45 protein-coding genes and 3 pseudogenes are annotated in these 53,454 nt (G+C 66.0%); 27 read left to right on the top strand and 21 right to left on the bottom strand.

Features of this window, described 5'->3' with window-relative positions:
- Together F6X39_RS31200 and F6X39_RS31195 are read left to right on the top strand one after the other, a co-directional pair.
- Positions 1-281, top strand: a pseudogene (locus F6X39_RS31200) (threonine ammonia-lyase, biosynthetic); the annotation flags it as partial.
- Positions 282-518: 237 nt separating this feature from the next.
- Complete coding sequence (locus F6X39_RS31195; protein WP_187619439.1) at positions 519-1,709, top strand: 4-hydroxybenzoate 3-monooxygenase; 1,191 nt, start codon at positions 519-521, stop codon at positions 1,707-1,709.
- Between the two features lie 35 nt (positions 1,710-1,744).
- Here F6X39_RS31195 and F6X39_RS31190 read toward each other — a convergent pair whose 3' ends face one another.
- Positions 1,745-2,635 carry a helix-turn-helix domain-containing protein gene (locus F6X39_RS31190; RefSeq protein WP_187619438.1) on the bottom strand — a complete coding sequence of 297 codons (891 nt, stop codon included), beginning with the start codon at positions 2,633-2,635 and terminating at the stop codon, positions 1,745-1,747.
- A 179-nt stretch (positions 2,636-2,814) separates the two neighbouring features.
- Here F6X39_RS31190 and F6X39_RS31185 point away from each other — a divergent pair, with 179 nt between their 5' ends.
- From F6X39_RS31185 to F6X39_RS31170, 4 genes are all read left to right on the top strand, one after another.
- Positions 2,815-3,696 (top strand): SDR family NAD(P)-dependent oxidoreductase, encoded by an 882-nt coding sequence (locus F6X39_RS31185; protein WP_187619437.1) that lies wholly within the window; start codon positions 2,815-2,817, stop codon positions 3,694-3,696.
- A gap of 10 nt (positions 3,697-3,706) precedes the next feature.
- Positions 3,707-5,494: an FAD-dependent oxidoreductase gene (locus F6X39_RS31180; protein WP_187619436.1), complete on the top strand. Its 1,788-nt coding sequence runs from the start codon at positions 3,707-3,709 to the stop codon at positions 5,492-5,494.
- Positions 5,491-5,829, top strand: coding sequence for an NIPSNAP family protein (locus F6X39_RS31175; RefSeq protein ID WP_018417780.1), 339 nt, complete (start codon positions 5,491-5,493; stop codon positions 5,827-5,829). The genes F6X39_RS31180 and F6X39_RS31175 overlap by 4 nt, the downstream gene beginning before the upstream one ends.
- Positions 5,830-6,000: 171 nt before the next feature.
- A complete protein-coding gene (locus F6X39_RS31170; protein ID WP_187619435.1) occupies positions 6,001-7,383 on the top strand; it encodes an MFS transporter in 1,383 nt (460 codons plus the stop codon).
- 46 nt (positions 7,384-7,429) lie between these two features.
- Here the strand turns inward: F6X39_RS31170 and F6X39_RS31165 are convergent, their stop codons facing one another.
- From F6X39_RS31165 to kduI, 5 genes are all read right to left on the bottom strand, one after another.
- Positions 7,430-7,678 carry a hypothetical protein gene (locus tag F6X39_RS31165; RefSeq protein ID WP_187619434.1) on the bottom strand — a complete coding sequence of 83 codons (249 nt, stop codon included), beginning with the start codon at positions 7,676-7,678 and terminating at the stop codon, positions 7,430-7,432.
- A 75-nt stretch (positions 7,679-7,753) separates the two neighbouring features.
- Complete coding sequence (locus F6X39_RS31160; protein ID WP_187619433.1) at positions 7,754-8,134, bottom strand: hypothetical protein; 381 nt, start codon at positions 8,132-8,134, stop codon at positions 7,754-7,756.
- Positions 8,135-8,827: 693 nt separating this feature from the next.
- Positions 8,828-9,766 carry a DNA-binding transcriptional regulator KdgR gene (gene kdgR, locus F6X39_RS31155; protein WP_187619432.1) on the bottom strand — a complete coding sequence of 313 codons (939 nt, stop codon included), beginning with the start codon at positions 9,764-9,766 and terminating at the stop codon, positions 8,828-8,830.
- 99 nt (positions 9,767-9,865) lie between these two features.
- Positions 9,866-10,636, bottom strand: a complete 771-nt coding sequence (gene kduD / locus F6X39_RS31150) for a 2-dehydro-3-deoxy-D-gluconate 5-dehydrogenase KduD (protein ID WP_187619431.1) — start codon at positions 10,634-10,636, stop codon at positions 9,866-9,868.
- Positions 10,637-10,642: 6 nt separating this feature from the next.
- Positions 10,643-11,479 carry a 5-dehydro-4-deoxy-D-glucuronate isomerase gene (gene kduI / locus F6X39_RS31145; protein WP_187619430.1) on the bottom strand — a complete coding sequence of 279 codons (837 nt, stop codon included), beginning with the start codon at positions 11,477-11,479 and terminating at the stop codon, positions 10,643-10,645.
- Between the two features lie 292 nt (positions 11,480-11,771).
- Between kduI and kdgT the strand changes: the two genes are divergently transcribed.
- Entirely contained in the window at positions 11,772-12,794 is a 1,023-nt protein-coding gene (gene kdgT, locus F6X39_RS31140) for a 2-keto-3-deoxygluconate transporter (protein WP_187619429.1), read from the top strand.
- Positions 12,795-12,825: 31 nt separating this feature from the next.
- On the opposite strand, the gene F6X39_RS31135 is transcribed toward kdgT, so the two are convergent.
- Positions 12,826-13,446: a GNAT family N-acetyltransferase gene (locus tag F6X39_RS31135; RefSeq protein ID WP_187619428.1), complete on the bottom strand. Its 621-nt coding sequence runs from the start codon at positions 13,444-13,446 to the stop codon at positions 12,826-12,828.
- Positions 13,447-13,590: 144 nt separating this feature from the next.
- Entirely contained in the window at positions 13,591-15,036 is a 1,446-nt protein-coding gene (locus F6X39_RS31130; RefSeq protein WP_187612760.1) for an NAD-dependent succinate-semialdehyde dehydrogenase, read from the bottom strand.
- A gap of 293 nt (positions 15,037-15,329) precedes the next feature.
- Here F6X39_RS31130 and F6X39_RS31125 point away from each other — a divergent pair, with 293 nt between their 5' ends.
- The 5 genes from F6X39_RS31125 to F6X39_RS31105 all read left to right on the top strand — a co-directional run bounded on the left by F6X39_RS31125 (position 15,330) and on the right by F6X39_RS31105 (position 20,158).
- On the top strand, positions 15,330-15,533 hold the full coding sequence (locus F6X39_RS31125) for a cold-shock protein (RefSeq protein WP_007181784.1): 204 nt from the start codon (positions 15,330-15,332) through the stop codon (positions 15,531-15,533).
- A 36-nt stretch (positions 15,534-15,569) separates the two neighbouring features.
- Positions 15,570-15,980, top strand: a complete 411-nt coding sequence (locus F6X39_RS31120; protein WP_187619426.1) for a hypothetical protein — start codon at positions 15,570-15,572, stop codon at positions 15,978-15,980.
- Positions 15,981-16,372: 392 nt separating this feature from the next.
- Positions 16,373-17,794, top strand: coding sequence for a hopanoid biosynthesis associated radical SAM protein HpnJ (gene hpnJ, locus F6X39_RS31115; RefSeq protein WP_184043334.1), 1,422 nt, complete (start codon positions 16,373-16,375; stop codon positions 17,792-17,794).
- Positions 17,791-18,951 (top strand): bacteriohopanetetrol glucosamine biosynthesis glycosyltransferase HpnI, encoded by a 1,161-nt coding sequence (hpnI, locus tag F6X39_RS31110; protein WP_184065896.1) that lies wholly within the window; start codon positions 17,791-17,793, stop codon positions 18,949-18,951. The genes hpnJ and hpnI (F6X39_RS31110) overlap by 4 nt, the downstream gene beginning before the upstream one ends.
- 145 nt (positions 18,952-19,096) lie before the next feature.
- A complete protein-coding gene (locus F6X39_RS31105) occupies positions 19,097-20,158 on the top strand; it encodes a lysylphosphatidylglycerol synthase domain-containing protein (protein WP_187619425.1) in 1,062 nt (353 codons plus the stop codon).
- Positions 20,159-20,173: 15 nt separating this feature from the next.
- On the opposite strand, the gene F6X39_RS31100 is transcribed toward F6X39_RS31105, so the two are convergent.
- Positions 20,174-21,577 (bottom strand): ATP-binding protein, encoded by a 1,404-nt coding sequence (locus F6X39_RS31100; RefSeq protein WP_187619423.1) that lies wholly within the window; start codon positions 21,575-21,577, stop codon positions 20,174-20,176.
- Complete coding sequence (locus F6X39_RS31095) at positions 21,574-22,233, bottom strand: response regulator (protein WP_090805227.1); 660 nt, start codon at positions 22,231-22,233, stop codon at positions 21,574-21,576. Before F6X39_RS31095 ends, F6X39_RS31100 begins: the two co-directional genes overlap by 4 nt.
- A gap of 383 nt (positions 22,234-22,616) precedes the next feature.
- Here F6X39_RS31095 and F6X39_RS31090 point away from each other — a divergent pair, with 383 nt between their 5' ends.
- Genes F6X39_RS31090 through hpnK form a run of 3 tightly spaced genes read left to right on the top strand, consistent with a single transcriptional unit; the run spans position 22,617 to position 25,082 of the window.
- The gene (locus tag F6X39_RS31090; RefSeq protein WP_184043340.1) at positions 22,617-22,967 is read left to right on the top strand and encodes a hypothetical protein; all 351 of its coding nucleotides are present in this window, start codon (positions 22,617-22,619) and stop codon (positions 22,965-22,967) included.
- Between the two features lie 19 nt (positions 22,968-22,986).
- On the top strand, positions 22,987-24,252 hold the full coding sequence (hpnI, locus tag F6X39_RS31085; RefSeq protein ID WP_187619421.1) for a bacteriohopanetetrol glucosamine biosynthesis glycosyltransferase HpnI: 1,266 nt from the start codon (positions 22,987-22,989) through the stop codon (positions 24,250-24,252).
- Entirely contained in the window at positions 24,252-25,082 is an 831-nt protein-coding gene (gene hpnK, locus F6X39_RS31080; protein ID WP_187619419.1) for a hopanoid biosynthesis-associated protein HpnK, read from the top strand. The genes hpnI (F6X39_RS31085) and hpnK overlap by 1 nt, the downstream gene beginning before the upstream one ends.
- 38 nt (positions 25,083-25,120) lie before the next feature.
- On the opposite strand, the gene F6X39_RS31075 is transcribed toward hpnK, so the two are convergent.
- From F6X39_RS31075 to F6X39_RS31065, 3 genes are read right to left on the bottom strand one after another with little or no spacing between them, the layout of a single operon-like run.
- A complete protein-coding gene (locus F6X39_RS31075; RefSeq protein WP_187619417.1) occupies positions 25,121-28,180 on the bottom strand; it encodes an efflux RND transporter permease subunit in 3,060 nt (1,019 codons plus the stop codon).
- Entirely contained in the window at positions 28,177-29,301 is a 1,125-nt protein-coding gene (locus tag F6X39_RS31070) for an efflux RND transporter periplasmic adaptor subunit (RefSeq protein ID WP_187619416.1), read from the bottom strand. The genes F6X39_RS31075 and F6X39_RS31070 overlap by 4 nt, the downstream gene beginning before the upstream one ends.
- Positions 29,291-30,703, bottom strand: coding sequence for a TolC family protein (locus F6X39_RS31065; protein WP_187619415.1), 1,413 nt, complete (start codon positions 30,701-30,703; stop codon positions 29,291-29,293). The genes F6X39_RS31070 and F6X39_RS31065 overlap by 11 nt, the downstream gene beginning before the upstream one ends.
- A gap of 221 nt (positions 30,704-30,924) precedes the next feature.
- On the opposite strand from F6X39_RS31065, the gene F6X39_RS31060 reads away from it, so the two are divergent.
- From F6X39_RS31060 to F6X39_RS31050, 3 genes are all read left to right on the top strand, one after another.
- Complete coding sequence (locus tag F6X39_RS31060) at positions 30,925-31,587, top strand: response regulator (RefSeq protein ID WP_018417800.1); 663 nt, start codon at positions 30,925-30,927, stop codon at positions 31,585-31,587.
- Positions 31,584-32,948, top strand: a complete 1,365-nt coding sequence (locus F6X39_RS31055) for an ATP-binding protein (RefSeq protein WP_187619413.1) — start codon at positions 31,584-31,586, stop codon at positions 32,946-32,948. Before F6X39_RS31060 ends, F6X39_RS31055 begins: the two co-directional genes overlap by 4 nt.
- A gap of 90 nt (positions 32,949-33,038) precedes the next feature.
- Positions 33,039-33,941, top strand: a complete 903-nt coding sequence (locus F6X39_RS31050) for a ProQ/FinO family protein (RefSeq protein WP_187619411.1) — start codon at positions 33,039-33,041, stop codon at positions 33,939-33,941.
- 27 nt (positions 33,942-33,968) lie between these two features.
- Here the strand turns inward: F6X39_RS31050 and F6X39_RS31045 are convergent, their stop codons facing one another.
- On the bottom strand, positions 33,969-35,318 hold the full coding sequence (locus F6X39_RS31045; RefSeq protein ID WP_187619410.1) for a TAXI family TRAP transporter solute-binding subunit: 1,350 nt from the start codon (positions 35,316-35,318) through the stop codon (positions 33,969-33,971).
- Between the two features lie 123 nt (positions 35,319-35,441).
- Complete coding sequence (locus F6X39_RS31040; RefSeq protein ID WP_090805807.1) at positions 35,442-36,329, bottom strand: LysR family transcriptional regulator; 888 nt, start codon at positions 36,327-36,329, stop codon at positions 35,442-35,444.
- Between the two features lie 196 nt (positions 36,330-36,525).
- Between F6X39_RS31040 and F6X39_RS31035 the strand changes: the two genes are divergently transcribed.
- A complete protein-coding gene (locus tag F6X39_RS31035; protein ID WP_187619409.1) occupies positions 36,526-36,900 on the top strand; it encodes a hypothetical protein in 375 nt (124 codons plus the stop codon).
- A gap of 369 nt (positions 36,901-37,269) precedes the next feature.
- Positions 37,270-38,016: a glucose 1-dehydrogenase gene (locus F6X39_RS31030; RefSeq protein ID WP_187619408.1), complete on the top strand. Its 747-nt coding sequence runs from the start codon at positions 37,270-37,272 to the stop codon at positions 38,014-38,016.
- A 115-nt stretch (positions 38,017-38,131) separates the two neighbouring features.
- Here F6X39_RS31030 and F6X39_RS31025 read toward each other — a convergent pair whose 3' ends face one another.
- Entirely contained in the window at positions 38,132-39,031 is a 900-nt protein-coding gene (locus F6X39_RS31025; protein WP_187619407.1) for a LysR substrate-binding domain-containing protein, read from the bottom strand.
- 118 nt (positions 39,032-39,149) lie between these two features.
- Here F6X39_RS31025 and F6X39_RS31020 point away from each other — a divergent pair, with 118 nt between their 5' ends.
- On the top strand, positions 39,150-40,400 hold the full coding sequence (locus F6X39_RS31020; protein ID WP_222945369.1) for a 2-aminoethylphosphonate--pyruvate transaminase: 1,251 nt from the start codon (positions 39,150-39,152) through the stop codon (positions 40,398-40,400).
- A gap of 62 nt (positions 40,401-40,462) precedes the next feature.
- Positions 40,463-41,266 (top strand): phosphonoacetaldehyde hydrolase, encoded by an 804-nt coding sequence (gene phnX / locus F6X39_RS31015; RefSeq protein ID WP_187619406.1) that lies wholly within the window; start codon positions 40,463-40,465, stop codon positions 41,264-41,266.
- A 4-nt stretch (positions 41,267-41,270) separates the two neighbouring features.
- On the opposite strand, the gene F6X39_RS31010 is transcribed toward phnX, so the two are convergent.
- Together F6X39_RS31010 and F6X39_RS31005 are read right to left on the bottom strand one after the other, a co-directional pair.
- Complete coding sequence (locus F6X39_RS31010) at positions 41,271-42,200, bottom strand: LysR family transcriptional regulator (protein ID WP_187619405.1); 930 nt, start codon at positions 42,198-42,200, stop codon at positions 41,271-41,273.
- A gap of 44 nt (positions 42,201-42,244) precedes the next feature.
- Positions 42,245-42,508 (bottom strand): annotated as a pseudogene (locus tag F6X39_RS31005) (cytosine deaminase); the annotation flags it as partial.
- Positions 42,509-42,809: 301 nt separating this feature from the next.
- On the opposite strand from F6X39_RS31005, the gene argG reads away from it, so the two are divergent.
- From argG to F6X39_RS30980, 5 genes and pseudogenes are all read left to right on the top strand, one after another.
- Positions 42,810-44,144: an argininosuccinate synthase gene (gene argG, locus F6X39_RS31000; RefSeq protein WP_187619403.1), complete on the top strand. Its 1,335-nt coding sequence runs from the start codon at positions 42,810-42,812 to the stop codon at positions 44,142-44,144.
- Positions 44,145-44,323: 179 nt separating this feature from the next.
- Complete coding sequence (locus F6X39_RS30995) at positions 44,324-45,355, top strand: diguanylate cyclase (protein WP_316251742.1); 1,032 nt, start codon at positions 44,324-44,326, stop codon at positions 45,353-45,355.
- 157 nt (positions 45,356-45,512) lie between these two features.
- Entirely contained in the window at positions 45,513-47,048 is a 1,536-nt protein-coding gene (locus F6X39_RS30990; protein WP_187619402.1) for a transglycosylase SLT domain-containing protein, read from the top strand.
- Positions 47,049-47,166: 118 nt separating this feature from the next.
- Positions 47,167-47,685, top strand: coding sequence for a RidA family protein (locus F6X39_RS30985; protein WP_187619401.1), 519 nt, complete (start codon positions 47,167-47,169; stop codon positions 47,683-47,685).
- A 38-nt stretch (positions 47,686-47,723) separates the two neighbouring features.
- Positions 47,724-48,170: pseudogene (locus F6X39_RS30980) on the top strand (3-hydroxybutyrate oligomer hydrolase family protein); the annotation flags it as partial.
- Between the two features lie 109 nt (positions 48,171-48,279).
- On the opposite strand, the gene F6X39_RS30975 reads toward F6X39_RS30980, so the two are convergent.
- The 3 genes from F6X39_RS30975 to F6X39_RS30965 form a co-directional block, all read right to left on the bottom strand.
- Positions 48,280-51,147, bottom strand: coding sequence for an Hsp70 family protein (locus F6X39_RS30975; RefSeq protein WP_222945368.1), 2,868 nt, complete (start codon positions 51,145-51,147; stop codon positions 48,280-48,282).
- Between the two features lie 5 nt (positions 51,148-51,152).
- Positions 51,153-53,000, bottom strand: a complete 1,848-nt coding sequence (locus tag F6X39_RS30970) for an Hsp70 family protein (RefSeq protein WP_187619397.1) — start codon at positions 52,998-53,000, stop codon at positions 51,153-51,155.
- A partial coding sequence (locus tag F6X39_RS30965) for a DUF2760 domain-containing protein (protein ID WP_187619396.1) occupies positions 52,997-53,454 on the bottom strand: 458 nt, incomplete at its 5' end. The genes F6X39_RS30970 and F6X39_RS30965, both read right to left, overlap by 4 nt.

The following is a 53,454-nucleotide window of genomic DNA, read 5'->3' as shown; positions in this document are numbered from 1 at the left end:
CGCCGCTCGCGCGCGACGAACGACTGTTTCGCTTCGAGTTTCCGGAACGTCCGGGCGCGCTGATGAAATTCCTGTCGTCGATGGCGCCGAACTGGAACATCAGCCTGTTCCACTACCGCAACCAGGGCGCGGATTACAGCTCGATTCTGGTCGGCATTCAGGTGCCCGGGAGCGACCACGCGGCGTTCGAGCGCTTCATCGAAACGCTCGGCTATCCGTGCTGGGAAGAGACGAAAAATCCCGTCTACCGACTATTTCTTGGCGAGTTGACGCTCGTTTAGCGGATCGGGGTTTACCTGAGGGCACGCCATGCCGCAGCACGAGCCGCGGGTCGTCCAAATCGTCGGAAAACCCCACCAGTCTTGCGTTTGCGGCCGAAACAGCCGCGCGACGCTGGCTCCCGCCTTACACCTTCTATCGCGCAGCGCGATACGGCCTATCCGCTATATCGCATTGCGGGATAGGCGTCGCGATCGTCACACTGAGCGCAAATTTCATCACCGCATTCAGGAGACTACATGCGCACCCAAGTCGGCATCATCGGTGCAGGGCCCGCTGGCCTGCTTCTTTCCCATCTGCTTCATTTGCGCGGTATCGACTCGGTCGTGCTCGAAACGCGCACGCGCGATCAGATCGAATCGACGATTCGCGCCGGCGTCCTCGAGCAGGGCACGATGGACCTGCTGACGCAAACCGGTCTCGGCGAACGCATGAAAGCCGAAGGTGCGCTGCATCACGGTTTCGAACTCGCGTTCGAAGGCAAGCGTCGCCGCATCGATCTGACCGGCCTCACCGGTCATGCGATCACGGTTTATGCCCAGCACGAAGTAATCAAGGATCTAGTCGCGGCGCGCGCCGCCGCGGGCGCCGAACTGCGTTTCGGCGTATCGGAGACGTCGGTGCACGGCATCGCTACCGATAAGCCGTCGATCCGCTATCGCCACGAAGGCGCGGAGCACGAACTGCAATGCGACTTCGTGATCGGCTGCGACGGCTCGCAAGGCGTGTCGCGCCAGGCGATCCCGCAGACGCTGCGCAAGGATTTCGAGCGCGTCTATCCGTTTGGCTGGTTCGGCATTTTGTGCGAAGGCCCGCCGTCGTCGGACGAGCTGATCTATGCGCGCCACGAGCGCGGCTTCGCGTTGATCAGCACGCGCTCGCCGAACGTGCAGCGCATGTATTTCCAGTGCGATCCGAAGGACTCAGTCGACAACTGGTCTGACGATCGCATCTGGGCCGAGCTGCATGCGCGCGCCGATTCGGACGAAGGCCACAAGATCATCGACGGCAAGATCTTTCAGAAGAACATCGTCGGCATGCGCAGCTTCGTGTCGACGACGATGCAATACGGGCGCCTCTTCCTCGCTGGCGACGCCGCGCATATCGTGCCGCCGACTGGCGCGAAGGGCATGAACCTCGCGGTCGCCGACGTGAACGTGCTCAGCAAGGCGCTCGACGCGTTCTACAAGGAAAACCGCGCCGATCTGCTCGACCGTTACAGCGAAACCGCGCTCAAACGCATCTGGCGCGCCGAGCACTTCTCGTACTGGATGACCAGCATGCTGCATCGTATCGAAGGCGCTTCGGCGTTCGAGCAGCAACTGCAGGTCGCCGAGCTCGAGTACGTGACGACGTCGCGCACGGCCGCGACAGTCCTGGCGGAGAACTACGTCGGCGTCGCCGGCGCGCAGATGCAGGCGCAGCTGTAAGCGCTACTGCAAGCACCGCGCGATCATCGGGATCGCTAATTGATCGACAGATCCCGATGCGCGGCCGCCTGAAACTCCTTGGGCGTGACGCCGGTCTGCTTGCGGAAATAGCGGCTGAAATAGGCCGCATCTTCGAAACCGAGCGCATGCGCGATCTGTTTGATGCTCGAACCCGAGTAGACCAGATCGCGCTGCGCCTCGCGTATCAACTGATCGTTGACGAGCGACAGCGGCGAATGGCCAAGCTCCTCACGACAGATGCGCGCCAGTTGCGCCGCGGTCACCCCCAATTTTTCCGCATAAAAATCGATTGGCAGATGCTCGCGCACATGCGTGGCGATCAGTTCGCGTAGCCGTTTGATCTGCGCGGCGCGCCGGTCATTGACGCTCGCGCCCGCGCTCGAGGCGGCATCGGTCAGCCGGGCGACCTGCACAAAAAGTGCAATCATCAGCGACATGCCCGCGGCGATATGGCCGCGCGCGCTGCCGCGAAATTCCTGCTCCAGCAAACCGAACAAGGGCATCAACGTGCGCTCGCCGACCGCGGGCCGCACGGGAATCAGCGCGGGCCGTTGCAGCACCGGCACGAGGCCCGGCGACACCGCTTTCGAAATCGACTCCAGCGCGCGCTGCGCGGCGGTAATCACGAGCCCGTCGATCTCCGGCGAAAACACGAAACCGTGCACCGTTTGCGCTGGAATCAGGATCAGGCATGGCGCGTCGATCGTGAGCTTTTCGCTTTCGATCAGCACGTGGCCCGAACCGCTGCGGATATAGAGAATCTGCAGCAATGCATCGTGCCGGTGCGCGGCGATATGCCAGTCGTTCGGACGACTGCGCTCGACGATCCATTCGAAATTGAACGCGTCGTACCACGGCGGCCGCGCGGACTCTCCGTACAGATCGTAGTTAGGGATATTCCTCATGCGGTTTTGTCTCCAATGTTCGAATTGTCCTGCGATGCGCAGCCTTTGTCCAATTTCGTCCGGAACCGCGTGGCTATACTTTTTTCCATCGAAGACGCGGTCGAATGACGCAGTTTGGTGAAGCCGGCCAACCTAAGCTCGCCGCGATCGTGAACATGGAGATCGGGAGGACTAAGCAAATGAATCAACGGAAAGATCGGCGCGACACGCCCGTCAACGCGGGACACTGGCTCGGGCTCGAAGGCAGCGTCTGCGTCGTGAGCGGCGCGGCGGGCGGCATCGGCAGCGCGATTGCTCAGGTGTTGGGCGACGCTGGCGCACGCGTGGCGCTGCTCGATCGCGATGAGCAGAAGTGCCGTAACGTCGCGCAAGCGCTGAACGCGAGCGGTGTCGAAGCGCTGGCGCTCGCCTGCGATATCGGCGACATCGATAGCGTGCGCGGCGCGGTGTCGGAGCTCGAAGCGCGCCTCGGCGTCGCCGATGTGCTCGTGAACAACGCGGGCCTGTTGCGGCCGGGGGGCATCGAAGAGATTGGACTCGATGCATGGAATGCGATGCTGCGCGTGAATCTGACCGGCTACATGCTGTGCTCGCAGCAATTCGGTCAACGCATGCTGAAGCGCGGCGCTGGCGCAATCGTGCATGTCGCGTCGGTGGCCGCGCATCATCCGCAGACCTATAGCGGCGCTTACAGCGCGGGCAAGGCCGGTGTCACGATGCTGTCGAAGCAGATCGCGGCGGAGTGGGGACCACGTGGTATTCGCAGCAATACCGTGTGTCCGGGCATGATCCGCACGCCGCTGTCGGCGGCGTTCTACGAGCACGGCGATATCGAACGCCGGCGCAGCGCGATGACGGCGAGCCGCCGGATCGGCGAGCCGAACGATATCGCCGATGTCGTCGCGTTTCTCGCGAGCGAACGCGCGGCCTATGTGAACGGCGCCGAAGTCGTCGTCGATGGCGGCTTCGAAAGCATGCTGATGGACCTCGTGCCGCGTCCCGGCTTCGAAGCCAACCAGGCCGCGCAAGCCACCCAGGCCGACCGCCAGGTCCGCGGGTAAGGAGACCATCATGACCAACGCAACACGCGGCGCGACACTCACGTGCGACGTGCTCGTCATCGGTTCGGGTGCGGGAGGGCTGTCGACCGCGATCACCGCGCGCAAACACGGTCTCGATGTCGTCGTGATCGAGAAGGAGCCGTTCTTCGGCGGCACGACCGCGTTTTCAGGCGGTGTGCTGTGGATTCCGGGCAACCGTCATGCAAGGAGCAACGGCGTCAGCGATACGCGCGAAGCGGCGCTGACCTATATGCGCAGCGAAACCGGCGCGTGCTTCGATGCCGCCGCCGTCGACGCGTTTCTCGACACGGGCTCTGAGATGCTCGACTTCTTCGAGCGCGAAACCACCGTCAAATTCGTGCCGACGCAGTATCCCGACTATCACCCGAACGTGGGCGGCGGTGTCGACATTGGCCGCTCGGTCGTCGCCGCGCCGTTCGATGCGCGCGCGCTGGGCCAGGACATCTCGCGATTGCGCCCACCGCTGAAGACGATCACGTTCATCGGCATGATGTTCAACTCGTCGAACGCGGACCTGAAGCACTTCTTCAATGCGACGCGTTCGCTCACCTCCGCGCTGTATGTCGCGAAGCGCCTCGCGAGCCATTTGAAGGATCTTGCGCTGTACCGGCGCGGCGTGCAGATCACGAGCGGTAACGCGCTCGCCGCGCGGCTCGCGAAGTCCGCGCTCGATCTCGGTATTCCGATCCATACGAACACGGCCGCTCGCGAGCTGACCGTGGAGAACGGCGGCGTGACCGGTGCGCTCGTCGCCGGACCGCAAGGCGAGATGCGCATCGTCGCGCGACGCGGCGTCGTGCTCGCGTGCGGCGGCTTCTCGCATGACGTCGCGCGGATCGCCCGCGCGTATCCGCATCTGCGGCGCGGCGGCGAACACCTGTCGCCGGTCCCGCGCGGCAATACGGGCGACGGCATCGGCATGGCCGAACGTCTCGGTGCGCGGGTGGCGATCCGTTTTCCGCAGCCCGCCGCATGGATGCCGGTGTCGCGCGTGCCGATGAGCGACGGCAGCGTCGGCGTGTTTCCGCATCTGGTGGATCGCTACAAGCCTGGCGTGATCGGCGTGACGCGCGCGGGCAAGCGCTTCACCAACGAAGCGAATTCGTATCACGACGTGGGTGCCGCGATGATCGAGGCCTGCGCGAACGAACGCGAAACCGCGATGTGGCTGATCTGCGATCACGCGACGATCCGCAAATACGGGCTCGGTTATGCAAAGCCGGCGCCCGTGCCGCTCGGCCCGCTGCTGCGCAACGGCTATCTGAGCAAGGGCCGCACGCTCGCGGAACTCGCGCGCAACGCGGGTCTCGACGGCACGGCGCTCGAGGCGACCGTGAAGCGCTACAACGCCGACGCGGTGCGCGGCGAGGATCGCGAATTCGGCCGCGGCACGACCTCGTTCAATCGCTATCTCGGGGACCCGGAGCACCAGCCGAACCCGTGCGTCGCGCCGATCGGCGACGGTCCGTACTACGCGCTGAAGGTCGTGATGGGCGATCTCGGCACCTTCGACGGCATCTCGACGAACGTCACCGGCGAAGTGCTCGACGTGAAAGGCGCACCGATCGCCGGCCTGTACGCGGTCGGCAACGATCGCGCGAGCGTGATGGGCGGCAACTATCCGGGCGCGGGTATCACGCTCGGGCCGATCATGACGTTCGGCTATATCACTGGCCGTCATCTCGCGGGCGCGAGTGTGACAAGCGCAAACAGCGCAAAGAGCGCAAGCAACGCGGAACCCCGCGCAGCCGAAACCGTATTGAGGACCGGCACATGAGCCAGGGCAAACCTTTCGTCGATCATCGCATCTACACGATCCGTCCGCGCGGCATGGCGGAGTTCATCGACGTTTTCGACCGGCTCGCGATGCCGATTCAGCTCAAGTATCTGGGCGCGCCAGTCGGCTTTTACATGAGCGATATCGGCGCGCTGAACCAGGTCGTGCATCTGTGGGGCTACGAGAGCATCGGCGACTACGATCAGCGCCGCACCGCGCGCGATGCCGATCCGGAGTGGCCCGCGTATCTGCAGGCGTCCGCGCATCTGATCGTCGCGCAGGAGAGCCGCATCATCAGGCGAGTCGACTTCAGGACGCTGACGATGCTGCGCTAGCCGCCCGTTCGAGGAGGAGACAGGCATGAACGAACGGACAGCGCGACGCTCGCAAGCACGGTCGCGACCACCGTCGCGGCGGCCGCGTGTTGAACAGCAATTCGAACAATAAGAAAACACCTCTTCATCTCAAGGAGACATCGCAATGAACCAGCTGAAAGGAGCACGCACATGAGCCGCTCCGAACGCAGTGTAGACGTGCAGGCCTTTATCGACGGACAGCGCTTCTCGCCGTTTCAATGGACGATTCTGGTGCTGTGCTTTCTGGTCGTCGCCGCCGACGGTTTCGACACCGCCGCGGTCGGCTTCATCGCGCCGTCGCTCGTGCAGCAGTGGGGCATCGCGCGCAGCGCGCTCGGCCCGGTGATGAGCGCGGCGCTGGTGGGACTCGGCATCGGCGCGCTGGCGGCCGGCCCCTGCGCGGACCGCATCGGACGCAAGACGGTGCTAGTGCTGTCGGTGTTCTTCTTCGGGCTGTGGAGTCTCGCTGCGGCCCGCGCGAGCTCGATCGAATCGCTGACCTTGCTGCGCTTTTTCACCGGCCTCGGTCTCGGCGCGGCGATGCCCAACGCGGTCACGCTGATGGCCGAGTACGCACCCGCGCGGATTCGCGCGGTCGCCGTCAATGCGATGTTCTGCGGCTTTTCAGGCGGTCTCGCGATCGGCGGTCTCGCATCCGCATGGCTGATTCCGCATTTAGGCTGGCCGAGCGTGCTGGTCGCCGGCGGCGCCGGTCCGCTCGTGCTGAGCGTGATGCTGATACTGTTTCTGCCGGAATCGGCGCAATTTCTCGCGGTGCGTAAGCGCGCCGATCAACGGATCGCGCGAATCCTGCAACGCATCGCGCCCCACGACCGCTTCGACGGATGCCGATTTTTCGCGGTCGACGTGTGCCGCAATACCGGCGACGCACGTTCGCAATGGGCGCTCGCGATCATCCTGTCGGCGCGCTACCGCTTCGGCACGCTGATGCTGTGGCTCGCCTATTTCATGGGGCTACTGATTTACTATCTGCTGACCAACTGGCTGCCGACGCTGTTCAAGGACACCGGCTTCTCCGGTGAAAAGGCCGCGTTGATGACGTCGCTGTTTCCGCTCGGGGGCATCCTCGGCAATCTGTGCGTCGGCTGGGTGATGGATCGCTTCGCCGGGCATCGCGTGATCGCGTTCACCTATGTCCTCGTCGGCGCGCTCGTGTTGCTGGTCGGGCGGGGCGTCGGCCATCAGGTCTGGCTCGGGACGCTGATCTTCCTGACCGGCACGGTCGCGACCAGCGCGGTCACGTCGATGTCGGCGCTCGCGGCGAGCTTCTACCCGACCCGGGCGCGCGCGACGGGCGTGGCGTGGATGCTGGGAATCGGCCGCGTCGGCGGCGTGGCGGGCGCGCTCATCGGTGCGGCGTTGATGGGGCTCGGCTGGCACTTCGGCGCCGTGTTCAGCCTGCTCGCGGTGCCGGCCGTGATCGCGGCGGGCGGGGTGGTATTGATGATGCGGCGCGAGCCGCTCGATCACGCATCGGTCGATGAAAACGTCGGCGCCATAGCGATCGAGTGAGCGCGGCGTCGGGCGTGCCGCTACGTCTCGAAAGACGCGTGACGACTTAGAACGCGCGCAGCAACGCCATTTCGTTGTGCAGCAGCGCGAGCAATTCGTCGTCGGTTGGCCGCGTGCCCCAGTGGCGCGCGCCGGCCACCGACGCGATCGCCATCCACGAATGCGGCGGAAACCATTCGCGCACCAGCGTGCCGTCCTGGCGCAGGCACAGTTGGCCGGTCAGCTCGCTGTATTCGGCGCAAATGTGCGCGCCGTCGATCTGCGCGGTTACTCGTCTCGGATCATTGCGTAGCACGTCGTCGCTCCTGTCAAAGGGGTGGCGCGAATGCAAGCGCGACACGGTGGCGCGATGGACGCCACCTGCCGTCTATCAATGGTCATGCCCGCGATCGTCATGACCATGACCGTGCCAGCCGTTGTCGTGCCAGTCGCCGTGCGGGCCGCGAGCATCGCGCCATTCGTTGTGATGACGCTCCCACTCGCGACGCTCCCAATAGCGATGACCATCGTAGTAGCGTTCGCCGTACCAGCCCGGAGCGACTATGACCGCGGGAGGCGGCGCAGGCGCATAGACGGGCGCGGGCTGCACATAGACGGGCGGCGGAGCCTCGACCACGGCGGGCGCGACCGCGATGCCCGGCACGCCGATATTCACGCCGACATCGACGTGCGCGAAAGCGGCCGATGATGCGCCGATCGCGAGACCCGCGACGACGGTCAACGATACCCAGCGGCTGCGTGAAAGACTCATGATTGTTCTCTGTTGTGTGGATGTCTGTGATGGAGTGGCGAGCCGGACGCGCACCTACTGCGCGTGATGGCCCGATCAATAACGTTCGTAGTAGTGGTCATGATGCGGATGATCGCCAGGGACGACGATGCAGCCGCTCAACGCGCCACCGAGCGTGGCGGCAAGAATGACCAATGCGAGGATTTTTTTCATGATGTTGCTCCCTGAAATCTGTGATGCGAGTGCCTGTCGTGCGAAGCGTTTCATCTGATGCGCTTTCGTTTGAACCGAACTCTACTGAGCGGCGCGATTACCGGTGTGTTTGTGTGTAACAGGACGTGTCGATCCGAGCTCGCGCCGAAACGTCGATGCGAGTGCGATGAACGAGGAGGGAAGGCGCCGTGGGTTACGGGTCGAAATGCCGGGCGACTGTCAAGCGCGCGGGCAAACCCTTGAAGGGTCTATGAAAAAAAACGCATTCAAAGGCAGACGAAGCATGGATTCGAAGCGAAGGTTCGGCGCCTCGATTGCTGAAAAAAGAAGCGCATCGATTTTCGGCATATGTATGCGGCGCAGATACATTCGGTTGCAGACTGGGTAAGAAGTTCGATAGTGCGCTCGGGCGAGCGTGATGGAAAGACGCTACACCTGTAGCGTCATCAGCTTGTCTTAAGCTTCGGTGGGATAGGTAAAAACGCATCGCGTGCGCACAACTTACTGCGCGGCCGCGGGCTCCGGGGCGGTCGCTTCGCGATAGCCGAGCCGCGTCGAAATCGCGAGCCCGGCCTCTTTGAGCGACGCGACGTAATGCTGCTTCGTGTCGGCACCGCAGCGCATCGTCGGAAACGAAATCGACAGACCGGCGATCACACGGCCGAAGCGGTCGAACACGGGCACCGCGATGCATTGCAGGCCTTCTTCCTGCTCCTCGTTGTCCTCGCCGTAGCCCTGTTCGCGTACGCGCGGCAGGATGCTCAACACCGCTTCGGCGCAAGTCAAGGTCTTTTGCGTCGACTTGCGAAATTCGATGTGCGAGAGCACGTTACGCGCGTCGGCCGGGTCCATCCATGCGAGCAGCACCTTGCCGATCGCCGTGCTATGCAGCGGATTGCGTCGGCCGATCCGCGACTGCATGCGCAGCCCGTAGTCGGCGTCGATCTTGTGGATGTAGATGATGGCGTCGTCGTCGAACGCGCCCAGGTGTACCGCTTCGCGTGTCATCTGGCCGATGCGGCGCATCTCGATGTCGGCCTCGCGCACCAGATCGACGCTTTCGAGCGCTTTCGCGCCGAGCTCGAACAGACGGATGGTCAGCCGATAGCGTTCGGTTTCGACTTCCTGGCTCACGTAGCCGAGCGCCTTCAGTGTTTGAATCACACGATGCACGGTCGTCTTCGACATGCCGAGCCGCTGCGACAGTTCGCTGATGCCGATCTGTCCGGTGTCGCCGATCGCGCCGAGAATCGCGAACACGCGCCCGATCGACGACGCCGATTCGCCGCGCTCACCGCTGTCCGCATCGAGCGACGCTGCGCCGGCGGGTTCCTTACGGGCTTTGCCGCGGGTCTTATCGAGCGCCTTGTCGAGCGTCTTGTCGCGCGCAGTGTTCCTCGCAGTATTCCTGTGTGTTCCCGTTGCCGCCATGTCCGTCATTCCCTGTCTGTGCCAACTCGCCGCTGCCGCATCGAGCCGATGCTCGCCGGCGCGAGAGCATAGCGCGTCGCGCGCACTCGTGGCGAGCTTGTGCCGTCCCTAGCGCGCGAGCCAGCCGCCATCCACCGCCAGTGTATGCCCATGCACGTAGTCCGACGCCGACGAGGCGAGAAAAACCACCGGCCCCGCGAGATCGTCGGGCACGCCCCAGCGGCCGGCCGGAATGCGGCCGAGTATCTCCTCGTTGCGCTGCGCGTCGTCGCGCAACGCCGCGGTGTTCACGGTCGCCATGTAGCCGGGCGCGATCGCGTTCACGTTGATGCGTCGCGCGGCCCATTCGTTCGCGAGCAGTCGCGTCAGACCGAGCACGCCGCTTTTCGACGCGGTGTACGACGCGACGCGGATGCCGCCCTGGAACGACAGCATCGACGCGACGTTGATGATCTTGCCGCCGCTTTGCTGGCGCACGAACTGACGCGCCGCGGCCTGCGACAGGAAGAACAGGCTCTTGAGATTCACGTCCATGACCGCGTCCCAGTCGTCTTCGCCAAACTCGAGCGCGTCTTCGCGACGGATGATGCCTGCGTTATTGACGAGCACGTCGATCCGGCCGAACGCTTCGAGCGCGGCGCGCACGATGTCGTCGACCGAAACGGTCGACGCGAGATCGGCGCGCACATCGGCGAAGCGGCGTCCGAGCGCCTCGACGCGCGCGGCGGTCGTGCCCGCGTCCGCGCGACTGACGCCGACGATGTCGCAGCCGGCCGCGGCGAGCGCGACGGCCATGCCGGCGCCGAGGCCGGTGTTGCTGCCGGTCACGATGGCGACCTTGCCGGTCAGATCGAAAGTGTTCACTGTGTTCGGACTCATGTTCGCTCAGCGCAGCTCGCGGACCGCGAGATGGTCCATGTCGCCGAACACCTGGTTCTCGCCGACCATGCCCCAGATGAATGTGTACGCGCGCGTGCCGACGCCCGAATGGATCGACCAGCTCGGCGAGATCACCGCCTGCTCGTTGCGCACGACGATATGCCGGGTTTCGTGCGGCTCGCCCATCATGTGGAAGACGGCGGCGTCGTCGGCGACGTCGAAGTAGAAATACACTTCCATGCGGCGCTCGTGCGTGTGGCAGGGCATCGTGTTCCACAGGCTGCCCGGTTCGAGCTTCGTCATGCCCATCGACAGCTGGCAGGTCGGCAGCACGTCGGGCACGATGAACTTGTAGATGGTGCGGCGGTTGCTCGTGGCCGGATCGCCGAGGGTTTCGGGCGAGGCCTGGTCGAGCGAGATCGTGCGGGTCGGATAGCTGGTGTGCGCGGGCGCGCAGTTCAGATAGAACTTCGCCGGCCGGGCGGCGTCGGCGCTGCCGAACGCGACCGCTTGCGCGCCCTTGCCGATATAGATCGCCTCTTCGCGGCGCACCGTGTGGCGCGTGCCGTCGACGTCGACCCAGCCGTCGCCGCCGATGTTGATCGCGCCGAGTTCACGCCGCTCGAGCAGATAGTCGACGCCGATCGCCTTGCCGAGCGAGCCCGGCACTTCGACCGCGCGCTCGACCGGCCACACGCCACCGACGATGATCCGGTCGATATGGCTATACGTGAGCTTCAACGCATCGCGCTCGAAGATCTGCTCCACCAGAAACTCGCGACGCAGCCCGGTGGTGTCGAGCGTCTTCGCGTATTCGCTGTTGACGGCCTGTCTCACGTCCATTGATCGTTCTCCTGTCGGTATACGGGGCGCGGCGCCGCCTTCCTTGTGCCCGAGACTGTAACGCAGAATCTTGATTTCGGAACACCGGTCCGAAAATATTGTGGCGGTGATCGCGGCTGGCAACGCATAGCGCGAACGACCGGGTAAACGATAGTCAGGTTTAAGAAATAAAACGGAACGGCGTTCCTTTCATGATGCTATATTGCGCCGGAAAGGGAGAGCCCGGCGTAGAACGGGACACCAACGCGGGTCATTGGCCCGTCAACGGGACGTCACCGTCCATGGAGGAGGCATGAAGATCAAGAAGGCCATCGACCGCATTCCTGGCGGTCTGATGCTGGTGCCGCTGCTGCTCGGCGCCTGGGTGCATACGTTCGCGCCGGGCGCGGGCAAATACTTCGGCTCGTTCACCAACGGCCTGATTACCGGCACCGTGCCGATCCTCGCGGTATGGTTCTTCTGCATGGGCGCGACGATCGACCTGCGCGCGACCGGCACCGTGCTGCGCAAGTCGGGCACGCTGCTCGCCACCAAGATGCTGGTCGCGTGGATCGTCACGCTGATCGCGGCGCGCTTCATTCCGATCGATGGCGTCAAGACCGGGCTGTTCGCGGGACTGTCGATGCTCGCGATCACTACGTCGATGGACATGACCAACGGCGGGCTGTACGCGGCCGTGATGCAACAGTACGGCACGAAGGAAGAGGCGGGCGCGTTCGTGCTGATGTCGGTCGAATCGGGGCCGCTGATCAGCATGATCATTCTGGGTGCGACGGGGGTCGCGTTCTTCGAGCCGCGCCTGTTCGTCGGCGCGGTGCTGCCGTTTCTGATCGGGTTTGCGCTCGGCAACTTCGATAGCGAGCTGCGCGAGCTGTTCGGCCGTTGCGTGCATCCGCTGATTCCGTTTTTCGGCTTTGCGCTCGGCAACGGCATCGATCTGAACGTGATCGTCGCGAGCGGCCTGCCGGGCATCGTGCTGGGGCTTGGCGTGATCGTCGTGACTGGCGTGCCGCTGATTCTCGCCGATCGCTGGATTGCCGGCGGCAATGGCGCGGCGGGGCTGGCGGCGTCGTCGACGGCAGGGGCCGCGGTCGCGAATCCGGCGATCATCGCCGACATGATTCCGAGCTTCAAACCGCTGGTGCCGGCCGCGACCGCGATGGTCGCCACCGCTTGCCTCGTGACCGCGATTCTGGTGCCGATCCTCACGGCGCTGTGGGTGCGCCGGCATCATGCGCGCGACGCGCTGCGCGAGGAGTTCGCCACCGCGACGCAGGCGGCGCCGCTCAACGAGCAGCGCGATGCGCCCGTTTGAATGAGTCGGTAGCAGGAAGCCGGCGCGCCGCTCAGCGCGCCAGCTTCGCTTCGAGCATCGCTTTCACCGCTGGCCATTCGTTGTCGATGATGCTAAAGCGCACCGAGTTGCGCTTGCGCCCATCGGGCATGATCCGCTCGTGCCGCACGATGCCTTCCTGTTGCGCGCCGATGCGCAGGATCGCCGCGCGCGATTTGTCGTTGAGCTCGTCGGTCGTGAACTGCACGCGCACGCAGCGCATCACGTCGAACGCGTGGCACAGCAGCAGATATTTCGCCTCTGTGTTCACGACCGAGCGCTGCGCCGAGGCGGCGAGCCACGTATGGCCGATTTCGAGCTTGCGGTTCGCGCGATCGATCTTCCAGAACCGCGTACTGCCGACGACCCGGCCAGCGCCCCCATTCTTTTCGTCCTTGTCGCGCCGCACGATCGTGAACGGCATCACCTTGCCGGCCGCACGGCCGGCGAGCGCGGTGGCGATATAGGCGTCGATCGTCGCCGGGCCCGGCACGACGGTCAGCTTCATGTCCCACAGTTGCCCGTCGGCGGCGGCGTCGACGAGGGCCTGTGCGTGCTCCTCGCGCAGCGGCCGCAGCTCGACGAACGAGCCGCTCAGCGTGGGCTGCATCGATTCGGCGGAAATATCGTTCATGGCAATAAAAAAGGTCCGCGAGCGGAAGACTCGTGGACCTGGCAGATCGGTTGAGCCGCGCTCGGGAACGATGCGAGCGGCAAAACCGCGGCGCCGTTCCCGAAGCGCGTGATGGCGTGATTAAACCCGTGATTAAACCCGTGATTAAACCGACATCACCGTGACCGCCTTGGTCACGAGGTAGGCTTCCATCGCCTCCGGGCCGCCTTCCGAGCCGTAGCCGGAATCCTTGACGCCGCCGAACGGCATTTCCGGCGTCGGCGTGGCAGGCTGGTTGATCCACAGCATGCCGACTTCCATGCGCTGCGACAGCAGGTGCACGTTGGCAAACGACTTCGTATACGCGTAGCCGGCGAGGCCGAACGGCAGACGGTTCGCTTCGGCGATCGCTTCTTCGAGCTTGTCGAAACCGCGAATCGCGGCGACCGGGCCGAACGGCTCGTTGTTGAACACGTCGGCGTCGAGCGGCACGTCGGTCAGCACGGTGGCCGCGAAGAAGTTGCCTTCGGTACCGACGCGCTCGCCGCCCGTCGCGACCTTCGCGCCGGTCTTGCGGGCGTCGTCGACGACCTTGGCCATCGCCGTCAGCCGGCGCGCGTTGGCGAGCGGCCCGAGCGTCGTGCCTTCGGCGAGACCGTCGCCGAGCTTCAGGCTTTCAGCGTGCTTGACGAGCGCCGCGGCGAACTCTTCGCGGAGGCTGTTGTGCACGAGAAAACGCGTCGGCGAGATGCAGACCTGGCCGGCGTTGCGGAACTTCGCGGCGCCGGCTGCCTTGACGGCGAGCGCGACGTCGGCGTCTTCCGCGACGATCACCGGCGCGTGGCCGCCGAGCTCCATCGTCGCGCGCTTCATGTGCGAGCCGGCCAGCGCCGCGAGCTGCTTGCCGACCGGCGTCGAGCCCGTGAACGTAACCTTGCGGATCACCGGATGCGGGATCAGGTAGCTCGAGATTTCAGCCGGATCGCCGAACACGAGGCCGACCGTGCCGGCCGGCACGCCGGCCTCGACGAAGGCTTGCAGCAGCGCCGCCGGCGACGCCGGGGTTTCTTCCGGCGCCTTGACGAGGAACGAGCAGCCGCAGGCGAGGGCCGCCGACAGCTTGCGCACGACCTGGTTGACCGGGAAGTTCCACGGCGTGAACGCGGCGACCGGGCCGATCGGCTCCTTCAGCACCTGCGACTGCGCGGCAAGGTTGCGCGACGGCACGATGCGGCCATACACGCGGCGGCCTTCGTCCGCGAACCATTCGATGATGTCCGCGGCCGCCAGCACTTCGCCGCGCGCCTCGGCGAACGGCTTGCCCTGTTCCTGCGTCATCAGGCGGCCGATGTCCGCGGCGCGCTCACGCACGAGGGCGGCGGCACGGCGCATGACGGTTGCGCGCTCGTTGGCCGGCACCTTGCGCCAGGCTTCGAAGCCGCGCTGCGCGGCTTCGAGCGCGCGGTCCAGATCGGCGATGCCGGCATGCGCGACCTTGCCGATGGCCTGGCCGGTCGCGGGGTTGATCACGTCGAGGGTCTTGCCGCTGGCGGCGTCGCACCATTCGCCGTTGATCAGAAGACGGGTATCGGTATAGCTCGAGATGGCCATGCTGGGTTCCTGTGAGTGGGAAAACAACTGGCCGCGCGGACGTGCGGCACGAGGCGACCTTCCTGCGCGGCCATGAATGAATTGCCGATACCATTTATCTTATCTGATTGCGGGCAATCGCACCGGGCGCGGCCCGCAGGCGCCCGGTCGCGGCATGCGGCTTGCTGAGGCTTGGCACCGGAGCGATTTTGCGGGTCGTGCCGGGGCGCCGCGTCAGCGCTGCACGAAACGCTTGCGGGACGCAGTGCTTCATCCATTCAACCGCTACTACAGCGCATCACGAGGACATCGCCATGCCAACCGGAACAGTGAAATGGTTCAACGACGCAAAGGGCTTCGGCTTCATCACTCCCGATGACGGCGGCGAAGATCTGTTCGCCCATTTTTCGGAGATTCGATCCGAAGGTTTCAAGTCGTTGCAGGAAAACCAGAAAGTCAGCTTTGAAATCAAGCAGGGGCCGAAAGGCAAACAGGCGGCCGACATCAAGCCCGTGTGACGCCGGCCGGGCGGCTCATCCGCATGCGAGGCAACCATGGATAAGGACGCCGCCTACGCGGAGATCGAGCGCAATGGCGGCGCCGCCTATGCGAAAAACTTCGCCGCGCGCTATCCCGACGAACCGCTGACGCCGTTCTGTCATCGCTATCTGTTCGAGCAGACGCAGCGTGACGACGCGGCGCATGAGGCGGCCGCCGCCACGCACGACGACGAGCGCGGTTTCGCGCTGAGGTCGCTCGCGCGCATGGAGGCGTCGTCGCATATCGCGCAGGCGGCGGCGAGCGCGTCGCGCGACGCTGCGGCCGCCGCCCACACGTCGGCGCGCGCGGCGCGGCGCTCGGCCTTCTGGACCATGATCGCCGCGCTCGCGTCGGCGCTCGGCGTAGTGGTAAACGCGGCCCTCAATCTCGGCTGGCTCGAATGGGCGAGGCATCTCGCGCGATGAGCGCGCGATGAGCGACGCGTCGGGTCGAGCGTTCGCGCCCGTGAGCGTGGCGTGAATCGGCGGCGCCGGCGGCGCTCGCCCGCACGCCACGCGAGAACCTATCCATTTACCACACGGACACGACATCGATGCGACACGATTGCACGAGCGCGTCGATTGCACAAATCGCCCCATCGAAGCATGCCGCGCCCGGTCTGAACGCAGTATTATTCTTCAGGTTTCCTTCAGCTTTGCTCCGTACTATTTGCGCCACTGCCCGTGGCCTTTCCGGACCGCCGCCACCGCTACGTGCAGGTCGAGCACAGGCTTTCCCGACCTGCATTCGGGCAATGGAACAGAATAGATTCCCGACTGAAAACCGAAAGCGCCTATAAAGGCTTGCTGGAGCATCCATGAAAACTCTGTTCTTGCAGGCGCCGTCGTACGACGGCTTCGATGGTGGTGCGGGTTCGCGCTATCAGGCCAAGCGTGAAGTTCGCTCGTTCTGGTATCCGACGTGGCTCGCCCAACCCGCGGCACTGGTTCCCGACAGCCGCGTGCTCGACGCCACGGCAGACGGCCTGTCCGTCGACGCCGCCCTCGACATCGCCTCGCAATACGAGCTGGTGGTGATCCACACCAGCACGCCATCCTTCCCGACCGACGCGTTGTTCGCCCAGGACCTCAGGAAGCGCAAGCCGTCGCTGCTGATCGGCATGGTCGGCGCGAAGGTCGCGGTCGATCCGCATAATTCACTGACCGCGACCGAGGCCATCGACTTCGTGTGTCGCGAGGAATTCGATTTCACCTGCAAGGAAATCGCCGAAGGCAAGCCGTTCGCGCAGATCCTGGGCTTGAGCTATCGCACCCCCGACGGCTCGATCGAGCACAACGAAGCGCGCCCGATCCTCGAGAACATGGACGAGCTGCCGTTCGTCGCGCCGATCTACAAGCGCGATCTGACCATCAAGAATTACTTCAACGGCTACCTGAAACATCCGTACGTGTCGCTCTACACGGGCCGCGGCTGCCGCTCGAAGTGCACGTTCTGCCTGTGGCCGCAAACGGTCGGCGGCCATCGCTATCGGGTGCGTTCGGTCGAGAACGTGCTCGAGGAAGTCAAGTGGATTCGCGACAACATGCCCGAGGTCAAGGAGATCATGTTCGACGACGACACGTTCACCGACTTCAAACCGCGCGCCGAAGAAATCGCGCGAGGCATGGGCAAGCTGGGCGTCACATGGTCGTGCAACGCGAAGGCGAACGTGCCTTACTCGACGCTGAAGATCATGAGGGAAAACGGCTTGCGCCTGCTGCTGGTCGGCTACGAATCCGGCGACGACCAGATCCTGCTGAACGTCAAGAAGGGCTTGCGTACCGACATCGCGCGGCGCTTCGCCCAGGACTGCCGCACGCTGGGCATCAAGGTGCACGGCACCTTCATTCTCGGCTTGCCGGGCGAGACGCCGGAAACGATCCAGAAGACCATCGAGTACGCGAAAGAGATCAATCCGCTGACGATCCAGGTGTCGCTCGCCGCGCCGTACCCGGGCACTACGCTCTATAACCAGGCGGTCGAGAACGGCTGGCTCGCGGAGAACAAGGTGATCAATCTCGTCAGCAAGGAAGGCGTGCAGCTGGCGGCGATCGGCTACCCGCATCTGTCGCGAGACGAGATGTACCATCAGCTCGAAAACTTCTACAAACGCTTTTATTTCCGGCCGTCGAAGATCTGGGAGATCCTGCGCGAAATGCTGACGAGCTGGGACATGATGAAACGGCGCCTGCGCGAAGGTGTCGAATTTTTCCGCTTCCTGCGCGCGCACGAGGCGTGAGCGCCGCACACCTCGCCGCCGTCACGCTCGCGTACGCGTGCGCGGCGGCGACCGTTGTCGGCATCGGCTACACCGTGCTCGCGAGCGCGCTGATCGGGCGCTTCTTCGCGAGGGATGTAGCCGAACCCTCCAGCTTTCCACCCATTACGGTGATCAAACCGTTGCATGGCAACGAGTGGGCGTTGCTCGACAATCTGTCGAGCTTCTGCGCGCAAAATTATCCCGGGCCCGTGCAATTCCTGTTCGGCGTGCATGATTGCGCCGACCCCGCGCTGCAAACCGTCAACGAACTGCGGCGTCTCCATCCTCAGGCGGACATCACCGTCGTCGCCGATGCGCGTCTGTACGGCCCGAACCGCAAGATCAGCAATATCCTCAACATGGTGCCGCAGGCGCGCCACGACGTGCTCGTGTTCGCCGACAGCGACGTGTGCGTCGGCCCGGACTATCTGCGCAACGTGATCGGCGAATTGCAGCAGCCGGGCGTCGGGCTCGTCACCTGCGCATATCGCGGCCAGCCCGATCCGGGTTTCTGGCCGCGGCTGTCGGCGATCGCAACCAACTACCAGTTCCTGCCGGGCGTCGTCACCGGACTCGCGCTCGGGCTCGCGCGGCCGTGCTTCGGCCAGACCATCGCGATGCGGCGCGATACCTACGAGCGGATCGGCGGCTTCAAGCCGTTCGTGCAGCATCTGGCCGAGGACTACGAGATCGGCGCGGCGGTGCGCGCGGCGGGCGAACAGGTCACGATTCCGCCGTTCGCAATCGCGCATGCGTGTGTCGAAGCGAGCGCCGCACAACTCGTGACGCACGAACTGCGCTGGAGCCGCACGATTCGCCGCATCGATCCGCTCGGACACTTCGGCACGGCGCTCGTGCATCCGTTGCCGTTCGCGCTGCTCGCGCTCGCGTGCTCGGGCGGCGCGCCGTGGGCGTGGCTGCTCGCGGCAGTGACGCTGGTCGCGCGTCTCGCGTTGAAGTGGCGCGCGGATCGGGCGTTGCGTCAGCGCTGCCGCGATCTGTGGCTTCTGCCGTTATGGGATATCGTATCGTTTGCGATTTTCGTCGCGAGCTTCCGCTCGTCGCGGGTGATCTGGCGGGGCTTCAGCTTCAAGGTCGACGGCGATGGGCTGCTGTCGGCGGCGCAGGACGAATGACGAACGAACGGCAGATTGGGCTGGCAATGAACGAAGAAGCTTCGAACGGGCGAAATGGGAGCGCCCTGGCGACGCATGGCAGCGCCCCGGCGACACGCGGCGTGCGGCGCATCACGTATACCGAGGTCGTGTGCGAGGTGCCCGCATGATGAAGCATCTGGGCCGCGCGGCTGCGCTCGCGGGTTTGCTGATCTCTTTGTGGCTCGTCTGGCGCGAAGATCCGCGCGCGGTGCTCAGCGCGTTGCGCGCGGCTGGCGCGGGCCTCGTGGTGGCCGCGCTCGCGCATGTGCTGCCAATGATCGCCAACGCGTGCGACTGGCGCTCGCTGATTCGCGGCGCGAACCGTCCCAGCTTCGGCAGGATGCTGCATCTGGTGTGGGTGCGCGAATCGGTCAACTGCATGCTGCCGGTCGCGCGGATCGGCGGCGAACTCGTGTCGTTCCGTATGTTCAAGCGCTGGGGCGTCAGGCCGTCGACGGCGGTGGCCAGCACCATCGTCGACATGCAACTGACCGTGATCAGCCAGCTGATGTTCACGATGGTCGGGATTGGTTTTCTGTTCGCCAATGCGCAATCGGGCGCGCTGCGGCTCGCCGGGCAGCTCGCGTGGGGCGTGGTCGCGTTGACGCCGGTGCTGTTGCTGTTCGGGCTCGTCCAGCATGCCAATCCGTTCGAGCGCATCACGCGCGTGGCGAACCGCGTGACGAGCGGCAAGCTAACCGCGCTGGTCGGCCAGTCCGCGCAGATCGATCAGTCGATCAAGGTGATCTGGCGCCGCCGCGCGGTCGTGCTGCGCTATCTGTTCTTCTGGCAGCCGCTGCAATGCGTGCTGACCTCGCTCGAAATCTGGCTCGCGCTGTATTTCCTCGGCGCGCGCGTGACGCTCGTCGAGGCGATCGTAATCGAATCGCTGATCCAGGCGGTCAGCAGCGCCGCGTTCTTCGTGCCGGGTGGTCTCGGCGTGCAGGAGGGCGCTTTCGTACTGATTGGCGGCGCACTGGGGCTCGACCCCGCCACCTGTCTCGCGCTCGCGGCCGCGCGGCGAATTCGCGATCTGTTGATATTCGTGCCGGGCCTGATCGCGTGGCAGCTGTTCGAGGCGTCCGGCAGCGCGCGGCCGCATGCCGCGCCGCACGGCGTGCGCGCAGAACTGGCCAAGCAGCGTTCGGGCATCGCTGACGCGAACCGGGGCGGCGAGCGGCGCTGAGCGATTGGCGCGCCTTCAGCGCGTCGCGCGATAGGCCGGAAACGACACCCGCACCGCAAGCCCCTGGTCCCCGATCCCGGCGCCTAGCTGCAGACTCGCGCCGAAATGCTCGGCGATCCGCGCAACGATCGACAAACCGAGCCCGCTGCCGGTCGCCTGATTGCCGGTCGCGCGGAAAAAGCGGTTCGTGAGCCGCGCGAGATCGTCCGGCGCGACGCCGGGGCCGTCGTCGCGCACGATCAGCTGCACCTGCTCGTCGGCATGGCGCACCGCCACTTCGACAGTGCCGCCCGAGCGTCCGTACTTGATCGCGTTATCGAGCAGATTGTCGAGCAGGATGCCGATCAGCACGGGCTCCGCGTCGATCTCGGCGAGCATGTCGCCGACCAGCATCACATTGATGTGCTTCTGTTGCGCATTGCGCCTGTTCGCGAGCAGCGTATCTTTCGCGATCGCCGCCGGCCTCAGCGGCTCGGTGGGCAGCTTCTCCTGCACGTCGAGCCGCGCGAGCAGCAGCAGTTGCTCGGCGAGCCGCGCGCTGCGATCGACGCCTTGCACGACGCGCTCCATCGCGAGCCGCTGCAGCGCGATGTCGGGCTCGGCGAGCGCGACCTGCGCCTGGACCTTGATCGCGGCGAGCGGCGTCTTCAGTTCGTGCGCGGCATCGGCGGTGAAGGCGCGCTCGAGCTCGCGCGCATGGTGCAGACGCGCCAGCATCTGGTTGATCGCGTCGACGAGCGGGCGCACCTCGAGCGGCGTGCGGCCGATGCCGACCGGTTCCATGCGGTTGATGTCGCGTGAACGGATCGCGGCCGACAACACCTTCAGCGGCGCGAGACTCCAGCCGATGCTGAGCCACACGAGCACCGCGAGCACTGGCAGCGCGATCAGCGTGGGCCGCGCGATGCGGCTCGCGACACCGCTCACCAGGTCGCTGCGGGTGTTGGCCGGTTCGAACACGCGCACGCTGTGACCGAGTGCCGTTTCACGCAACGTGAACGAGTGATAGAGCTGGCCGCCCAACGTGACGTCCTGCGAACCGCTCGCGGGCGGCAACGGCAAATCCCACGCGGCGAGCGCATGCAGTTGCGGACTGCCCGCCAGAATGGCGCCGTTGGCCGCGCGCACCTGGAAGAGGGCGTCGCGCGGCAGCGTGTCGTCGTCGTCGAGATCGCTCGCGCCGGGCTCACCGCCTCTCTCTTCTTCGCGCACGTCGATGCGCGCATTGGCGAGCGTCATCAGATTCGTCGAATCGAGCAGCGCGAGCATCTGCGCGAGTTCGGCGAGACGCGCTCGTTCCCACGCGGCGACTTCGTGGATGGCTTGCCGGTAGCTCGACACGAGCGTGCCGCCCCATACGATCGCGATGCTCGCGAGCACGAGCAGCACGAGGCGCCGCCGAATCGACGGACCGATCATTCTTTCTCCATCACATAGCCGATGTTGCGCACGGTCTTGATCAGGCTTGCGCCGAGCTTCTTGCGCAGGTTCGACACGTGCACCTCGATCGCATTGCTTTCGATTTCTTCCTGCCAGCCGTACAGGCTTTCTTCGAGCCGCGAGCGCGACTGAGGAATGCCGAGATTGGTCAGCAGTTGCAGCAGAATCGCCCATTCGCGCGACGTGAGCGGCACGCGCGCCTCGTCGATCTGCACCGTTTGCGCGGCCGGATTCACTGTCAGATTCTGGTAACGAATCAGATCGATACTGCGACCTTGTGCGCGGCGCAACAGCGCGCGGCACCGCGCCACCAGCTCGGTGAGATCGAACGGCTTGCCGAGATAGTCGTCGGCGCCCGCTTCGAGTCCGCCGACGCGATCGACGACCGTGCCTTTTGCGGTCAACACCAGCACCGGCACGTCATTGCCGGCGTCGCGCACGCGTTTGAGCAGCTCCGTGCCGCTCACGCGCGGCAGGCCGAGGTCGAGTACCACCAAGGCATATTGAGTCGTGTCGAGCGCGAGGCCGGCCTTGTGGCCGTCGCGTGCCCAGTCGACTGTGAAGCCGGCCTGACGAAGGCCCGCCTCGACACCGCAGCCGATGAGTTCGTCGTCTTCTACGAGGAGTAAGCGCATGAGGCAGATATTCCATTGTGGGGCTTTATTGCATAACGTCGAGCATTTTGAAGCAAGCGGCATTGATGCACATAGACGAACCATCTGCCGCGTTCCGAAGTGTAACCACGCCGTTCGTTAGCCGCTTCATGCCATGCGCGTGCTTAAGGTTTCCTTCAGCTTGAATCGATACCATCGACGCGCTATAAAATGGTCGTCGCAGATCGTAATGCATGTGCGAGACCACGTTGTCGTCAGACCATCGCAACCTGATCGTAAGGACTTCGATGGAGCGACGCGCGAGGCATTCTTTATGCTGGTCGATGGCGTCAACGGACTATCTCGACGAGTCCCGCCCATTGCCAGCATCCGGTCAGGCTGCAAGGCCGCGCACGAGGCACGTTATGAAGCGAGTCACCATCGACATGCTACGAGCCCATCTGCTAGTGGCGTCTCTGACGGCCGCGGGCACCGAAGCGCTGCTGTGCATGGCGTTGCCGGTACTGCCCGTCTCTGACGCTTTTTTCGCTTCGGCATCGTTCAGGCTGTTCGCGCTCGCGCTGATCATCGGCGGCGTGGTGATCGCGCGCGAATTTGCCGAGGTCGCCTTCGAGGTTGCGGTGCGGCGCGACTGCGCGACTCGCGCTGCTCGCGGCGCATGGCCCGCCGTGATCGCAGCGAATTGTCCGCGCCGGTGGCTCGTCGTGCTTCATCTGCGACTAACGGGGCAACCTTTCGTGCTGGCCGAGCACTGACGGACACGGACGGCACACAATGGCGGCGCACGCGTTGATGGCATGTCAATGGCTTCTGTTAGCCGGCTGCGTTAGCGCTTCGATCTACACGGTAGCCGCCGCGCTCGCCATGCCGTTTTTCACCGCCCGACATAAATCGAACCATCATGGGGGCAGGGCCGTCAATCGCGCGCTCAGCCGTTCGCTGATGGATTCGCTCGATTGTCGAACCGGGCCGTTCGCGCAGGTCGGTGTCAGCGTGTTGAAGCCGCTGTGCGGCGCCGAGCCGCGTCTCTACGAAAATCTGCGAACCTTCTGCGAACAGCGACATCAGCATTTTCAGCTGGTGTTGGGCGTGTCGTCGCCGCACGATCCCGCCATCGCGGTGGTGCGCCGATTGCAGGCCGCCTATCCGAAGCGCGACATCGAGCTTGCAATCGACACACGCATACACGGCAGCAATCTGAAAGTCAGCAACCTGATCAACATGGCGGCACGCGCGCGCCACGACATGATCGTGATCGCCGACAGCGACATCGCGGTCGACCCGGACTATCTCGACAGCGTCGCCGCGCCGCTCGCGGACCCGAACGTCGGCGTGGTCACGTGCCTGTACGTCGCGCGCGGCGTCGGCGGTTTCTGGCCGCGTGTCGGTGCGCTGTTCATCAACGAGTGGTTCGCGCCCTCGGTGCGGGTCGCCCATGCGATGGGCTCGCGCCGCTTCGGCTTCGGCGCGACGCTCGCTTTGCGGCGCGCGACGCTGGAGCGCATCGGCGGCTTCGAAGCGCTGAAAAACTGCCTCGCCGACGACTACTGGCTCGCCGAGCACGTGCGCGCGCTCGGTCTGCAAACGGTGCTGTCGCGCGTGATGGTCGCGACCGACGTGATCGAGCCGACCTTCGCGGCGCTGTGGCAGCGCGAAACGCGCTGGCTGCGCACGATCCGCTCGGTCAATCCGCCGGGCTTCGTGTCGCTGCTGATCACGTTCCCCACGCCGTGGCTGTTGACGAGCGCGGGGCTGACCGTGTCGCTCGCGACGTGTGCTCACGCGCCTTTCGCGGCGGTGGTCGCGAGCGCGTCGGCCACCGCGGTCTGCGTTGGCGCGCGCCTGCTGCTGCACCTGCGCGCGGCACGCCGCGCGCGCACGTTCTGGCGCGATCTGCCGCTGGTGCCGTTGCGCGATACGCTGCTCGCGCTCCAGTGGCTCGTCAGCGCGTTCGGTTCGCACGTCGTGTGGCGCGGCGAGCGCATGCAGCTCGGCACGCCGTCCGCCGAGCGCAGCGGCCGGCTGGACAGCCTCACGTGATGGACAGCGCAAAACCCACCCAGCCGCGCGGACTGATCACCACCGCCGACGATTTCGGTCTGCATCAGCGCGTCAATATCGCGGTCGAGCGCGCGCATCGCAACGGTGTGCTGCGCGCCGCGAGTCTGATGGTCGGCGCGCCGGCCGCCAAAGACGCGGTCGCGCGCGCGCGTATGCTGCCGGAACTGCGCGTGGGCCTGCATCTGGTGCTGGCCGACGGCGCCGCGCTGGCGCCGCGCGAGCAGGTCGCCGCGCTGCTCGACGAGAATGGCCGCTTCGGCAGCAACATGGTGCGTGACGGCGTGCGCTTCTTTTTTCTGCCGCACGTGCGCCGGCAGCTCGCGCACGAAATTCGCGCGCAATTCGAAGCCTTCGCCGCGACCGGCCTTCCGCTCGACCACGTGAACACGCACAAGCATTTTCATCTGCATCCGACCGTGCTCGCTCTGATCCTCGACATCGGCCGCGACTACGGCATGAAGGCGATGCGTTTGCCGTTCGAAGCGAACGCGCCGCTGTGGCTGCGGCCGTGGATCGCGCACGTGAAGACGCGGCTCGAGCGCGCGGGGATCGCGCACAACGACTACGTAGTCGGCATCGCGGCGAGCGGGCGCATGGATGAGGCGGCCTGGCTCGCCGCGCTCGCGAATCTGCCGCATGGTGTCGGCGAAATCTACTGTCATCCGGCGCTGGCCGGCGACGCGCTGAGCGACGGCATGCACGACTACCGGCATGCCGACGAGTTGCAGGCGCTGCTGTCACCACGGGTGGCCGCCGCGATCCGCGCGCTTGGGGGGCGGCTCGGCGGGTTCGCGGATGTGCTTGCGTAGCGCCATGCTTCGCGAAACGCGGAAAACTTTGGCCACGCTCACACCGGCTGCTGTTTCATCAACAGCTTCAGCAACGCCGGCAGCAGCAACAGCACGAGCGGCAACTGCACGATCAGTCCCGAAATGATCGCGATCGCGAGCGGTTGCTGCATCGCCGAGCCTTGCCCCAGCGCGAAGGCGAGCGGCAACAGCGCGAGGATCGCGGCGATCGTCGTCATCGCGATCGGTCGCAGACGGTTGCGGCCGGCGGCCTGCAACGCGTCGTCCAAGGGCATCTCGTCGTCGCGCACCAGCGCCTGCAATTCCGACACATAGAAGATCGCGACCTCGGTCACGATGCCGATGATCATCGTCATGCCCATCATCGCGGAGATGTTCAACTCGATGCCGGTGATCCACAGGCCGATGAACACCGCGCCGGCCGCGAGCAGCGGCATCGCCAGCACCGCGAGCGCGACGCGCAGGCGCTCGTACAGGAACAGCAGGAGGCCGAACACGAGTGCGATCGCGGCGCCGAACACGGTCAACAGACCCTTGAAGGCGATCTGCTGTTGCTGGTACAGACCGCCAAGCTCGTAATAGACGCCCGAGGGCAGCAGGTTCGCATCGCCGAGCGCCTTCTGCACGTCGGCGATCGTCGAGCCGAGATCGCGCCCGTCGATGCGCGCGGTGACCGCGACCATCCGCTTCAGATTCGAGCGGCTGATCTCGGGCTGACCGGTGACGCTCACGCGATCGGCGACGCGCTTCAGCGCGAACAGATGTCCGTCCGGCGCGCGTATCTGTAGCTGACCCAGTTGCGTATCGGTCATCTGGCGCGCGCCGTTCACGCGCACGCGCACGCCGACCGTTTTAGGGCCGCTCTGGAACTGCGTCGCGACATTGCCTTCGAGCATGTCGGTGACGGCCTGCGCGATCGCTTGCGGGTCCATGCCTTCGGCCGCGGCTGCGGCGGGCAGAATGTGCAGCTCGATCGCGTCGCCGGCGGGGTTGATGCCGTCGTTCACGTCGACGATGCCCTGAATCCGGCCGATGCGCGCGGCCACCTTGCGCGCGGTGGTGTCGAGCGTGCGCGGGTCGTCGGAGAAGATCTTGATCTGCACCGGCTGCGGCACCGCGGTCAGATCGCCGATCAGGTCTTCCATCAGCTGCGCGAGCTCGATGCTGACGCCCGGCACCTGCGTGTCGATCTGCGAGCGGATTTCTTCCATCACGGCGTCGATCGGCTCGCGCTTGCCGGACTTCAGCCGCACGAAGAAGTCGCCCTTGTTCGGCTCGTTCAGATCGCCGCCGAGGCCCGCGCCGGTGCGGCGCGAATAGGTCGCGACGTTCGGGTTCGCGCGCACGATCTGCTCGATCTGCTTCATCAGCCGGTCCGTTTCGGTGATCGAGGTGCCCGGCTGCGTGTGATAGTCGAGCACGAAGCCGCCTTCGTCCATGCTCGGCATGAAGCCGCTGCCGACGCGCGTGAACGCGAACGCCGCAATGACGATCAACGGCACGACGCCGAGCAGCACGAGCGGCGGCCTCGCGATCACACGCCCGACCGTCAGCGCATAGCGCCGGTTCAGCCACGCGGCGAAACGTGTTTCCTGGTGCTCCTCGGCGTCTTTGGGCTTCAGCCAGTGGTCGCACAGGATCGGCACCGCGAGCCATGTGACGAGGAACGAAATGAACAGCGCGCTCGCCATCGTCAGCGACAGCGACTTGAAAAAGGCCCCCGTCACGCCCGACAGAAACGCGAGCGGCACGAAGATGATCAGTGTCGCCGCCGACGAACCCGCGAGCGGCCGCGTGAATTCGAGCGCCGCGGCCATCACGCGGCCGTGGAACGCGCGCGCGCCGGCTTCGCGCATGCGCCGCACGATGTGCTCGATCATCACGATCGCGTCGTCGATGACGAGGCCGACCGCGGCCGCCATACCGCCCAGCGTCATGATGTTGAAGCCCATGCCGAACACGTCGAGCAGCAGGATCGTCGCGGCCATCACGACCGGCACCAGCGCGACCGCGATCGCGGTGATCTTCCAGTTGCGCAGGAAGAAGAACAGCGTCAACGCCGCGAGCACGATGCCGATCATGATCGCGTCGCGCACGCTGGTGGCAGACGCGATCACGAGTTCGCTCTGGTCGTACCAGTTCGACAGATGCACGCCCGCGGGCATCTGCGGCTCGAATGCCGCGATCTTCGCGCGGATCGCGCGCGCCATCGCGACACTGTTGGCGCCGGGCTGCTGGTACACGTTCAGTAGCACCGCATCCTGACCATCGGCGGTGACGCGCATCCATTGCGGCACCACGCCCCGGCTCACCGCCGCGACGTCGCCGAGACGGATCTGCGCGCCGTTCGCATTGCCGTTGGCGGCCACGACGACGTTGCGCAATTCGTCGAGCTGCGTGATCGTCGAGTTCGTGACGACGAGGTACAGCTTGTCGTGATCCTCGATGCGGCCGTTCGCCATCAGCACATTGCTCGCGCCGATCGCCTTCGATACATCGGCGAGCGATAGCTTGTACGCGGCGAGGCGGGCGGGATCGACCGCGACTTCGAACTCGTCCTGCGCGCCGCCGGTCACCTCGACGCGCGCGACGCCTTCCACCGACGACAGCAGCGGCCGCATCTGGAACTGCGCGAGATCGTGCAGTGCGGACAGCGACTGCTGCGTCGACGTGAGGCTGTACGCGAGCACCGGAAACACGGTCGGGTCCATGCGCCGCACCTGCATCGTCGTGCCGGGCGGCAGCGTCGCGAGAATTTCGCTGATCGCCGATTGCGCCTGCAACGTCGCCTGCGCCATGTCGGTGCCCCAGTCGAAGTTCAGCGAGATCTGCGCGGCGCCGCGGCTCGTCGTCGATTCGACGTCGCGCACGTTCGGCACGCGGCGCAGTGCTTCCTCGACCGGCATCGTGACGAGCGTCGTCATCTGCTCGGCGGGGCGGTCGCCCGCGTTGAGCGACACGACCGCGCGCGGAAACGCGACGTTCGGAAACAGCGAGATCGGCAGACGGAATGCGCTCAGCGCGCCGGCTATCGCGAGCAAGGCGATGACGAACAGCAGCGAGCGGCGATGCGTCTGCATCCATTGACCGAAGTTCATCGCGCGCCATCCCCGCCGGCGCGTACCGCCATGCCATCTTTCAGCTCGTAGTTTCCGCTGCTCACGACGCCGAGCATGGGGTCGAGCGGACCGTCGACGCCGTAGCGCTCGCCGTTTTCGACCGCGATGCTGACCGCGACGCGGCGCGCCTTGTTTTGCGGCGTGATCTGGAACACGTACGCGTGTTGGCCGTCCCGCAGCACGGCCGCGCGCGGCACGATCCAGTGCGTGCCGGTGCGGGTCGCGATGTCGCCAGAAACGCGCGTGCCGGGGATGAACGGTGTCTGCGCGAGCGGTACCGTCGCGCCAATGTTGACCAGTTGCGATTGCGGATCGATCGCGGCTCCGACGAGCACCACGCGGCCTTCGATCGACGTCTGTGCGAGTGCCGTGGACAGGCCGTGCAGCGTGACGATGTCGCCGGGATGGATCGTTGCGGCGTCGGTGGGCTCGACGCCGAGCGTCACGTTTGCGCGCGCGTCGCGGCTCGCGCCACTCGCGAGTTGCATAATCGCCGCGCCGGCCTGCACCTGGTCGCCTTGTGCCGCCGATAGCTGCAGCACCACGCCGTCGAACGGCGCGGTCACGACCTTGTTGCCGCTCGTGATGCCGGTCTGATTTTGCGCGGCGAGCGCTTCGCGCGCATCGTCGACGGCCTTGCTCGCGCTGGCGAGCTGCGATTGCGTCGCGAGCCCCTTGTCGTACAGCGACCGGGTACGCACGAGTTCGCCTTGCGCGAGCGTCAGCGCGCTTCTCGCCTGGGTGGCGGCAAGCACGGCGGCAGGATCGGCCTGCACGACGAAGAGCGGTGTGCCGCGTTTGACGGTCTCGCCCGCCTGCACGCGCATCTGCACGATACGCGACAGGTAGGGCAGGTTGATCGTCGTCAGGTTCGACGCGGTGGCCGCGACGATCCCGAAGCCGCGCACCGGCTGCGCGATTGCGGCGCGCTGCACGCGCACGGTCTGTACCGCGACCGACGGTTGAGCTTCGCTGGCGGCGTTGTCGTCCGCACGAACCGGATGGACCGATGCATACAGCAGGATCGCGCAGACGAGCGGCGCGGCGACGGCCGCAACGCGCGGCCACGGATACCGCGATGAGAATAGGCTATTTCGCATGAGTGTCGATGAAAGTCTGAGCGGAAGAGAAAGCATCGGGAATCGCGCTGCCGAGCAGCGCCTGCAAGCCGATGCGTTGTTCGGCGAGCGCTTCGCGCAGCGTCGCGACGTCGATGCGTTTCGCGAGCGCGGCGCTTTGCGCATCGGTGTATGCGCCGAGCACGAGGTTGTGTTCGGCGTAGGCCGACGCGGCTTCGCGCGCGGCGCGCTCGACGCCGGGCAGCGCGGCTTCGGTCTGCTGCAATTGGCGCGCGAGAATCGCGCTGTCTTCGCGCAGCCGGGCGACGTCCGCATACGCCTGGTTCAGGCGGGTCTGGTACTCGTCGCGAAGCCGCTGGCGGGTCGCTTTTTCGATCGCGACGTTGCCCTGGTTGCGGTTGAAGATCGGCAGACTCAGGTTGACCTGAAAGCCGCTCGTGTAGATGTTCGACGTGTCGCGCGCCCGCACGAAGCCGACCGACAGACTCGGGAACTGGCTCAGAATCGCCGCGCGATATTTCTGCTCCTGCGCTTCGTAGCCTGCCTGCAGCGCGATCAGGTCGGGGCGGCGGCGGGCGAGCTCGGCGAGCGCTGAGTCGAGTGTGGCGTCGGGGAGCGGCGCGACGTCATCGTCGCTGCCCGATCGCAATTGCAATTGCACGTCGGGCGCGAGGCCCAGCAACGCATTCAGATCGTGATGGGTTTGCGCGGCCGCGCGCTCGGCATCGGTGTATTGCTTGCGGGCGTCGCCGTAGGCGAGCAGCGCGGCGGTGAGCGTATCGTCGGTCAGATTGCCAGCGGCGCGCGCCGCGGCCATGCGCTCGTAGCGCGTGCGCGCGAGCTCGCGCTGCTGTTGCAACAGCGGCAGCGTGCGCTGCTGGAAGCAGCGCTTCACGAACAGCTGCCGCGCTTGCGCGACGACCTGCCATTCCTGCCACAGCAGGCCGAGATCGGTCTTCGCGAGCGTCGCGTCGGCGGACTGTTTATTCGCGCTGCGCAGCACGATCGCCATCACGTCGATGCTGAGGCCATAATTGAACGCGCGCGTGGTGCCGGCCGCGCCGGGATAATCGCTCGACACGCTCAGTTGCGGGTCGGGCAGCAGACCCGCCGAATAGGCCTGCGCGCCGGCGATGCCGAGATCGTCGCGGGCCAGCTTCAGATCGGGGTTGTTGGCGACCGCGAGCATCGCGACTTCATCGATGTCGAGCCCGTCGGCGGGATCGAAACGATGCGCGGCCAGTTCGGGCAGCGGCATGCTAGCGGGATCGATGCGGATCCGTTCGAGCGATCGCGCGGACGTCGAGGTGTCCTGCGGCGCGAGCGGCTCGCGGTGATAGGTCGCGCAGCCGCTCATCAGCAGCACGCACAACGGCATCAGTGCGCGCCGACGCAGCGCCGCCACGGGATGGAAATCAGGCAAAATCCGGCTCCTGCGAATCATCGGAAGGGGCGAGCGACTCGCGAACGAGGCCTCGCAGAGAGGGCTGATTGTCCGCAGCGCGCGCTTAAGACAGGCTTAACGTCGAATCGCGCGACCCGGGCCGTGCGAAATCGACGCGTCGTCCGTACCCCGTAAGCGTTCGTTAAGCTGCGACGGCCGATAATGCGGCGGCCAAAACCGCACCAAGGAGAGGAGAGGCCATGCGCCTGCTACTGGTCGAAGACGACGACATGATCGCGGAATCGGTGCTGGGCGCGATGCGCCGCGCCGGCTACGCGATCGACTGGGCCGAGGACGGCCGCGCGGCGGAACTGTCGCTCGATAACGGCGTGTACGACCTCGTGCTGCTCGACCTCGGCCTGCCGAAAAAAGACGGCATCGACGTGCTGAACGCGTATCGCCGCAACGGCGGCGCGGCGCCCGTGATCATCCTGACCGCGCGCGACGCGGTCGACGAACGCATCCGCGGTCTCGACGCCGGCGCCGACGACTACCTGATCAAGCCGTTCGATCTCGACGAACTGGCCGCGCGCATTCGCGCGCTGCTGCGCCGGCGCACCGGCCAGAAGCAGCCGGTCTACAGTCACGGCGAACTGACGCTCGACCCCGCCGCGCATGAAGTGACCAAGGACGGCGTGCCGCTGCCGCTGGTGCCGCGCGAATTCGCGTTGCTGCAGGCGCTGATCGAGGAGCCGACCCGCGTGTTCACGAAGGCCGAGCTCGAAGAAAAGCTGTACGGCTGGGGCGAGGAAGTCGGCAGCAATACGATCGAAGTGCATGTGCACAGTCTGCGGCGCAAGATCGGCGCGGATCAGGTGGTGACCGTGCGCGGGGTCGGCTACCGCCTGAAGAGGTGCGGATGACGTCGATTCGCCGCTGGCTGCTCGGCTGGCTGATCTTCGGCATGGCGGCGGCGTCGATGATCGCGGCTTTCGCGATCTTCCATACCGCGCGGCGCGAGGCGAGCGAGCTGTTCGACTACGAACTGCGCACCGTCGCGCTGTCGCTGCCGTCGGCGCTGAGCGGCGCGGGCAGCCGCGAGCGTCGCAACCCCGACCTCGGCGATCTCGCCGACGACCGCATCGTCATCGAAATCTGGGACCGCGGCGGTACGCTCGTCTATCGCTCCGCGCAGGCGCCGGTGTTCGAGCGTCTGCCGCCGGGCTTTCACACCGTGCCGCGCGGCGAATACCACTGGCGCATCTTCGGCGTCGCGCAGACAGACCGCTATGTGCAGGTCGCGCAACCGGTCTCGGTGCGCGAAGAACTCGCGTTGCATCTCGCGCTGCACACGCTGTGGCCGCTCGGCGTGCTGCTGCCGGTGACGATCGCGCTGGTGCTGCTGGTGGTCGCGCGCGGGCTCGCGCCGATCGGCGGGCTGTCGCGCGCGCTCGCGACGCGTTCGATCGATTCGCTCGAACCGCTGCGGCTCGACGGCAACCTGCCGGTCGAAATCCGGCCGCTCGTCGAAGCGCTGAACGATCTGCTGCAACGGTTGCATACGGCGTCGCAGGCGCAGCGCACGTTCATCGCCGATGCCGCGCACGAGCTGCGCTCGCCGCTCGCGGCGCTGAAGCTGCAACTGCAGGCGGCGTCGCGCGATGGATCGCTGAGAGGCGAGGGGCAGACGCTCGAGCGCGTCGAACATCGGGTGAACCGGATCATCCACCTCGTGCAGCAACTGCTGACGCTCGCGCGCGAAGACGCCCAGCCGGTCACGTCGACGGTGCCGGTCAGCTTGCGCCGCATCGGCGAGCAGGCGGTCAGCGATTGTTCCGTGCTCGCGGAGTTGCGCGAGATCGATCTCGGCCTCGAATGCGAACACGCGCGCACGCCGAACGACGCCTATACGGTGCTCGCGGAGCCGCACAGTATCAGCGTGTTGTTAGGGAACCTGATCAATAACGCAATCCGTCATACGCCACCGGGCGGCCGTGTCGACGTGGTGCTGCGACGCATGGGCGAGCGCGTGGGCTTCGAGGTCGTCGACAGCGGTTCGGGAATTCCCGAGGCGGAACTCGAACGCGTGTTCGACCCTTTCTATCGCGGCGAGGAGTCGAAGGGCGAGGGCAGCGGGCTCGGTCTCGCGATCGTCGCGCGGATCGCCGAGCGGCATCAGCTCGGCCTGTCGCTGAGCAACAATGTCGGGGCGCCCGGTTTGCGGGTGTCGGTCACGGGGCTGCGCGCGCCCGCCGCCGACGCGCCCGTCACGGCCGCGAATTGACGATCGTCATTGCGGCTCGGGTTGTCACAAGCACGTAGGCGCACGCTGCTACAATCTCATTTTTACAGATCGACAGATTGGTTGTGCACTATGGGTTTCGAACAACTCGCTGAACTGAAGAAGCAACTGGCCGCGGCGCGTGCCGCCGCAGAGTCCGCCGGCAAGCCCGATCGCAAATCGGCCACGCGCCCCGCTTCGAAGTCCGCTGGCAAGCCCGCTTCAAATTCAGCGGCACATCCTGGTTCACATGGCGAGCGTGGCGCCAATCCGGGCACGAAGCCCGGTGGCCGGCCCGGCGCGAAGCCGGCCGCAAAGGCCGGCGCTCGCCCGGACGGCAAGCCGGGTACGCGAGCCGGCGGCCCGCAGTCGGCGCGCCACACCGCGCCCGCCAAGCCGGCGGTGGACGCCAAGCCGGTGGACCCGGTGGTGCGCTCGATCGGTCGTCTGCAAAAACGTTTCCCGGTTGCTTTCCCGAAGAATCCGGCCCCGAAGCTGCCGCTGAAGATCGGCATTTTCGAAGACCTCGTCGTGCATGCGAAGGAACTGTCGCTGAGCGAAGCCGAACTGCGCGACGCGATCAAGACGTGGTGCCGTGGCGGGCGCTACTGGAAGAGCCTCGTCGAAGGCGCGGCGCGCGTCGACCTGGCGGGCGTCGAAGCCGGCAAGGTCACGGCGCAGGAAGCGGCGGGTGCTCAGCGCCTGCTCGCGCATCGCGCGGCGAAGGGCGCGCAGAAGGCCGCCACCGCGACGGCAAGCGCGAATGCGCCGACCGATGCAGGTACACCGGCCGAGGGCGCGGCCGCTGAAGCGTCACATGCCGAAGCAGCGGTAGCGGCAGTCGCGGAACAAGCGGCCCGCCAGGCGGATGTCGCTGCTGCGTCGCCGGAACCCGTAGCGGCGGATGCCGCCGGGAGCGCGGACACCCAGGCGCAGACCAGCGCGCAACACGAACCGCAAGCCACCGCTCCCGCCTCGCCCCCCTCCCAAGCCTAACCTTGGCAAAGCCCGTCATGGCCTCGATCACGAGGCCATGACGGGCGGCGCAGCCGTCAACCGGCTGCGCACGAATCCCACATGCTCGCGCAGCACGTAAAACGCATCCGCATACGCGAGCGGCATGCGCAGGTGGCTCAGGGCCGCCTCGATCTCGTCCAGTTGCCCCAGTAGCTGCGTGCGCTCCTCGTCGGTTGCGCCGGCGAGCGCGTGCCGCTCGATCGCGATCAGCGAACCGTAATAACGATAGATGCGCGAGCGCACCCGCCACCGGTACAGCGCCGGAATCACGCGCATGGCGGGCAACAGCAGCACGGCGACCGGCAACAGCAGGAAGAGCGTACGATCGCCGATGCTCGCGAGCCAGAAAGGCAGCGTCCGATACAAAAAGCCCTTGCCGGTCCGGTAATAGCGCTGCGCGTCTTCGCTGATCGGATATTCGTGCTCGACCGGGTTCGGGAACTGGCCGGCGTGCTGCAACAGGCCCGCGGCGCCGTGCACTTCCTGCGCCGCCTCGATCAATAGATCCGAAATCGCCGGATGCAGCGTGCTGCGCGCGACCAATTCGACCGTCGGACTGATCAGGTGGACGGTCTCGGGCGGAATGCGCCGCTTCAGATCGAGCACGCCGGGCGGCAAGTCGATCTGGTCGAGAAACGGAAAGACGCGTGTATAGGCGCTCGCTTCGTCGAAATTCATCACCGAGATGCCGGGTACGCGCAATAGCCGCAGCATCAGGCCGCGCGTTGCCGAATCGCCGCTCAGAATCGCCGCGTCGACCTCGCCGGCAACCAGTTGCGTGGCGGCCTGCAGGCCGTCGCTCGGCACTAGCGTCGTGGCGCCGCCGGGCTCGATGCCGTTCGCCGCGAGCAGTTGCAGCGCGAGCAGCCGCGTGCCGCTGCCTTCGCGGCCGACCGCGATCCGCTTGCCTTCGAGCTGCGCCAGTTGCGTGAGCGCCGCGCCGCGATAGAACACGACGATCGGCACATAGAACACGCTGCCGAGCGACACCAGCGACGAAGTATCGAGCCCTTCGGCCACCCCGCCCTGCACGAGAGCGATATCGACGTGCTGCTTCGGATCCAGCAGCCGCTGCAGGTTCTGCACGGAACCGTCGGATTCGAGCACGTTCAGGCGGATGCCGTTGCGCGCGAGGATCTTGCGGTACTGGTTCGCGGTGACGACGAACGAGCTGTCGCGCGGGCCGGCGCTGATCGTGATCGTGCGCGGCGGCGCCGGATTGGCGATCCAGACGATCAGCACGATCGCGAACGCGATCAGCAGCGCCGTGATGAAGTAGGGCAGCAGGTGCTCGCGCCATTCGGCGCGCGTAGGTTCGGCGGGAAAGTGCGGAGGCCGCGGACGCTGCGCTTTCATGAAGACTCCGTGCGGGAAGCCAGGTGAAGGCATTGTCGCCTGTGCGGGGCGGCTTTGCCGTCGACTGTTCGCTCTATTGACCGGGCGCGCGGCGCCGCGTCGCCGTGTTCACGCACGCGGCGCTCAAACGCGCTTGAACAACTGCCGCGCGAGCGAGCACATCAGCAGCGTCGCCGGCGATTCGTCCTGCAGGCGCCGGCTCATGATGATCGGCGACGCGGCGCTTGCCGACGGAATCGGCCGGTACGCGACGCCATGCGCGCGCAAGCCCTCGACGCTCTCCGGCACGAGACACACGCCGACCTGCGCGGCGACCAGCCCCAGCGCGGTCTGCAACTCCCGCACTTCATGGATCGCTTTCGGCTCCAGCGCCTGATCGTGCATTGCCGAGATCTGCTGGTCCGCATAGCTCGGCCGCGGCGTGCTCGGATAGACGATCAGCGTTTCCTCGGCGAGCGCGGCAAGCGTGAGCGGCTTCTTTTGCCGCGCGAGTGGATGGTCCTGCGGCAACGCGGCGATCATCCGTTCCTCGACCAGCACTTCGCGCGCGAGTTGCGCATCGTCGAAGCGCAGCCGGCCGAAGCCGACGTCGATGCGGCCACCTTTGAGCGCGGCCAACTGCTCGATCGTGAACATCTCGATCAGCGACAGCTCGATGTGCGGCGCGGCCTCGCGAAACGAGCGGATCACCGCGGGCAGCGCGCCATACAGCGTCGACGGTACGAAGCCGATCACGATGCGTTCCGCGAGTTGCGCGAGCCGACGCGTGAGCGGCGCGAGCTCGTCGGCTTCATCGATCAGACGTTTCGCCTGCGTGTAGAAAATGCGGCCGGCTTCGGTGAGCCGCAACGGCCGCGAGCCGCGCTCGAACAGCGGCAGGCCGACACTTTCCTCGATCTGCTGGATCTGCCGCGACAGCGGCGGCTGTGTCATATGCAGACGATTGGCCGCCCGCGTGATGTTCATTTCCTCGGCGACCGCGATGAAGTAGCGAAGTTGGCGAAATTCCATGCATGCCTCTGAGGTGTGATGCGTCGGCGATTGGTGTTGCGTTGGTCTGCTGCGCGTTGGGTGCTGCCGGTTGCGGTACGGTGCTGCCGCCGCGGCGCTGCGCGAGGGCAACGAATGATAGCAACAGCGCCGCTAAACACCGGCCAGATGACGCACGAGCGCCTTTTCCGCGCGCGGCAGCGCATTCAGCTCGCGCATGCTGTTGCCGTCGTTCGTCACCAACGAGTGGCAGCTGTTTGCGGGATCGGGCGTGCGCGCGCTCGTCGAACGCTTATGGCCGATGCTGGCGGGCATCGTACTCGGCACGCTGGTTGCGGCAGCTCGGTCAGCGCGTGCGCGGGCGTATCAGTGCGGCGAGTTTTCGTCGCTGGTTCTTTATCTGTCTGCTCGGCCCCGGCGTTCAATCGATGGCGCGCGCATTCGTTTAAAAGACGTTGGGAGCAGCGGATCGCGGAGGAGGGAGATCGTGTGGCCCATTATTCTCGATACGCTCGGCGCGCTCGCGGTGCTCGCGAGCGTGGCCGCGCACATCGCGCTGCTGCTCAGCAGCGAACAAAAGCACGGTGAATAAAAGCGCTTTGAGTGTGTAGCGCCTGATCGTGGCGTCTGCCCGTAGGAGTCTTGTGCGGTTGCACGTCTCGGCTGCCGCGTGCCGCTCTTGCGGTCGGTCAGCGCGCGCTTGCGCGACGCCGACGCCGCGGCGCAAGCCAAACAGCATCAATCGTCGTAAGCCACGCGTAAACGGGGCCATCGAGGTCTGATGCGAATCGATTGTTCGTCGGAAGCGGCGTATCAATTCGTCTCGAGCCGCTTTATCCGGCCTCGCGCCATGCCTAAATTAACGACCAGTGACAGCGCCACTGCATTTCCGGCTTTTATTGGCGTGGACCCGCGACTCCTCGCGAGGCATGCCGGCGCGAACCATTGAAAGGACACGATGATGAGCAAGCTCACAGGCAAGGTAGCGGTTGTAACGGGTGCATCGAAAGGGATCGGAGCGGCGATTGCGAAGGCATTGGCGACGCAAGGCGCGTCGGTCGTGGTGAACTATGCGTCGAGCCGCGCGGGCGCCGACAAGGTGGTCGCCGATATCACGGCGGCGGGCGGCAAGGCGGTCGCGGTTGGCGGTGACGTGTCGAAGGCCGCGGACGCGAACGGCATTATCGATACGGCGATCGAAACGTACGGGCGGCTCGACGTTCTCGTCAACAACTCGGGTGTCTATGAATTCGCGGCGCTCGAAGAGATCACCGAAGCGCATTTCCATAAGCACTTCGATGTCAACGTGCTCGGGCTGCTGCTCGTGTCGCAGGCGGCGGCCAGGCATCTGGGCGAAGGCGGCAGCATCGTCAACGTGAGCTCGGTCGTGACCCGCATCACGCCGGCGACCACCGCGGTCTACACGGCGACCAAGGGCGCGGTCGATGCGATCACCGGCGTGCTCGCGAAGGAACTCGGACCGCGCAAGATCCGCGTGAATTCGGTGAATCCGGGCATGGTCGAGACCGAGGGCACCCACAGCGCCGGCGTGATCGGCTCGGACTTCGAAACGTGGGCGATCAGCACGACGCCGCTCGGCCGTATCGGCCAACCCGACGATATCGCGGATGTCGTCGCGTTCCTCGCTTCGGACGATGCACGCTGGTTGACGGGCGAGAGCCTGATCGCGAGCGGCGGGTCGCGTTAAGTCTGAAGGGGTTGCCAACGCTGGTGGCAACCCGCGCAACAATTCGAGCGCGATCGCGGGCGGCGGGGCCGGCGGCATGAAGGCCACGCCGCTCCTTGCAGCGACGGCGCGCGAGCTACGCGCGTTGAACATCGCCCCGCGAGACCTCTGTTTCGGCTCCCGGCAACTCCACCGCAAAAAACGCGTCGAGCAGATTCGAACCCGGCCGCTCGGCGAGCCGCGTCAGCGATTCGATCATCTGCACGCGGCAATCGAGCAGCGGCACCATCCGGATCCGCCGCGACTCGTTGAACTCTGCGCGCGCAATGACGCCGACGCCGATTCCCTGCGCGACCGCTTCCTCCAGCGCCTCGCGGCCATCCACGTACATGACCGGCTCGACTTGCAACGACTCGCGCACGAGCTCGATTTCGAGCAGTTGTTGGGTGACCGATTGCGGCTCGCGGAAGATCATCGGCTGTTCGACGAGCTCCGCGTAACTCAGCCGGCGCTTCTTCGCGGCCGGGTAGCTCGCCGGCACCATCGCGACCAGCGGATCGCGCCGCAACACGCGCGACTGCAAGCGGCTATGCACCTGCGGCGCGGCCGTGATCGCCGCGTCGACCGCGCTCGACAGCACGCGCTGCATGCACTCTGCCGCATTGGCGATCGACAGCGTGACGACGATGCCCGGGTGCCGCTGGCGAAACGCGCCGATCAGCGCGACGGCGAGATCGGGCGCATCGGCCGCGAGCGATAGCGAACCCGACTCCAGCCCGCCCGCTGATTCGAGCAGTTGGCGCGCCTCCCGCTCGCAACTGAGCATGTGCCGCGTCACGCTGAACAGGCGCAGCCCGAGTTCAGTCGTCTCCACGCCGCGCGGCCCGCGCTCGAACAGCTTGACGCCGTAATCCTGTTCGAGCCGCCGCACGTGATCCGACACCGCCGGCTGCGTCAGCGACAACGCCTGCGCCGCTTTCGAAAAGCCGCCATGTTCCGCGACCGCATGGAACGCCCGCAATTGCGCGTATTGCACGTGTGCCTCGCCAGCAAATAAGTTTTTGCGATACCGTCATCGATTATATCGATTTTACCGATGGACAACGCTTCTGTATCGTGTGAGCTATCGAGATAGCGATATCGGAGTTGCGGACATGGAAAGCGCGATCGGCGGTTCGGCGGCGACATTGGCCGTGGCAGCCGCGGCAACATCGACCCGTTGCACCACACCCTGCGCCGCGCCGGCTGGCGGCGAGCCTTATCTGCTGACGCCGGGCCCGCTCACCACGGCACTATCGACGAAACAGGCGATGCTGCGCGACTGGGGCTCGTGGGACGGCGAGTTCCGCGCGATGACCGCCGAGTTGCGCGCGAGCCTGCTGGAGATCGCCGGCGACACCGCGGGCGACTACGACTGCGTGCCGCTGCAGGGCAGCGGCAGCTACTGCGTCGAAGCGATGCTCGGCAGCCTGATTCCGCGCGACGGCCACGCGCTCGTGCTCGCGAACGGCGCGTACGGCAAGCGCGCGGCGATCACGCTTGGCTATCTCGGCCGCGCCTGCACACTGCTCGACAAGGGCGACTACCTGCCGCCGCGCGGCCTCGAAGTCGAGCGCATGCTTGCCGCCGATCCATCGATCACGCACGTGGTCGCAATCCATTGCGAAACGAGCTCGGGCATCCTCAATCCGCTCGATGAGATTGCAGCCGCGGTCGCGAGGCACGGCCGCAAACTGCTGATCGATTCGATGAGCGCCTTCGGCGCGGTGCCGCTCGACGTGCGGCAGATCGCGTGCGAGGCGTTCGTGTCGTCGGCGAACAAGTGCATCGAGGGCGTGCCGGGTTTCGGCTTCGTGATCGCGCGCAAGAGCGCCCTGCGCGAGGCGAAAGGCCGCAGCCATTCGCTCGCGCTCGATCTCTACGATCAATGGGAGGTGATGAATCGCACGGGCCAGTGGCGCTTCACGCCGCCCACGCATACGGTGGCCGCGTTCCTCGAGGCGCTGCGTCTCTACCAGCTCGAAGGCGGGCAGCCCGCGCGGCTCGCGCGCTACGCCAACAATCGCGACGTGCTGGTGGCCGGCATGCACGAGCTTGGCTTCGAGCCGCTGCTCAACGGGCGCTGGCGCTCGCCGATCATCGTGACGTTTTTTTCGCCGGCGCATCCGTCGTTCGAGTTCGCGCGCTTCTATGAACTGATGAAGGAGCAGGGCTTCATCATCTATCCGGGCAAGCTGACGGTGGTCGACAGTTTCCGCATCGGCTGCATCGGTCAGGTCGACGAGCAGGTGATGCGACGCGTGGTCGATGCCTGCGCGCAAGCGCTGCGCACGATGGGCGTCACGCACGCGGGGCCGCCGCCCGCCGCGCTCGACGAACGCAAGGCGCTCGCGCAGGCGGTCTGAGCTGCGACAGCAAACCCGCGACAGCAAACCCGATACATTCGGATTCCTGGGGAGTCAAGCAGATGAAATACGTGAAGGCAGTGATTTTCGATTGGGCCGGCACGGTGGTCGACTACGGTTCACGCGCGCCGATGGGCGCCTTCGTCGAGACCTTCGAGCAGTTCGGCGTGCCGATCACGATCGACGAAGCGCGCGGCCCGATGGGCATGGCCAAGCGGCCGCACATCGCGGCGCTGATGGCGCTGCCGCGCGTCGCGCAGGCTTGGGCCGAGCGCCACGGCCATACGCCGACCGACGCCGATATCGACGCCGTGTACGACGTGTTCGTGCCGAAGAACATCGCGGTCGCGGCGAGCTATAGCGCGGTGATCCCGGGCGTCGCCGAAGTCGCGAGCGCCTTGCGTCAGAACGATATCCGCATCGGCACGACGACCGGCTATACCCGCGAGATCATCGACGAAATCGTACCGGGCGCGGCCGCGCAGGGCTTTGCGCCGGACAGCATCGTGTGCACCGGCGATACGCCGGAAGGGCGGCCGTCACCGTACATGATCTACCGGACGCTGCCGCTGCTCGGCGTGTGGCGCGCGAAAGAGGCGATCAAGGTCGACGACACCGAGGTCGGCATCGAGGAAGGCATCAACGCCGGCACGTGGGCGGTCGGTGTCGCGGTGAGCGGTAACGCGTTCGGCATGAGCGAGGCGGAGGTGAAGGCGTTGCCGGCCGACGAATTCGCCGCGCGCCGCAACGCCGCGACGGCCAGGCTGAAGGCGGCGGGCGCGCATTACGTGATCGATAGCGTCGCGGATCTGATGCCGGTCGTGTACGACATCGACGCACGGCTCGCGCGCGGCGAGCGGCCTTGAAGCGTCACTTGAAGAAACCGACCGCGAGATCGATGAACTCGCGCACCTTGCGCGGCACGAACTCGCGGCTCGGATACACCAGCGACACGGCCACGTCGCCATTGAGCACCGCATAGCCGTCGAGCACGCGCACCAGCGTGCCGGCGCGCAACTCGTCCTCGACCATTTCGAGCGGCAGCAGCGCGATGCCCATCGCGCCCAGCGCGGCCTGCTTCTGCATGATCATGCTGTTGACCGTGAACGATGCATCGATGGCGATGCTCTCGCCGCTGTCGTCGCCGTCCTCGCTCGCGCTTTCGGCATCGCCGTTACTCTTGCGGAAGATCCACATCGGGCCGGTCGTGTCGAACGGCGCGGCAATCAGCCGATGCCCGTCCAGTTCGGCCGGCGTTTGCGGATGACCGGCCTGCGCGAGATACGCGCCCGCTGCCACCGGCACCGCGTGCGAGTTGATCAGACGCCGCGCCACCAGCGACTCCGAGCGGATCATATGCTCGGTCACGATGCCGACATCGAAGCCACCTTCGAGCAGATCGACCCGTTTTTCCGTCAGCGTGACGCGCAGGTTGACTTGCGGAAAGCGCGCCTGATATTCGGCGAACAGCGGCGTTAGCCGAAACAGCGAAAAACTGCCGAGCGCGACGATGCGCAGGTCGCCGGCCACGTCGCGCGAGGCCGTGGTCGCGCGCGACTCCACTTCCTCCAGTTCGGCGAGCAGCACGCGGCAACCGTCCGCGTATTGCGCGCCGGCCTCGGTCAGCACGACCTTGCGCGTGGTGCGCTGAAACAGGCGAATGCCGAGATGCTGTTCGAGGCTCGACACATGACGCGTGACGACCGACGTCGACACGTTCAGTTGCCCGGCGGCCTGCGCGAAGCTGCCGACATCGGCCACCTTGACGAAGGCCTGCATGGCCTGAAAAAGATTGATCATTCGAGTCCAAAAAACGTCTTTGTTGTAGCGGACGGCGTGGCGCATGCGCGCGCGTCGTGGCCGCTTTCGGCGCGCCAGCGGCGCTCGTTTTCGATGCGATCGATCAGCTTCGGCCCGACTGCGTTGCGATACCAGCGCAAGCCCCAGTTGGTCTTGTCCAGATGCGTATGCCCTTCGATGAAACCGGGCAGCAGCAGCGCGGCGATCCGGCCATCGACGATCGACACCTCGGCGCGCTTGCCGTCGGCGAGCCGCACGTGGGTGACCAGCGAGGCGTTCGTCGCGGGACGCGGGGTGGTCGTGGTCATGGGCGGCGGGCAAGGGGAATGAACGGGATGAAAGGGGTGAACGGCCGGTGCGTTGACGCAACCCGCGATGCTACCCTTAGACGATAATAAATTCGCCCCCCGTTACGGCAAATACAGCGTGAATTAATCCGGAAATTCGGCGCGGAGAGATTGCGGCGCGAGGCCGCGCCGACCGGCAAAATCCAAGGCCGGACGGCGGTTCACGGTATACTCCCGCGTAACTTGCCTGATCGCCAGGCTTGCCCGATACTCAGCTGTTATCCCCAAATCTCCCTGTACGTCGAGTTTAACGCTACTGCTTATGAGTACAATCCTTGAAAGTCTTCCGATCGGCCAGAAGGTCGGTATCGCGTTTTCCGGCGGCCTCGACACTAGCGCCGCGCTGCACTGGATGCGCAAGAAGGGCGCCGTGCCGTACGCCTACACGGCCAACCTCGGTCAGCCCGACGAAGACGATTACGATTCGATCCCGCGTCGCGCCACGCAATATGGCGCCGAAGGCGCGCGCCTGATCGACTGCCGCGCGCAGCTGGTCTCGGAAGGCATCGCGGCGCTGCAGTGCGGCGCGTTTCATATCTCGACGGCGGGCGTCACCTACTTCAACACGACGCCGATCGGCCGCGCCGTGACCGGCACGATGCTGGTCGCCGCGATGAAGGACGACGGCGTCAACATCTGGGGCGACGGCAGCACGTACAAGGGCAACGACATCGAGCGCTTCTACCGCTACGGTCTGCTCGTGAACCCGGACCTGAAGATCTACAAGCCGTGGCTCGACCAGCTGTTCATCGACGAACTCGGCGGCCGCTCGGAAATGTCCGAGTTCATGCGCCAGTCGGGCTTCGACTACAAGATGTCGGCCGAAAAGGCGTATTCGACCGACTCGAACCTGCTCGGCGCGACGCACGAAGCGAAGGATCTCGAAAGCCTCGAGTCCGGCATCAAGATCGTCAACCCGATCATGGGCGTCGCGTTCTGGCGCGACGACGTGCAGATCGCGAAGGAAGAAGTGACGGTCCGCTTCGAGGAAGGCCAGCCGGTCGCGCTGAACGGCCAGACGTTCCCGAACGCGGTCGAGCTGCTGCTCGAAGCGAACCGGATCGGCGGCCGTCACGGTCTCGGCATGAGCGACCAGATCGAAAACCGCATCATCGAGGCGAAGAGCCGCGGCATCTATGAAGCCCCGGGCCTCGCGCTGCTCAACATCGCATACGAGCGTCTCGTCACCGGCATCCACAACGAAGACACGATCGAGCAGTTCCGCGAGAACGGCCGCCGCCTCGGCCGTCTGCTGTACCAGGGCCGCTGGTTCGATCCGCAGGCGATCATGCTGCGCGAAACCGCGCAGCGCTGGGTCGCGCGCGCGATCACCGGCGAAGTGACCGTCGAGCTGCGCCGCGGCAACGACTACTCGATCCTCAGCACGAAGTCGCCGAACCTCACGTATCAGCCCGAGCGTCTGTCGATGGAAAAGGTCGCATCGACGTTCTCGCCGCGCGACCGCATCGGCCAACTGACGATGCGCAACCTCGACATCACCGACACGCGCGACAAGCTGCGCATCTACTCGCAAGTGGGCCTGCTGTCGTCGAACGAGACGTCGGCGCTGCCGCAGGTGAAGGGCGACAAGGAGTAAAGCGGCGCGTCTGATTACCTGAACGTCGCATCGATCGATGGGCCGGCTCGCGAGAGCCGGCCCATTTTCTTTGGGGCTCCCGGATGCGCTCCGGCGCCTGGGCGCGATCCCACATTCTGTGCTCAAGTTTCGCGTGCCTATGCCGTTGACATAAGTTAAGCCCATTCTGGAACCCTTCCGTGCAACCCGCTTACAGTAACGACCGCCTCGCCAGCCGGATGCCAGTCGACTCGACCGCCGCCGGCGAACCCGAGGTCGAGTCTTCGGTCATCGAGTGGCTGTTGCACGACGACCAGGTGATGCGCGAGTGCTTCACGCATGCGGCGGAGATTCTGAAGAGCGTGACCGGCGCGGCAATTACCGCGATCGTGCTGCTCGACGAGGAGCATCAGCACTATCGCGCCGAAGTCGGCATGGCGATGCCGCTCGTCACGCGTGCGCGCTCGCTCGCCGACTACGCGGTGCGCGATGCCGACCTGTTCGTGATCGAGGATGCGCACAACGACAGCCGCTTCGGCGAATGCATGCTCGTCAAGCGTCATCCGTTCGTGCGCTTTTACGCGGCGATCGCATTGCGCGCGCCGAACGGCGAGATCGTCGGCGCGCTGTGCGCGATGGACCCGGCGCCGGGCCGGCTCGACGCGGGCCGGCGCGGCGTGTTTTACCACCTGCGCGCGATGATCGAAAACGATCTGAAGATGCGCACGGCCACTGCGATCGATCCGCTCACCCAGTTGTACAACCGGCGCTTTCTGCTCGAAACCATCGCGCGCCGCTGGAAGGAGGCGCGCGACGGCGACGTGATGGGCTCGGTGGTCGTCGACGTCGACTGGTTCAAGCAGTACAACGACACCTACGGTCATCAGGCCGGCGATCACTGTCTGAGTCTGGTTGCCTCCGTGATGCAGGCCGCCGCCGACAGCGAGCGCATCGTGGTCGGGCGCATGGGCGGTGAGGAGTTCGGAATGCTGGTGCTCGAAGCGCAACCATCGATGCTCGAAGACACGCTCGAAACGCTGCGCCAGCGCGTGGCGGACCTCGCGATCGAGCATCGCGCGTCGCCGCTTGGGGTGGTGACGGTCAGCATTGGCGGGTCGCTCACGCGTATCAGCGACCTGTCGCGCCCCGCGCATCGCGACGGTTTCGCGAGCGCTGACCGTGCGTTGTATCGCTCGAAGCATCAAGGACGAAATCGCGTGACGATGGCGTAGCGGGCGTTGGCGATTACGTCGGTACGGCTCTATCTTCAGTCATGGCGCATTGCTTATAGGACCATCGTCCCATTTTCACCCGTTGCCATCGTGGCAATATGGATGCGCGTAGTGAACGTCGACGCAGTCGCCGGGTGCGACAGCAGGGTGCTTTACGATGCGCATCATTCAAACGTTGCTGTACATCGCGGCGTTCTGCTCAGGCATGATCGTCGGCCCCGCGGCGAGCGTCGCCGCCCAAAGTGTCGCCGCGCAGCCGGCCGCCTCGTCGGCCCTCCCGGCATCCCCAACCGCCGCGGCGTCGGCTCCCGCAGCGCGCCGGATCGATCTCGGCAATCAACCGTTCACGGGCGATTTCGACGCCATGCTCGACCGGCGTCTGATCCGCGTGCTGGTTCCCTACAGTCGAACGCTCTATCTGAATGAGCAAGGTCACGAACGTGGGCTGACCGCCGGTCTCATGCGGGACTTCGAGCGTTATGTGAACAAGAAGTACCAGGCGACGCTCGGCAAGCGTCCGCTCACCCTGGTCATCATTCCGACGACTCGCGACCAGTTGCTCCCGGGGCTGATAGCGGGCCGGGGCGACATCGCCGCGGGCAATCTGACGGTCACGGAGGTCCGCCTGAAGCAGGTCGACTTCGTGGCGCCGCGTGACCGGACAGCAGTACGCGAAGTGGTCGTGACCGGGCCGAAGTCGCCGGCCCTCGCGAAGCTCGACGATCTCAGCGGTAAGACGGTCCATGTGCGGCCCAGCAGCAGCTATTACGAGAGCCTGAACGCGTTGAACGCGCGTTTTGGCAAGGAAGGCAAAGCTCCGGTGAAACTCGTGCCGCTGCCCGACGCGCTCGAGGACGAGGACGCGATGGAGATGCTCAATGTCGGGCTGCTCCAGATCCTCGTCGTGGACGACTGGAAGGCAAAGGTATGGGCGCCGGTACTGGCTGGAATCGTCGTGCACAACGATATTTCGGTGCGCGACGCAGGCTACATCGGCTGGGCGGTGCGCTTCAAGAGCCCCAAACTGCGGGACGCGATCAACGACTTCTACCTGAATTACGTGAAGAAGCAGAGTGTCGCGGAAGTCCGTCTGCAGCAGGAAATGAAGCGCATCAAGCAGATCTCCAACAATACGGAGTCAGCGGAGCTGAAGCGGTTCGGGCAGACGGTCGGTCTTTTCGAAAAATACGGTGCGAAGTACCGCTTCGATCCGCTTTTGCTGGCGGCTCAGGGCTATCAGGAATCCCAGCTGAACCAGAGCGCCCGCAGTCACGTTGGCGCAATCGGGATCATGCAGTTGATGCCAGCCACGGGGAAGGAACTTGCGGTTGGCGACATCAGGGTGGCGGAGTCCAACATACATGCGGGAGCGAAATATCTCGATGTGCTGATGGCCCGTTACTTTCCCGATGCTCACTTCTCGGAAAGGGACCGCTCGCTATTCGCATTCGCAAGCTACAACGCAGGACCCGCAAAGATCGCCAGAATGCGCAAGGAAGCGGTGGCGCGCGGTCTCGATCCTAACAAGTGGTTCAACAATGTCGAAATCGTAGTCGCCGAGAAAATCGGCATCGAGCCAACGACGTACGTGCGCAATGTCTTCAAATATTACGTTGCGTACCGGCTCGTCCGGGAGGCCGAGGCTGCACGCGCTCGCGCTATCGGGCAGATGCGCAAGCAGGGCGGAGCGTGAGGGAAGCGGGCATCTGAAAGCGCTGTCACCGCAGCGACGTGCCGCAGCCACGCCGCTGCGCGATTATCGAGGCGCGCGCGCGAATAAACGCCGTCGGGCCTTCACGTGGAGTCTGAATATGTCGACCGTTGAAGATCGCTTGCACGCACTTGGCTACGTCTTGCCGGAACCGTTGCGGCTTCCTCCCGGCCTGACGCTTCCGTTCCCATGGGTGCGGATAGTCGGCCACAGGGCTTGCATCTCGGGCCATGGACCGACCAACGCGGACGGCTCGCTGGCCGAGCCACTTGGCAAGGTGGGCAGTCAGGTCTCGCAGGAGCAGGCCTTCGTGGCGGCTCGTCTCACCGCGCTCGCTATTCTGGGCAGCCTCAAGCGCGAGCTCGGAAGTCTGGAGCGCATCGCCTGTTGGACGAGGGTGTTCGGCATGGTCAACTCGGCACCCGGGTTCAACCGACAGCCCGCGGTGATCAACGGCTTTTCGGAACTGATACTCGCTGTCTTTGGCGAGGAGCGCGGCGGTCACGCTCGCAGCGCGGTGGGACTGGCCGAGCTTCCCTTCAACATTCCCGTGGAGATCGAGGCTGAAGTCGAACTTTTTCCACGAGACGCTCGAGCGCTTGCATCGAGCGAGGTGTGAGCTCGTGCCGCCACCGCTGTCGCGAGCGATCGTCTGAGGCCAGCGTCGATGCAATTCGCGTGAATGCGAATCTGCATGGCAAGCCGACCATCATCGTGCAAGGACGCGCGGATGCGCTGGTGCCGATCAATCACGCGTCGCGGCCGTATCTCGGATTGAACCAGGTGGTCGAGGGCGGCGCGAGCAAGCTGGCGCTGTACGAAGTCACGAACGCTCAGCACTTTGACGCGTTCCTCGGCGTCGCCGGTTTCGATACGCGTTTCGTGCCGTTGCATTACTACGATCTTCAGGCGCTCAATCTGATGTGGGCTCATCTGAAGAACGGCACGCCGTTGCCGCCGTCGCAGGTGATCCACACGATACCGCGCGGCGGCGTGTCGGGAGTCGCACCGGCGCTGACCACGGCCAACCTGCCGGCGATCGCGGCGACCCCGGGTGTCAATGCGATTTCCGCAACGAATGGCACCGTGAACGTGCCGAATTGAGCGGCGCGTGCTGAAGCAATGCGCGCGCACAGGTATCCGCCTGGGTGCGCGTTGCTGTGCATCTGGACGCCGCACGAGCGGTGCTGAGCTTCGCGCCGCGCAAAACGCCTTAGCCGCCGATCAGCTTCAACCCGACCGGCAGCGATTCGCCGAACACGCGACCTTCGTCGGCGTTATCGAGCGCGACGACTTCGCTGACCATCGTGACCCAGGCGCGCGGCGCGCTCGCCGCTTCGAGGCGTCGCACGACGCTCGCGCGCAGCGCGTCGGGCAGATCGCGCGAGCGGTCGCCGGTCATGCGGGCGATCTGGACGGCCGCGAAGGCGGCGGGGTCGACCTTCTTCCAGTCGAGCGCGAGGATCGCATCGAGCCATTGCGCGGCGACCTCGGGCGGCACGACGCTATGCGCGCTGCCGTAAAACGGCTGGCGCGCGCCGATCCGTCCGACCGCCCACCAGCTTTGATGGTTTTCCGCTGGCTTTTTCAGGCGAGCGAGCACCGCCTCGCCGAGTTCGATCTTGCGTTCGGCCGGAATCCGTTCGAGCGATGCGGACAGGCGCACCATATCGGCGAAGCCGGTCTTCGCGACATCGAACGGCAGCTTGTGACGCGATTGCGCGGCCTTCTGCAGATAGTCCATCGCGTCGAGCACGCGCAGCTGCGCATCTTCGCCGAGGCCGCCGGCCGCGCGGCGCCACAGCGTCCACCATTCCGACCATACCTGGCTGTCGGTCACGTACTGGATGCCATCGTCGAACAGCGTCCACAGTTGCTCGACGCGCCATTCGTCGAGCGGATAACCGAAGCCGGGCCGCACGCAATAGCCGGCCAGATTCAGCCACAGCCGTTCGTGATCGGCCGAGCGGCGGCGGCGGCGCGCGCGCTCCCACAGCGCGCCGAACAGTTCGCGCAGCAACGCGCTGTTCCAGCTGTCGCGCGGGCCGAGCAGATGTTCGAGCTGCGCGCGCAGTCGTTTGATCTCCTTCGGGTCGACGTTTTGCGCGCGGGCGCCGAAGCAACGGTCGATCAGTTCGATCGCGTGATCGAGCGCCGGGTGGCGTTGCGGTACGCCCTCGGCGGATAGATCCACTTGCGCGTCGGCGTGGCGCAGCTGGAATTCGAGCAGCCAGCGTTGCGATGGCTCGTCGAGCTCGATGCAATGGACGTCGAGCGTGCCGACCTCGGTCAGCGACGTCGCGATGCGCACGGCGGTTTCGCGAGCGCGATGGCCGTCGCGTGGCTGGACGATCGTCGCGATCGGCGGCAGACGCACGAAGTCGCCGCCCGCGAGGTCGACCAGTTCGCCGGGCTGATAGGCGGTGTCCGCGCTCGACGACACCAGGTGAAAGCGCACCGGATGCCCGAGCCGCAGCGCGAACGTGCGCTCCGCGATCAGAATCTCGTGACCTTCCTCGGTGCCGCGCGGCAGCAGGCAGATGCCGCGTTGCGCCAGCGCCGCGTCCGGCTCGGCGTCGTCTTTGCCGGCCGGCGTTTCGTCGAGCACCAGAAAATAGCTGCGCGGCGAACCGCCGCCGATTTTCGGCGCGAAGCCCGCGCGCGCGAGCGTATAGGCGACCGCGCCGCGCGCGACCGCGACGTCGGGGTTGTCGTTGTGCAGCACGTTGAGCGGCGCGCCGCGCCACCCGCCGAGCGTGTCGGCCAGACGCCGCGACAGCGCGTCGGCGCGGAACACGCCGCCGTTGAGCAGCAGCGTGTCGGGAACGGGCAGGGCGGCTGTGCCGGATGCGTCCGGCGTGCTGGAATCCGCGCCCAGGGCCTTGCGCGACTGCGCGGCGAAACGTTCGAGAAATGCCGCGATATGCCGCGTGACCGCCGCATCGGTCGCGTACGGCAGGCCGAATTCGACGATCGCGCCGCGCGGCCGGCCCGGACGCTCATCGGCGGCCACCCGCGGCAAGAAACCATCGACGATGATCTTCTCGACCTCGTCGCGCGTGACCTGCGTCGTGCGCGCGCCGCCGATCAGCTTCGAGCCCGCGCCGAGCAAGGTGACCGGCGCCGACTCGGGCGCCTGCGCGCCGAGCAATTGCTCCTTCGCGACGCGGCATCGCTCGACCAGCTGCGACAGGCTCGCCGCCGCTAGCCGTTGCGGCGCCTGCGCACCGCCGCCGGCACCACCCAACAGCCGCGCCTCGACCCGATGCGCGAGCGCGAGGTCCATGTTGTCGCCGCCGAGCATCAGATGATTGCCGACACCGACGCGCGTCAGGCGCGGCTCGCCGTCGTCGGACAGGCCGACTTCGATCAGCGTCAGATCGGTGGTGCCGCCGCCGACGTCGCAGATCAGCACGAGCCGGGTGTCCGCCAACTCGCCGGCAAGCGTGTCGCGATGCCGGAACAGCCAGTCGTAGAACGCTGCCTGCGGCTCTTCGAGCAGCCGCAGCGACGGCAGCCCCGCGAGCCGCGCCGCTTCGACGGTCAACGCGCGCGCGCCTTCGTCGAACGAAGCGGGCACCGTCAGCACGACGTCCTGCTGTTCGAGCGGCGCCTTCGGAAAGTGCTGGTTCCATGCGGCGCGCACGTGCGCGAGGTAGCTCGCGCTCGCGTCGAGCGGCGAAATCTTGCGGACGTCGTCGGGCGCGCCCCACGGCAGGATCGGCGCGACGCGATCGACCGACGCGTGCGACAGCCAGCTTTTCGCGCTCGCGACGAGCCGCCCCGGCACCTGCGCGCCGAGCAGCCGCGCGAGCCGGCCGACCACGACCGGCTGCGCCGCGTCCTTGCCGTGGCCCGACGCCGCACGCGCACCGGACCACGGCAACTGCAGATCGGCCGCGCTCAGTTCTCCGTCGGCCGCCTGATAGCGCACCGACGGCAACAGCGGCCGCGCGGCGACTTCGCCGGGGCTCACGAGTTGCTCGATCTCGAACACACGAATCTGCTGCGATCCGGCTTGCGCGTACGCGAGCACCGTGTTGCTGGTGCCCAGATCGATGCCGACGCTGTACCGCTTCATGTCAATCACGCATTCGCGTTGCCGCGCACGTCGAATTCGACTTTCCAGCGCTCGTCGGAGCCGCGCGGGATCGCTTCGAGTTCGAGCGTGCCCGCTTCGGTCACGCGCGCGTGCAGCTTCACCGGCACGACTTCGCCGGCGGTGCGGCCGGCCGCCGGCAGCGTCGCCTGGATTTCCTCGAGTTCCTGCAACTCCTCGGGGCCCCAGTAATCGAGCAGCGTGCCGACCTGATCCTGACGACGCACCGACGAGCCGAAGAAGCGGAAATGCACGGGCTCGCCGACGACCAGCCCGAACTCCTGCGCGGGCAGCTCGGCGTCGGTGCCTTCTTCCATGCCGAACGGCGCGACGCACAGCGCCTGCACCGGCGGCTCGAGCCCGGGCACGGCCGGCATCGCCGATTCGATCGCGATGTAGTACGCGCGCGCGGTGCCGCCGCGAATCCGCACGCCGCGGCCGCGCCGCACGTAGCCGTAGTAGGCCGCGCCGCGCGCGACCGCCAGATCGAGGTCCGCGCCTTCGAGCAGACGGGCCGGCGCCGCGCCTTCGGTCGCGAGCCAGCCGTTCAGCGTGCCCATGATCCGTTCGACCAGCAGCGTCGACTTGAACACGCCGCCGTTGAACAGCACCGCGGTCGGATGCAGGAAGCTCGCGTTGGGCGCGACATGCTCGCGCAGCCCTTCGAGTTCCGCCAGCGCGCCGACCTGACGCCCGAGGAACGCCGCCAGATGCCGCGTGATGCCCGCGTCCTGCGCATACGGCAGGCCGAGCTGCGTCAGACCGACCCGCGCGCGGCTCACCGGACGCGCGGCGCTGTCGATCTGCGGGAAGAAGCCGTCGAGGATCGTCTGTGTCAGTTCGGCGCGCGTCAGCTCGGTGCGGATCGAGCCGCCGATCAGCTTCGAGCCGCGGCTCGGCACGACGAGCGGCACGGTGTCGGTGGCGGGATCGCTGAGCAGCGTTTCCTTCGCCGCGCGGCACGCGTAGGTGAGCGCGCGCAGTTGCCACGCGTCGGCCTGGGTGCCCTGCGCGGCGAGCTTGCGCGCGACCACGTGCGCGAGCGCGAGGTCCATGTTGTCGCCGCCGAGCAGGATGTGATCGCCGACCGCGACGCGATGCAGTTCGAGATTGCCGTCGCGCTCGATCACCGCGATCAGCGACAGGTCGGTCGTGCCGCCGCCGACGTCGACGACGAGGATGATGTCGCCGATCTTGACCTGCTTGCGCCACTGCCCGCCGCTCTTCTGGATCCAGCTATAGAGCGCCGCCTGCGGCTCTTCGAGCAGCGTCATGCGCGTGAAGCCGGCGGCCTCGGCGGCCTCCGCCGTCAGCTCGCGCGCCGCGGGGTCGAACGACGCGGGGATCGTCACGGTGACGTCCTGCTCGCCGAACGGCGCGTCCGGATGCGCGTGGTCCCACGCCTCGCGCAGGTGCGTCAGGTAGCGCACCGAGCTTTCCAGCGGCGACACGCGCGCGACTTCGGGCGGCGCGTCGTTCGGCAGAATGCCCGCGCGCCGGTCGACGCCCGGATGGCACAGCCAGCTTTTCGCGCTCGACACGAGCCGGATCGGGGTGCCGGCGCCGCGGCTGCGCGCGAATTCGCCGACCGCGAATTCGCGCTGGCCGGTCCACGGCAGGTAGAGGTCGCCGGTGGCCAGTTCGTCGGGATGCGGCAGGTACAGGAACGAGGGCAGCAGCGGCAGATTATCGATTGCGCCGGGGCCCGTGAGCTGGGCGATCGACAGCACGTCCTGGGTGGTTTTCTCGCCGTCGCTCGCGTGCGTGTCCACGTAGGACAACGCGCAGTGCGTGGTGCCGAGATCGATGCCGATCGAATAGCGTGCGTCGCTCATAGCTCCACCTCCGCCGGTGCGATGACTTTTGCGTTATGACCGTCCGCCAGCTTCGGCAGACGCACATCCTCGACGCGCCAGCCGCGATGGCTGATGCTGCCGTTGAACGGCGCACTGCCGACCACGTTGCCGGTCAAACGGACCGAGCTCGCGTCGAAGCCTGCGGGCAGCGTCACGCGGCTGCCTTCGGCTTCGTCGCGCACCGGGCGGATCGTGAAGTGCTCGCGCAGCGTCGCGCGGCAGCCTTCGTGCACGAGGCGCGCGGCCGCGCCGATGTCGGCGTCGCTATAGGCCTTGATGTCTTCCTCGACGAAATCGATGAAGCGCGCGTCGCGTTGCAGCAGGCCGAGCAGTTGCAGCGCGGCGTCGGGGGAGGCCTCCTTCAGCACCGGCGCAGGTTGCGGCTTCGGTTGCGGCTTCGGTTCCGGACCGGCGGCGGGGGCCGGGGTTGGCG

Source organism: Paraburkholderia sp. UCT2 (assembly GCF_014397665.1).
GTDB lineage: Bacteria > Pseudomonadota > Gammaproteobacteria > Burkholderiales > Burkholderiaceae > Paraburkholderia > Paraburkholderia tuberum.
Note: the sequence above shows the minus strand (reverse complement) of the source record. Positions and strands in the feature narration are given on the sequence as shown.

Excerpts from the sequence above, each read along its gene's own strand:
- F6X39_RS31035 (WP_187619409.1), top strand. The coding sequence starts at position 36,526 with ATGCTGTTGCCGTCGTTCGTCACCAACGAGTGGCAGCTGTTTGCGGGA.
- F6X39_RS31040 (WP_090805807.1), bottom strand. The coding sequence starts at position 36,329 with ATGGAATTTCGCCAACTTCGCTACTTCATCGCGGTCGCCGAGGAAATG.
- F6X39_RS31195 (WP_187619439.1), top strand. The coding sequence starts at position 519 with ATGCGCACCCAAGTCGGCATCATCGGTGCAGGGCCCGCTGGCCTGCTT.
- F6X39_RS31075 (WP_187619417.1), bottom strand. The coding sequence starts at position 28,180 with ATGAACTTCGGTCAATGGATGCAGACGCATCGCCGCTCGCTGCTGTTC.
- F6X39_RS31105 (WP_187619425.1), top strand. The coding sequence starts at position 19,097 with ATGATGAAGCATCTGGGCCGCGCGGCTGCGCTCGCGGGTTTGCTGATC.
- F6X39_RS30990 (WP_187619402.1), top strand. The coding sequence starts at position 45,513 with ATGCGCATCATTCAAACGTTGCTGTACATCGCGGCGTTCTGCTCAGGC.
- hpnJ (WP_184043334.1), top strand. The coding sequence starts at position 16,373 with ATGAAAACTCTGTTCTTGCAGGCGCCGTCGTACGACGGCTTCGATGGT.
- F6X39_RS31180 (WP_187619436.1), top strand. The coding sequence starts at position 3,707 with ATGACCAACGCAACACGCGGCGCGACACTCACGTGCGACGTGCTCGTC.
- F6X39_RS31055 (WP_187619413.1), top strand. The coding sequence starts at position 31,584 with ATGACGTCGATTCGCCGCTGGCTGCTCGGCTGGCTGATCTTCGGCATG.
- hpnI (WP_187619421.1), top strand. The coding sequence starts at position 22,987 with ATGGCGGCGCACGCGTTGATGGCATGTCAATGGCTTCTGTTAGCCGGC.
- F6X39_RS31070 (WP_187619416.1), bottom strand. The coding sequence starts at position 29,301 with ATGCGAAATAGCCTATTCTCATCGCGGTATCCGTGGCCGCGCGTTGCG.
- F6X39_RS31050 (WP_187619411.1), top strand. The coding sequence starts at position 33,039 with ATGGGTTTCGAACAACTCGCTGAACTGAAGAAGCAACTGGCCGCGGCG.
- F6X39_RS31185 (WP_187619437.1), top strand. The coding sequence starts at position 2,815 with ATGAATCAACGGAAAGATCGGCGCGACACGCCCGTCAACGCGGGACAC.
- F6X39_RS31125 (WP_007181784.1), top strand. The coding sequence starts at position 15,330 with ATGCCAACCGGAACAGTGAAATGGTTCAACGACGCAAAGGGCTTCGGC.
- phnX (WP_187619406.1), top strand. The coding sequence starts at position 40,463 with ATGAAATACGTGAAGGCAGTGATTTTCGATTGGGCCGGCACGGTGGTC.
- kduD (WP_187619431.1), bottom strand. The coding sequence starts at position 10,636 with ATGAGTCCGAACACAGTGAACACTTTCGATCTGACCGGCAAGGTCGCC.
- hpnK (WP_187619419.1), top strand. The coding sequence starts at position 24,252 with ATGGACAGCGCAAAACCCACCCAGCCGCGCGGACTGATCACCACCGCC.
- F6X39_RS30985 (WP_187619401.1), top strand. The coding sequence starts at position 47,167 with ATGTCGACCGTTGAAGATCGCTTGCACGCACTTGGCTACGTCTTGCCG.
- F6X39_RS31160 (WP_187619433.1), bottom strand. The coding sequence starts at position 8,134 with ATGAGTCTTTCACGCAGCCGCTGGGTATCGTTGACCGTCGTCGCGGGT.
- F6X39_RS31100 (WP_187619423.1), bottom strand. The coding sequence starts at position 21,577 with ATGATCGGTCCGTCGATTCGGCGGCGCCTCGTGCTGCTCGTGCTCGCG.
- F6X39_RS31010 (WP_187619405.1), bottom strand. The coding sequence starts at position 42,200 with ATGATCAATCTTTTTCAGGCCATGCAGGCCTTCGTCAAGGTGGCCGAT.
- F6X39_RS31030 (WP_187619408.1), top strand. The coding sequence starts at position 37,270 with ATGAGCAAGCTCACAGGCAAGGTAGCGGTTGTAACGGGTGCATCGAAA.
- kduI (WP_187619430.1), bottom strand. The coding sequence starts at position 11,479 with ATGGACGTGAGACAGGCCGTCAACAGCGAATACGCGAAGACGCTCGAC.
- F6X39_RS31060 (WP_018417800.1), top strand. The coding sequence starts at position 30,925 with ATGCGCCTGCTACTGGTCGAAGACGACGACATGATCGCGGAATCGGTG.
- F6X39_RS31175 (WP_018417780.1), top strand. The coding sequence starts at position 5,491 with ATGAGCCAGGGCAAACCTTTCGTCGATCATCGCATCTACACGATCCGT.
- F6X39_RS31045 (WP_187619410.1), bottom strand. The coding sequence starts at position 35,318 with ATGAAAGCGCAGCGTCCGCGGCCTCCGCACTTTCCCGCCGAACCTACG.
- F6X39_RS31095 (WP_090805227.1), bottom strand. The coding sequence starts at position 22,233 with ATGCGCTTACTCCTCGTAGAAGACGACGAACTCATCGGCTGCGGTGTC.
- F6X39_RS30975 (WP_222945368.1), bottom strand. The coding sequence starts at position 51,147 with ATGAAGCGGTACAGCGTCGGCATCGATCTGGGCACCAGCAACACGGTG.
- kdgR (WP_187619432.1), bottom strand. The coding sequence starts at position 9,766 with ATGACGGACATGGCGGCAACGGGAACACACAGGAATACTGCGAGGAAC.
- F6X39_RS31090 (WP_184043340.1), top strand. The coding sequence starts at position 22,617 with ATGAAGCGAGTCACCATCGACATGCTACGAGCCCATCTGCTAGTGGCG.
- F6X39_RS31170 (WP_187619435.1), top strand. The coding sequence starts at position 6,001 with ATGAGCCGCTCCGAACGCAGTGTAGACGTGCAGGCCTTTATCGACGGA.
- F6X39_RS30970 (WP_187619397.1), bottom strand. The coding sequence starts at position 53,000 with ATGAGCGACGCACGCTATTCGATCGGCATCGATCTCGGCACCACGCAC.
- F6X39_RS31135 (WP_187619428.1), bottom strand. The coding sequence starts at position 13,446 with ATGAACGATATTTCCGCCGAATCGATGCAGCCCACGCTGAGCGGCTCG.
- F6X39_RS31020 (WP_222945369.1), top strand. The coding sequence starts at position 39,150 with ATGGAAAGCGCGATCGGCGGTTCGGCGGCGACATTGGCCGTGGCAGCC.
- kdgT (WP_187619429.1), top strand. The coding sequence starts at position 11,772 with ATGAAGATCAAGAAGGCCATCGACCGCATTCCTGGCGGTCTGATGCTG.
- argG (WP_187619403.1), top strand. The coding sequence starts at position 42,810 with ATGAGTACAATCCTTGAAAGTCTTCCGATCGGCCAGAAGGTCGGTATC.
- F6X39_RS31120 (WP_187619426.1), top strand. The coding sequence starts at position 15,570 with ATGGATAAGGACGCCGCCTACGCGGAGATCGAGCGCAATGGCGGCGCC.
- F6X39_RS31190 (WP_187619438.1), bottom strand. The coding sequence starts at position 2,635 with ATGAGGAATATCCCTAACTACGATCTGTACGGAGAGTCCGCGCGGCCG.
- F6X39_RS31130 (WP_187612760.1), bottom strand. The coding sequence starts at position 15,036 with ATGGCCATCTCGAGCTATACCGATACCCGTCTTCTGATCAACGGCGAA.